Below are 57,671 nucleotides of genomic sequence, written 5' to 3' on the forward strand. Positions count from 1 at the left end.
ACAAGCACATATGTTGGAAGTTTGCCCTACGATAGCAGACAACAAACCATCCATACGAGTTTGCCCTTTGACCATGGGGAATCGTACCGATCCAGCTAGGTTGGTATTCACCTCTAAGCCAGGTCATGGTGTTGCTACCTCCTTGGTTGATTTGGGGAATCGTTTCCGCTTAATCATCAATGATGTTGAGTGCCATAAGCAAGATATTCCGATGCCAAAACTTCCTGTAGCAACAGCATTTTGGACCCCAGAACCTAATTTATCAACTGGTGCTGAAAGCTGGATTCTTGCTGGTGGTGCACATCATACTGCATTTTCTTATGATTTAACTTCAGAGCAAATGGGTGACTGGGCTGCTGCAATGGGAATTGAAGCTGTATATATTGATAAAGATACAACAATTCGAAATCTAAAAAATGAGCTACGCTGGAACTCTATCAGTTATCGCTAGAAATAGACTGTGAATGAATAAGTCATCCATAGGGAATTGAAAGATGAATGTGGTAAGCTTCGTAAGGAATTGAGTAATGAATGTGGCATTTTTAAAATACTAATCTTGAATTCATAATGAAAAGACCGCTAAGCGAAAGTTTAATCACAGCTTGGCGGTCTCTTTGGCTTTGTATCTCATCAATTCGTAGATTTGACAGTAGTTTCAAAAAAAATAGTAATGTATAATTTTCTTCTTAGTATATGGTAAATGTGTTATTGCTTTTTTTCGAGATATAGAGTGCTTTATCCGCCATATTAAATAATTCATTAAAATTTGTAGACTGTTCTGAATAAAGAGATATACCAACACTCATAGTAATGTGATGACAAGAATCCTCATATTGTAATAGTTGGTGTAATTTCACATGTAGGAAATCACGATCAGGTATGTCACGAATTAAGATTAGAAACTCATCACCACCAAATCTTCCAATCACATCTGTTTTACGAAAGACTTTCTTTAAATGATGAGAAACTGACAGAAGAACTCTATCACCTTCCACATGACCATAGGTGTCATTAATTTTTTTGAAATGATCAATATCTATTAAAACTAATGCATGATTTTGGTGAGAAAAGTGATGTAATATACGTGAGATACGTTTTACCGTGGTATTTTTGTTATACAAACCAGTAAAGCTATCTAGGCACACTTTTTGCTCTAATTCATCGGCTTTTGCTTTCATCTTACTAATATCAGTGATAACACCAATCATATGTATCGGAATTCCATTTTTTAATATGGGGGTGACATCAAGTTTACACCAGATATACTCAGTATCCCCAGCTTTCATTCTTGCATTGTAACTTGTTGATTCACCTCGTAAAATACAAGTGAAAGCATTATCTATTACAGAAGCATCCTCTGGATGTGAAAAATAGTTTGTCACAGCTTTCTGATATTCCTGTGGGCTTAGGAAGCTATAAGCTTTCACGTCCTCTAATATTTGAGCACCAGACACACCAAAGATATCCTCTGAGTTTTCAAAGAATGTATATAATTGATTCACTAAGTCAACTTCAAAAACACAGATTTTGGAGGCTTTTAAAGCAATCGAAAAACGTTCCTTGTAATGTAATAATTCTTGTAGTAGTTCATCCTTATCTTTATCTTGATCAATTGAGATATTCATCGGCAATTCCTTCCTTGAATTCCTTTGTGATGTTTCTCGGTTTTTAACATTTTTATTTTATCACAAGATTTTAGAGTGTTCAACTTAGAATTCCAAGGGATTCAATCTACTGCAAAAACGGACGTAATTCTTAGAAGCTACGTCCTTATCTTTTTTATCCTGCAATACTATAATGAAATTAGGACAATAATAGTCCACCGTATCCAATCAATCATACAAGGTAAAGGGGGTTTCATTATGACAACTTATTATCTGGCAGTAGACATTGGAGCATCCAGCGGAAGACATATCTTAGGGTGGCTTAAGGAGGGAAAAATCGTACTAGAAGAAGTACATCGTTTTTCCAATGGGCTATCAAAGAAAGACGATGAATTGTGCTGGGATGTACCGTATTTGTTCGATGAGATTATGAAGGGTCTCAAAAAATGCAAGGAGATTGGGAAAACTCCAAGTTATATGGGAATTGACACATGGGGTGTAGATTTTGTTTTACTAGATGAAAAAAATCAGATTCTTGGAAATACCGTTGGATACCGAGACGATCGAACCAAAGGTATGGAGGAATTGGTATACCAAGTAATCAGTGAGAAAGAACTGTATGCAAGAACTGGTATTCAGAAACAACCATTTAACTCCATCTATCAATTGATGGCTATCAAGCAACAACACCCAGAATATTTAGAGAGTGCGAGGAACTTTTTATTAATACCAGACTATTTCAATTTCTTATTAACAGGTAAGAAAGCAGTAGAATATACGAATGCAACAACAACACAATTGGTGAATCCAAAAACCAAGCAATGGGATTATGAATTAATCTCTAGCCTGGGTTATCCAAAAGAAATATTCAAAGCAATACGGACTGCAGGAGAAGAGCTTGGTCCGGTAACCGAGGAAATTAGGGAAGAAATAGGCTATGACTTAACCGTAATGTTACCAGCAACTCATGATACGGGTTCTGCTGTATTATCGGTACCAAGCAATGAAGAGCAAACCTTGTACATAAGCTCTGGTACCTGGTCGCTTATGGGAATAGAGCAAAGAAAAGCAGATTGCTCAGAAAAGAGCCGTCTTGCAAATTTAACAAATGAGGGTGGATTTGATTATCGATACCGTTACTTAAAAAATATTATGGGACTTTGGATGATACAATCTGTGAAAAAGGAATTTAACGATGAATATTCATTTGCGAAGCTTTGTGAGTTGGCTAGTGAGTGTAATAATTTCCCATCACGGGTTGATGTTAATGATGATACGTTTCTTTCACCTGAGAACATGATACAGTCTATTAAAAACTATTGTGAAGCAACGAATCAAAAGGTACCACAAACACCGGGAGAAATTGCTACTGTCATCTATCAGAGCTTGGCAGATTGTTACGGTAAGACGGTGGAAGAATTAGAGAACCTATCACAGCATCATTATAATAGCATTCATATTGTAGGTGGTGGATGTAATGCCCACTATCTGAATGAATTGACAGCGAAAGCCACTGGAAAAACAGTATACGCTGGTCCTACAGAAGCAACTGCAATAGGAAATATCTTAGCACAGATGATTGGCACTGAAGTTTTTGATTCTGTTGCTGTGGCAAGAGAAGCCGTATTCGATTCCTTTGAAATTAATAAATTTGAAGCATAGACATGGGTAACAATGTAAGCGAAAAAGAGAGTGAAAAAAAGGTTACGATCTACCTATACAATAATGAGTATTTCACTATATTAGCGCGAAGAACAATGAAATATGCGTAAAAATACGCAAGAATGGAGTAAAAAAATGATAAAAGAAAGATATGATATGGCAAAACAGATCTATGGTAAACTTGGTGTTGATACCGATCAGGCACTAGAAACCTTAAAAGGAATTTCGATTTCGATGCACTGCTGGCAGGGGGATGACGTAACTGGATTTGATAACGACGGACCTCTATCTGGTGGTATCCAAGCAACAGGAAGCTACCCTGGTAAGGCTAGAACACCTGAAGAGTTAATGGCAGATATCGATATGGTATTATCGATGGTACCTGGAAAACATAAAATTAACTTACATGCAAATTATGCAATTTTTGAAAATGGAGAATTTGCTGACCGTGATAAATTAGAGCCAAAACATTTTGCAAAATGGGTTGAATTCGCAAAGGAGAGAGGGTTAGGATTAGATTTTAATCCAACATTCTTCTCCCATCCAAAGGCAGGTCAATTTACGCTTTCCTCTCCAGATGAAGAAATCCGTAAGTTTTGGATAGATCATGGGAAAGCTTGTATTCGTATCTCTGAGTATTTTGCAACCGAATTAGGTCAACCTTGTGTGATGAATATTTGGATTCCAGACGGATATAAAGATATTCCAGCAGATCGTCTTTCTCCAAGAGCACGTTTTAAAGATTCTCTTGATCAAATTCTTAGCATTGGTTATGACAAGAATAAGGTTATTGTTGCTCTAGAATCTAAGGTATTTGGTATTGGTGTAGAGTCTTATACTGTAGGATCTAGTGAGTTCTGTATTAACTATGCAGCAAAGAATGGAATTTTAAGCCTTATGGATAATGGACATTATCATCCAACGGAAGTGGTATCGGACAAGATTTCTTCCATGTTACTATTTGCAGATAAAATCGCACTTCATGTTACAAGACCTGTTCGCTGGGATAGTGACCATGTTGTGTTATTCGATGATGAAACGAGAGAAATAGCAAAAGAAGTAATCAGAAATGATGCACTTGATCGTGTTATCCTAGCCCTTGATTTCTTTGATGCAAGTATTAACCGTGTTGCAGCATGGACGATTGGTATGAGAAATATGCAAAAATCCTTATTATATGCATTATTGACACCTAACGATAAATTAAAGCAACTTCAAAATGATGGTAGATTTACAGAGTTACTAATGCAGCAGGAAGAACTTAAGTCATATCCATTCGGTGATGTTTGGGATTATTTCTGTGAAATAAACAATGTTCCAGTGAAGGAAGAGTGGTATGCTAAGGTTTCGACCTATGAGGAAGAAGTTTTATTAAAGAGACAATAAAATAAGTACATTTGAAAATGGGGCTTATGCATAGAAAATGCAAAATGCCCCATTCTAATCATTATATGATTGTTCGATAGACAAAACTCTCAGGGTTAACTATAATAGAGGTAAGAAGAATAATAATATCAACAAGGTAGAATGGTATTAATTCATGACAAGAAAAAGTTCATAAGCATCCTTTTTCTTATTTATGCTTACCATTCGAAACATAATGAAGCGTATAGATGCGACTTTAGGATATATTACCTACCATATAGTTACCCAGGAGGATGATCGATGAACCAAGAATTGATTCAGATTCTTTCTCGGATTACAGAAGAAGAAAAGCGTATTATAAACGTAAAAAAAGAAGTGGAAAAAGAGCGCTACACTTCGAGTAAGGATTTTGTAATTCAAAAAAATAAGATGTTAGAGGAAGAGCAGCTAATTACGATTCGTCCCCATACTCGTTTTATTGATTTTCCAAAACATAAACATGATTACATCGAAGTAGTTTATGTCTGTAAGGGAACTCTAACTCACATTATTAATGATGTGACAGTAGTTCTTGAGGAGGGGGATTTACTATTTCTTAATCAGCATACTTATCATGCCATAAAGGAGGCTTCGAAAGAGGATATCGCAATTAATTTGATTATCTTACCACGTTTTTTTGATGTCAGTTTTACGATGATTCAAAAGGACAATGTTTTGGGGGAGTTTTTAGTTGGAATCTTACGAAATGCCTCTCATAAAGAACAATACCTTCATTTTAAAGTGAAGGGAATCCTTGAAATTGAGAATTTGTTAGAAAACTTAGTATATTCCTTAGTTCATGATACTTCAGACAATGATATGATTAATCAACGTGTCATGGGACTTTTGTTTTTATATCTGGTAAAGTACTCGGATTCGTTAAAAGCTGGTTCTCCCAATAGCTATGAGGATGTTATAGCTAAAGCTGCGGTTAATTATATCGAGATTAACTATCAAACAGCAAGCCTAACGGAATTGGCAAAGAAGCTAAGCTTATCGCTATCTTCTTTAAGTCGATTAATCGCAAGTAAAACTGGAAAGTCATTCAGAGAACTATTACAAGAGAAGCGTTTTAGGGTTGCCATGTCACTGTTGGTAGATACTAAACTATCTATTACTGATATCGTTGTTGCAGTAGGATATGAGAATAACAGTTTCTTTCATCGAAAATTCAAGGAGCGATATCATATGTCACCAAAGGAATATCGAGAAAATAATAGGAGGACTTAGTAATGGTACGGAAAGCATTTAAAATGCAGTTATTTGAAGGACAAGCAAAAGAATACGAGAAACGCCACAATGAATTATGGCCTGAAATGAAAGAAATGATTCATGAGTATGGTGGTAGCAATTACACTATATTTTTAGATGAAGAGACCAATGTGCTCTATGGGTACATAGAATTAGAGGACGAAGTAAAGTGGGATAAGTCCGCTGAGACAGAGATTTGTAAGAAATGGTGGGCATTTATGGCTGACATTATGGAAACGAATCCAGATAATAGTCCAGTAAGTGTTTCATTAAAGAATGTGTTTCATCTCGATTAAAAATAAAAGAGGCAGAGGGAAGAAAATCCTTCTGCTTTTTTTGTTTTCATACTGACGAAAAATAATGATTCAATTACTAACAATACGTGAGATAAAAAATCAGATTCTTGGACAATATTTAAATTACATCTTAGACAATATTTAAATTACATATTGACAAATTAAAAATTTAAAGTAAAATTGAGTTGGAAAAAGAAACAGGGGTGCCAAACGAATTTGGCTGAGATTAGAACTACGAAAATGTTCTTGACCCTATCACCTGATCTGGATCATGCCAGCGGAGGGAGTTTTATTACTTTTATTTTTGAGTTGTAGCTCCCTTTGGATATCAAAGGGAGTTTTTTTATTGTATAGAAATTGCGTTCACATTAATAAAAGAAAATACTCCATTTGTGATGCAAATTCGCTTCGCAAACCATATCCATTCCAAATACCGAGCGTAAAGGAATCGTTCCAACGCTCAGTAAGTTTAATCTGCATCTATTTAAAAATAAAAAGAAGTGCGGATAGTAACCATAGTGTGAAAGATAATACTCTTTTACATGAAATCATTTTTGAAGCCTTAGAATGGCTTCCTCTCGGGGCGTGAGAAAATTAAGAGCAAGTGTTCTACAGTATTTTTAACAATAAGTTATCTTTGGCAGATATGCTATGCAAGGAGTGATTGCGAAATAAATTTTCATACACGAATACCCGAAAAGAAAGGAGATAATAAAATGAATGCAAGTGTAGCGATTCAAACATTACCAGAAGCAAAGAATGATGAGGAATTAATACGTATCGTAGATGAGGTAATAGCCTACATCAAAAGTACTGGTTTAAATTGTTATGTTGGGCCATTTGAAACAGCCATTGAAGGTGATTATGATGAATTAATGGAAATCGTAAAAGAATGTCAGCATATAGCAATTCGCGCGGGTGCGCCTTCTGTTGCTGCTTACATAAAGGTGACTTATCGCCCAGAAGGAGATGTATTAACCATTGAGAAAAAAGTTACAAAACACCATCAGGACTAAACTACCTTCTTTCAGTGCCATTATAGGTATCTTAGTTCTCTGGCAGATAGTTTCAAGCATTGGACTGGTGCCAAAGTATATGCTTCCATCCCCGGCGGAAGTTATCGTAGCCTTCCTAAATGAGTTTCCACTCTTAATGTCACATATGAGAGTAACTCTAGTAGAAGCATTTTTTGGTTTAATCTTAGGAACTTTACTAGGATTTTTGATTGCGGTTTGGATGGAGAGATTTCCTAAAGTTTATCAAGCAATTTATCCGGTAATTGTAATAACACAAACCGTTCCTACCGTTGCAATAGCTCCACTTTTAGTATTATGGTTAGGTTATGGAATAGCGCCCAAAATAGTTCTTATCATCATAGTAACCTTTTTCCCAATCACAGTAGGACTTTTAGATGGGTTTCATTCTGCGGATAAAGATGCTGTTCAGTTGTTGCGCTCAATGGGGGCAACGAAATTCCAGATATTTTATCAAATCAAATTGCCCAGTTCCTTAAGTTACTTTTTTGCCAGTTTAAAAATATCAGTATCTTACTCTATTGTAGGTGCAGTGATATCAGAATGGCTTGGAGGTTTTAAAGGGCTTGGTGTTTATATGACACGCGTTAAAAAATCCTATGCTTTTGATAAAATGTTCGCGGTTATCTTTTTGATATCAGCAATAAGTTTATTACTTATGAAGTTAGTAGGATATTTAAAAAGACGTTGCATGCCATGGGAAGAAAAGTAAAAATCTATATAGCGCATAACGCTCTAAATAGAGAATAAAACTCTAGATAGAGCATAAAGGCTCTACAAAAATAAGTTTCAACAATGCAAAGATTAAGAGTCAAGCTTCGATTCTATAAGAAAGTGAGAGAAACAAATGAGACATAAGTTTTTAAAACGTATCCTTGCACTTATCTTAGTTGCAACAACATTTACAGCTATGACAGCTTGTGGTAAAAAAGATAGTGATGTAAGAAATAATAATTCCAAAGATCTAAAAAAGATTACCTTCGTATTGGATTGGACACCAAATACAAATCATACTGGTTTATATGTGGCTCAAACCAAAGGATATTTTGCAGAAGAGGGTCTTGACGTGACAATTGTTCAGCCACCTGAAGATGGAGCAGAGGCATTAGTAGCAAGCGGGAAGGCACAGTTTGGAATCTCTTGTCAGGATACGATAATTCCTGCAATTGTGGGAGATTCCACATTACCAATTACCGTATGTGCAGCTTTAATACAGCATAACACCTCAGGTATTGTAAGTCGTAAGGGAGAAGGAATGGACACTCCAAAAGGATTAGAAGGTAAAAATTATGCCACTTGGGATTTGGATATTGAAAAAGCTATGATGAAAAATGTAGTTGAAGTAGATGGTGGTGATTTTAGTAAAGTGAATCTAATACCAAGCACGGTAACAGACGAGGTAACTGCACTTAAAACAAAATCAGTCGATGCTATCTGGATATTCTATGCGTGGGGAGGAATTGCAACCAAGGTAAAGGGATTAGAGACAGATTATTTTGCTTTTAAGGATATTAACCCTGTATTTGATTACTATACACCGGTTGTTATTGCTAACAATGAATTCTTAAAGGAAGATGCTGACACAGCAAAAGCATTTTTCCGAGCCTTAAAAAATGGTTATGAATATGCAATTGAAAATCCGGCAGATGCTGCGGAACTATTACTTACAGCAGTACCAGAACTAGATGCAGATATTGTAAAAGAGAGTCAGGAGTGGTTATCAAAAGAATATAAAGCGGAAGTAAGTCGTTGGGGATATATTGATCCAAACCGCTGGAATGCATTTTATAACTGGTTAAATGACAATAATCTTGTGGAAACAAAGATACCTGAAAACACAGGTTTTACAAACGAGTATTTACCAGAGTAGGCAGGAACATGAATAAATTAACAATTCGGAATATTTCCAAATCATTTGGAGAGAAAGAAGTATTAAAAGATGTCTCAGTGGTATTAAAAGAAAATGAGTTAGTTTGTCTTCTGGGTGTTAGTGGAGCAGGTAAAACAACGCTTTTCAATATTATAGCAGGGTTATTAGCACCTGATTGTGGTGAAGTGATGTTAGAAGGAAACGAGGTAACAAACCAAGCTGGCAATATCAGCTATATGCTTCAAAAAGATTTGTTACTGCCATATAAGACGATTGAGGATAATGTATCCTTACCATTAATCATAAAAGGAATGAAAAAGCGAGATGCCAGAAATAAGGTAGCAGAATATTTTGAGGAATTTGGATTAGAAGGTACACAAAAGCTCTATCCTGCTAGTTTATCTGGAGGTATGAGACAGCGAGCAGCATTACTACGAACATATTTATTTTCAGATCAGGTCGCGTTACTAGATGAACCATTTAGTGCTCTTGATATGATAACAAAAGGCAAAATTCATCGCTGGTATTTAGAAATCATGGAAAAAATTAAACTATCCACATTATTTATCACCCATGATATTGATGAAGCTATTCTGTTATCGGACCGTATCTATCTTCTGACGGGTTCACCCGGACAGATAACGAAGGAAATTAAGATTGAAGAGAAACGACCACGAGACGATGAATTTTTATTAACCTCAGAGTTTCTTAACTATAAGAAGGAAATTTTAGAGAGTTTACAAGAATAAGTAAAATAGCCAATAGTACAAGAAGGAAATAATATAACTTTATCAGGGAAGTCCCGCGCTTTTGTAAGCGGGGGACTTCCCTTTTTCAGTAGGAGTGAGAGCTCCTTCAGAAATACCATGTAGTAGAAATGAGATAGAGCTGGTAGTGTAAAAGGATTGAAAATATCCGCTTTGACTCAGCATTTTGTTCAGAAATTAGTAAAAACTTCTCACTTTTGTCGAATTGACGTTCCATACCCAGTAGTTTACAATGGTTATAAGGATAGAAGTTATAGCTTCTAAAAGATTTGAAATGAGGAACCGTAATTGAACAAAGAACAAATTTTAAAAAAGTACTATGGTTATGATACCTTTCGTGATGGTCAGGAAGAATTGATAGACAGCATTTTATCAGGTAAGGATACGTTTGGTATAATGCCAACGGGAGCAGGGAAATCCGTGTGTTTTCAAGTTCCTGCACTTATATTATCTGGAATAACATTAGTAGTATCTCCGTTAATCTCTTTAATGAAGGATCAAGTAGGTACGTTAAATCAAATGGGAGTGCATGCTGCCTACTTAAATAGCTCTTTAACTGCAAATCAATACCGACTGGCATTATCTTATGCGAGAGAAGGACGATATAAAATAATCTATGTGGCACCAGAGAGATTACTAACAGAGGAATTTCTTGATTTTGCCAAGCAAGCTGATATTTCAATGTTAAGTATTGATGAGGTTCACTGTGTATCTCAGTGGGGACAAGATTTTCGTCCGAGTTATTTAAAAATCATTGATTTTATAAATCAATTGCCAGTACGTCCAATTGTTAGTGCATTTACAGCAACTGCGACGAAAGAAGTAAAAGAGGATGTGATTCGATTACTTGGATTACAGAAGGCTACGGTGGTTACGACTGGATTTGATCGTAAGAATCTGTATTTTGCAGTAAAAAGTCCCAAAGACAAATATGCTGAATTAGATTCCTATCTGAAGGAACATCGGAATATGAGTGGTGTTATTTATTGTGCTACAAGAAAGGCAGTGGAAGAGGTTTCACTGCGTTTAGAACAAGAGGGATATCCAGTAACTAGATATCATGCTGGGTTAAGTGATGCAGAAAGACATCAAAATCAGGATGATTTTATCTATGATGTGAAACCAATCATTGTGGCGACGAATGCGTTTGGAATGGGAATTGATAAGTCTAATGTTCGGTTTGTTATTCATTATAACATGCCCAAAAACATAGAGAGCTACTATCAAGAGGCAGGGCGTGCTGGAAGAGATGGAGAGCGTGCGGAATGTATCCTGTTATATGGTGGGCAAGATGTAATTACCAATCAGTTATTTATTGAAAACAATCGTGAGAATGAGGAGTTAACCGATGAAATGTTAGAGGCAGTAAAGGTAAGAGACCGAGAACGCCTAAAGAAAATGACATTTTATTGTGTTACAAATGATTGCTTACGTCATTATATTTTAAAGTATTTTGGTGAGAAATCAGAAAAAGCTTGTGGGGATTGTTCCAATTGTTTGACCGAATATGAAAGTATTGATATTACTGAAACCAGTATTAAATTAATTCAGTGTGTATTAGAAACAAGGCAACGGTTTGGGTTAATGACGATTGTTGATGCAGTACATGGCAGTAAGTCTGCGAAAATAAAACAGTTTCGGCTTGAGGAATATCCTAGTTATAATTCGTTAGCAGATATAACAATACCTAGACTGAAACAAATTATGAATCATCTTGTGCTAAGTGGTTATCTAGAACTAACCAATTCAGAATTTTCAATTGTGAAAGTAACAGCACAGGGTAAGGAATTATTAGAACAGAAAGAAACGATTGAACTAAAGGTTTCTAAGGAGCAAAAGAAAAAGGAAAAAAGCTCAGAAACACGTAATAACAGTAAGAAGAAAGCAGTATTCTCTTTGGATACGAATGATAAACTTTTTGATGAACTTCGTGTCTTACGTCTATCCATCGCGAGAAAAGAAAAAGTTCCACCATATATTATCTTTGGAGATAAGACATTACTTCAGATGAGTCAGACTTTACCGACTAGGAAAGAAGAAATGCTTGAGATTACAGGAGTTGGTGAAATAAAGTATGAAAAGTATGGAGAACAGTTTGAAGAGGTGATTCGTAGGTTTCAGAGTAATACGGAGAAGAAATAGAGAAACAGGTGAGCGATTAAGCTCGCCTGTTTTATTTACAAGAAAAGGTTCACGAAGCGTGCTTTTTCTTGTTTTGCTTATCAAAATTGTAAATAATGGAATAAATATAAGTTTAGGACATACTGTATAGAAGAAGAGTAATTCTCTAGAAGTATGTATTAATTATAAAAGGCAATAAAGTAAGATTTTAGCTACTTCATTTTTATTAATTTCATAATTAGTATAAAAGAACATCATTAAGCTTTAGTAGGAGGGGGTGACAGGTAAGGGCGAATGATTTTTAGAAAATAAATATCGGGGAGGTGTTATTTTTAGGAGATCACTTATATAGGGAGCAATATAAAATAATAGGAAAAGGGGTGCTTATTATGACTAAAGTCAGAAGAATGGTTTCATTGATGATGACTATAGCGATTATTTTAACGACCTGCTGTTTTAATGTTGGTCAAAAGGTATATGCTGCGGATACGAATAACGATGATTGGTTGCATTGTGTAGGCAATAAAATTTATGACATGAATGGTAATGAGGTCTGGTTAACTGGTGCGAATTGGTTTGGGTTTAACTGTACGGAAAATGTACTTCATGGTGCATGGTATGATATTAAGGATATGTTAACGAATATTGCTAACAAAGGAATTGGTTTTTTGAGAATTCCAATATCAACAGAACTTTTGTATAGTTGGATGGTTGGAAAACCGAATAAAGTTTCAAGTGTGACTGCTGTCAATAATCCGCCGTATTATGTATGTAACCCAGATTTTTATGATCCTGCAACCAATAGTGTCAAAAATAGCATGGAAATCTTTGATATTATTATGGGATATTGCAAGCAGTTGGGAATTAAGGTAATGGTAGATGTTCATAGTCCGGATTCCAATAATTCTGGTCATAACTACCCATTATGGTATGGATTAACTACGACTACTGCCGGTGAAATAACGACGGAAAAGTGGATTAATACTCAGGCATGGCTGGCAGATAAATATAAAAATGACGATACTATTCTTGCATTTGATATAAAAAATGAACCACACGGACAGAGGGGATATAGTTCTACAACACCGACGAATATGGCAAAATGGGATAACTCCACAGACGAAAACAATTGGAAATATGCTGCGGAAAGATGTGCGAAAGCAATCCTTGCTAAAAACCCTAAACTGTTAATCATGATTGAAGGGGTTGAACAATATCCGAAAACGGAAAAAGGATTTAACTATAATACACCGGATGTATGGGGAGCTACTGCGGAGCAATCTCCATGGTATAGTGCTTGGTGGGGGGGGAATTTAAGAGGAGTAAAGGACTATCCTATTAATATTGGTACCCTCAACAGCCAGATTGTATATTCGCCTCATGACTATGGTCCTTCCGTATATAACCAGCCTTGGTTTGACAAAGATTTTACAACGCAGACCTTATTAGATGATTATTGGTATAATACTTGGGCATATATTAATGATAAAGGTATTGCACCACTTTTCATTGGTGAGTGGGGAGGACACATGGATGGAGGAAAGAACCAGAGATGGATGACATTATTAAGAGATTATATAGTAAATAATCGTATCCACCACACATTCTGGTGTATCAATCCGAACTCAGGGGATACGGGAGGCTTACTAGGATATGATTGGAAAACTTGGGATGAAGCAAAATATGCATTGTTAAAACCAGCATTATGGCAGTCAAGTGGAAAATTTGTCGGTCTAGATCATCAGATACCACTTGGTGCAAACGGTATCTCCTTAGGACAATATTATGGAAAGTGAACAACTAAATAGATAAATTAAAAATAAAGAATGGGTTCAAACAGAGAGTATAAAATAGGGTAAAATCGAGAGTATAACTAGGGTAAAACCACAAAGTAGCATCTTATACTGATGATGAAAGTCAAGCTCTTTTAGTTGTGTGGCTTGACAAAAATCTTATTTAGTACGAAAAACTGGGGCGGGGGATTAATTTTCCTGTCCCTTTCATAATTGCTGAAAGGAAGTATTTTGGTAATAAAAACACTTATGCAAGCCCAATGTTAACAACTACTCCTGTACGATTGATAAGTTCTTGGGAATCCTTTCGGTTTATGTAGGTATCACATGTCACTTAATATTTTAACATGAAATTATAAGTTCAAATTTATAGAATTGACAGATAGCGGCATATACCGTAAAATGGATGATGCAGAATTTAAGGAAACAGAGAGTGAAAGTAAAGAACAATTTCCCCACATTCTATTGAAAGGTGTTAGTAAGTAACTATTGTTAACAAGACTTGTGCCTAGACGACACAGGTCTTCTTTTTTATCATGATAAGGAAAAGATTCGAAACGCGTGCTTTTTCTTGTTTTATATAGGTATTAGATGGAAGGGAAAGGGGAAGCTAGCTATAATAAGGCTTACAGAATGGTTACATAAGAAAAAAGGTTGAACAAATATGCGTGTTTAACAAAGATAAAATACGCGTCGCATCGCGTAGATGGAGATAACTATGAGTTTTACAGAGAAGTTTTCATTAAAAGGGAAAGTAGCATTAATTACTGGTGCATCTCATGGAATCGGGTATGCTATTGCAAAAGCATATGCGGATGCGGGTGCAACGATAGTTGTAAATGGATCACGTCAGTCTTCAGTGGATGGTGCATTAGAAAACTATAAAAAAGATGGAATCAATGCACATGGTTATATTTGTAATGTTACAAACGAGGATCAAGTTCAAGAAATGATAGAAAAGATTGAACATGAAGTAGGTGTTATTGATATTTTAGTAAATAATGCTGGTATTATTAAGAGAATTCCAATGTGTGAAATGACAGCAGAGGAATTTCGTGAAGTAGTAGATGTAGATTTGAATGCACCATTTATTCTATCTAAGGCTGTAATCCCAAGTATGATTAAAAAAGGTCATGGTAAAATAATTAATATTTGTTCGATGACAAGCGAATTAGGACGTGAGACAGTTTCAGCCTATGCTGCTGCTAAGGGCGGTTTAAAGATGCTTACAAAGAATATTGCATCGGAATATGGAGAGTATAACATACAATGCAATGGTCTAGGTCCAGGGTATATCGAAACCTCTCAGACCGCAGCACTTCGTAATGAGGGTCATCCGTTTAACGATTTTATTATCGGAAGAACTCCAGCAGCGAGGTGGGGGACTCCTGATGATATGACAGGTCCAGCGGTATTTCTAGCATCGGAAGCATCTGACTTTGTAAATGGCCACATCCTTTATGTGGATGGCGGAATTCTTGCTACGATTGGTAAGCAGCCCAAATATTAGTTTCTAAACAAAAAGATTTCTATAAACTATCTTTATTTAATACAAAGCTTATATAGGGATAAAAGTTTTATTATTAAGGGCTAAGTTTCTATGAAAATGAAATAGAAATTTGGCTCTTTTTATTTATTGTCTAAATTCATTGCAAACTCAATTTCATGTCTCAGTGGTAGAATTCCTTGTTTTTCTTTTAAACTATCTAGAGACATAATTTCACATTCTCCTTCAATAATTCGATAGGTTATTAATCCAATAATGTTATCCTTCTCAAACATAACAAAACCATCTATTATTGTCATATCGACGAGTTCCCCACGTACAACAATATCAGTTGAAAACCAATGAGTGCTTATGAATTCATTTATTAGGTGTCGATTTTCTGAAGATATAGTCATCATATCCATTGTGTTAACTCCTTTATTATAATGTGTATTCTGATATTTAATAGGATTGTTTATTTTATGTATCGAAACTTAGAATAAAATTCGTTATTCAAAGGTGTGAAACTATACATTATTTGGTAAGAATATGTCTCCGACTGCTTGTTAGATAATTCCCCGAACTAACATCAAGTTAATAACAATAGGTCTGTACGAGGTGTCCATATTTTTTTAAAAGAACTATTAATATTTATGAAAGAGATAAGTAGATGTTCTGATTGTATCATTGAGATGTAGAATATTTATTTTATAAATGTGATAATGATACATCTTTTATCTATATTGTACCATATTATGTTTAAGGAAACATCTTTCTTTAATTTATGTTGCTAGTATTTGCTTTAGTTGTACATAATGCTTAAAAAATAATTATTTTAACAAGGATATATTGACATATAGAATAAAACATGATAGATTTAACTTAAACGATTAAGTGGTTCTATTCGTGAATTGAAAAAGTTCGTGATGCGTGCTTTTTCTTATTTTTACTACAATGATTAAACGCTTAAGTATTGCTAAAACAATAGGAAAGCGACAGTGCGATTTTTATAAGTACATAAATGTTAAGTAACACAACAAATTAAGCAACAGTGAAACAACACAGGAAGTTTAGCCACACAGAAAGTTGAGCCACACAGAAAGTTGAGCCACACAGAAAGTTAAGCCACACAGAAAGTTTAGCCACACAGGAAGTTGAGCCACACAGAAAGTTAAGTCATCGAAAAGTTAAGCCACCAGAAAGTTGAGCACACAAAAAGTTAAGAAATAAAGAAAGTTAAGCACTTAAAAAGTTTAGCAACACAAATTTAAATTAAAAGTTATTTAAGAAAAGGAGAGGAAGGAATTTATGAAAAAGAGTAAGATGATTTGTTGCATGATGGTAGTTCTTATGATGATGCTAATGTTTGCCGGATGTGCAAAAAAAGAAAAGGAAACCGATCAAAAGATTGACACAGACCCAAATGTAGGTTCGGTGAAAAATGAAGTTACAGTTACCTTCTATGATGCAGACGGAACAACGGTATTAAATACAGAAACCATCGAATCGGGTAGCTTGGTAAAAGATTACACACCATTAAAAGATGGCTATGAATTTGTAGGTTGGTTTGCAACCCCTCAAATGAGCCATGCATTTGATTTTACAACTGCAATAACGAAGGATACAAAAGTATTTGGTGGTTTTGTGAAGTTTCAAGCTGATACCAGAGAATATGCTGTTGTAGGTAGTGGTAAAAGTCCATTATTAATTACATCTAGTTGGGGTGAAGTTATAAATTCAGAGCACAAGTTGACGAAATCTGCGGATAAGAATGAGTATACGATTACACTTGATCTTCTTGAAGGGGATGAGTTTCAGTTTGTAATCAACACTTCCTGGGAAAATCAAAGGGGATACGGTTACTTAACTACAATTAATAAGGATGGTGTCGAGTACTTTGTAAATTCCGGAGCATATGGAGATAGTACTGTAAAGCGCTCCAATATAAAAGTTGGAGTAACCGGGAACTATACATTTGTGTTAACCACTCATCCAGCAGAAGATACCTATGAATCAGATAATGCGAACTATACGGAGGAGTCGAAAGAGAAATTTAATGTTAATCCATATGACACGATAACCTGGACCTATAATGGAGATGTGAAAGAAGCAGCAATCGATATTATCATGAATTATTATATCAAAGGTTCTGGAATTACAAATTGGAAGGATGTTTATACGGATAAAACAGGAATGAAGGAAGAGAACGGAGTACATACCTTAGTAATCGCATTAAAACAAGGAGAAGAATTTTTATTTACTTCTATGGTGACTGCAAATGGAGCTACTACTGTCGGTTCTGAGTATCTTCGCTTCAGTAATTTAGATGAAAAATCACAAGCTTTATTTGATAAGACCGATAGCTATAATATGGTTGCAAAAGAGAATGGACTTTATACCTTAACCTATGATCCAGTAACGAAGTTATTATCAGCAACCTGCGATACTTCACAATTTTTACCGAAGTACGACTATTTCATGAAAGGTTCTTTTAATAATACTTCATGGGGAACAGAAGGAAATCCTGACTATCAACTTGTAGAAACGGAAGAAGGCTCTAATCTGTACGTTTTAAAAGAATTTACAGTTGCAGCTGGAGATGAGTTTGGAATGCAGAGTATGAATGGAAGTGAGAGAGTTCTTTTCTATAATTATAATTATTTGACGGCAGCCGAGGAGACCAATGCCAATGCTGACTTTGAATCAAACGGTGCCGCCAATGCGAATACGATCGCAAAATCTTCCAATACCTATACAGTGACGTTTAATGCGTATACAGAAGAGATTACATTTACTCCTTCGAAATAATCAAACTAGAATATTGTGGCTCGTAATTTGTACTCGTCCCATGGCTAGTTCCATGCATTCATAAAGCTTTTGTATTTTGTTATTTGTAGCGGAAGGCTGATAATAAATATTACAATCCTCCTTTAGCAATTGATATAATGTGTCTTCCGTTACAAGTACATTTTTACCATACAAAGCTTTAAAGTCCTTAACAGATTGAAGGAAAACTATGTGAGGAAATAGTTTTTCAAGCATGGACTTCAATTGGACATTAACAACTTCCAAGGAGGCGAAGATAAATTCTTCACCAGCAAAATAAGTGTTAGTTTCAGATAAGAGTTTCTCATAATCGAATAAAACCTGAAAAAACAAAGGATCATCAATGATACAATCAACTGCAAGCAAGGGAATGAAATTGTTATTTCCAAGCTTTGAAAACTCCTCCTTAGAAACATCGTAACAGATAATGGCATCAGAATTATCTACTTGAGAAAAGTCCGCTGGACTAAGGAGTGTAAGATGATAGTCATAGCTTTTAAGCACATTGGCGAAAGTATGTAGAAAATGAAGCTGTTCTGCTTGTTTTAAGGGAGAAACACTGGCAGGTAGGTAAACTGCAATGTTCCCGTTTTTGTTTGAAGCAAGTGCTTTCGCAGATTTATTCGGAGTATAGTTTAAAAGATTGATTATTTGAAGAACTTTCTTTCTGGTTTCTTCGCTGATTCTCTCTTCTGTTTTGTTGTTGAGCACATAGGATACGGTTGCAATGGATACACCAGCTTCCCGTGCTATGTCTTTTATTGTTATTTTAGTCTTCATGTCTTATTTATACCTATTTTAAAAGTTATTGTCAAGAAAACATTTACAATACAAAAGGATTCACTATTTAGGTACGTGGAGATAGAAAAGGATTTATGAGATACCTTTGATTTAAAAATGCATTACCTTAGTACAAAGTTGATTATGCGCAAAAATGCGCAAGAATAGAGGAAATTATGAATGAACACGCACTGTTACATAAACCTGACTCTAATTTTTGCTTTCCTGTTGGTGCAAAGCAAATTATCATAAGGCTTCGGGTGATGAAAGGAGAGCCATTCCATAAGGTCTCGGTTCTTCATGCCTGCAAATATGAGTTTCATATAGCCCGTAAGGAAACTATGATGGTGAAAAAATACAGTGATCGTTATTTTGATTACTATGAAACAAAACTAGATTTAGATGATGTTCGTTTTGCATATATTTTTGCATTAGATACCAACGAGGGAAGATTTTATTTCTCGGAAGATGGCGTTACAAAGGAGTATGATTTTAACTTAGGATTTTATAATTTTTTTCAGCTCCCTTATATCAGCAAAGAGGATGTTCATGAAACCGTGGAATGGATGAAGAGTGCTGTATTTTATCAGATTTTTGTTGATCGATTTCTTATGGCAAACGAGCAGAAAGATAAAAGTTATATCAACCTTTCCTGGGGGGAGAGACCGTCACCGAAAAGCTTTGCTGGTGGCGATTTAAAGGGAATTATTAAGAAACTTGACTATATCGTAGATCTTGGTGCAAATACCATTTATCTGACACCAATATTTAAATCCATATCAAACCACAAGTACGATACCATTGATTATAAAGAAATAGACCCGCAATTCGGTACGAAAGAAGATTTAAAGGAACTAGTAATCAAAGCTCATGAAAAGGGAGTTCGAATTGTCCTTGATGCTGTGTTTAACCATTGCAGCAACCAAATGATGCAGTTTCAAGATGTCTTAAATAAGGGAAAAGAATCCGAGTATTATGACTGGTTTTTTATATATGGAGACACGGTGACTACCAATCCATGCAATTATGAATGTTTTGGTGCTTGCGAATATATGCCAAAGCTAAATACATCAAAGGAAGAGGTACGTAAGTTTTTAATTGATATAGCCTGCTATTATATCAAAGAATTTGATATTGATGGATGGAGGCTTGATGTAGCCGATGAAATCTCTCATGACTTTTGGCGTTTGTTTCGAAAAGAGGTAAAGAAAATAAGAGAAGATTGTGTTATAATTGGTGAAAACTGGCATGATGCTTATCCATTTTTGATGGGTGACCAGTTTGATAGTATCATGAATTATTCTTTCACCAAAGCATGTCTTGATTATTTTGCATTTGACAGATTTCGTACACAGGACTTTGTATATAAATTAAATGAAATCCTAGTGCGTAACAAACAAGCGGTGAATGAAATGATGCTAAATCTTTTGGATTCTCATGATACCCATCGATTTTTTACGGAGATCAATAAGGATAAGAATAAGTTACTTGCAGCGATTGCGATTGCAACCTGTTTTCTTGGAGTCCCTTGCATCTACTATGGAACAGAAATCTGTATGGAAGGTGGTTACGATCCGGATAGCAGACGTACTTTTGAGTGGGAGGAAACAAATTGGGATTTCACTGTGAGATCTACGATTCGGAAAGTGTTAGCCCTAAAAAAAGAAGCTTCTTTACAAGAAGGAGAAATCAAGATGGAAGCAGTCGGTGAGGTATTTTTATTAGAAAGATATCTAAAAACAGAGAGTATTACGTTGCTTTATAATGCTGGATGCCTAGATGAAGAGCTGGATTCATTGTATCCATCATTAGAGAAAGAGTACAATATGGTTGCCTCGAATGGGTATCAGAATGGAGTTTTAGGTAAAGGTGGCTTTGTTATCTTGAAAACTCTATTTGATAACCTTTTGTGATTATTAAAAATGTTTTTTTGATTCAATAACAACGTAAATTTGATTACAGGATTAAGGACTATATTCCTATAGATCATTGATTATTACGAAAGGAGCACTATGAAGTTTTCCATTAGAACTATCTTTTGATTTGTAAAAAAGAAACAGCTTATTATCGTTAATTTATTATTTCATGATAGATTACTTGAAAGGAGAATCAGATGAAAAAGAGAGGAAAACAATTGTTAGCACTCTTACTGTGCGGCGTATTATTTGTAGGTTGCGGAAAAAGTAAAGGTTCTAAGGACAATCCTACCTCAACTGGCAGTGCCTTATTTCAGGGAGAACTTGAAAGGAATGTAACAATTCGTGTACTAGAGAATGATACTGCAATTGAGAGAGGATACTTTAATGAATTAATGAATGCATTCAATGAAAAATATAAAGAATATGGAATTGTTGCTGTTGACGCGAATATGGACCAATATCTAGATCTAGCAAACGATGGACCTTATGGTTATGGACCAGATATTTTATACCAGGCAAATGATGTATTGATGAAATATGTAAAAGGAAAACATATTCTTCCTCTACCAGTGGAATCTCTTGATTGTTATGAACAGATTCCGGAAGTTGCCTGGAAGGCTTATCAGTCTGAGGTTGACGGTAAGGTTTATACCTGCGGTGTACCCGTTAATGTTCAGGCCACCATGCTATATTATCGTAAAGATATGTTACCAAATGATTGGGATACAACCTGGGATGCCAATAAGAATAGTATCCCTGACATGTTAGAAAATTGGAGCGCAATGTATCGGTACTCAAAAGAGGTGCACGAAGCTGACAGTAAGAAATATGGATACATGGTGTCCTTATATGATCCTTACTTTTCCGCAGGATATTTGTTTTCCTATGGAGGCTATATCTTTGGACAAAACAATACGGACCCTAAGGACATTGGACTTGGAGCTGGTGATGCCTACAAGGGTACTATGGTTTTAAAGCAACTTGCTAGAATTATGAATGAAGAGTGTATCGATGATACGATTAAGAGAAGTGCATATACCAAGTTAGGAGATGGAACCTATTTTGCTACAGTATCAACGCCGGATGTATATACAACCTTTTTAAAGGAACTTATCCTAACCTATGAAAAGGATGGACTCTCAAATGACGAAGCGAAGAAAAAAGCAGAAGAAAATCTTGTGATAACTTCTCTGCCGAAGCTACCTGTAAATGGTGATATTACACAGGAATCGAATGAATTCATGGAAACCAAATCCATGGGCGGAATCAATGGATATGCGATCAGCGCTTATACGAATGCACCGAATGCTTGCCTTGCTTTCGTAGACTTTTCAACAAGTTATGACATGATGATGAAACGAAATGAATACTTAGGAATTGCTCCAGCAAGAAACGATGCAGCAACAGCAGCTGGAGGACTTTCTGCGATACTATATGAGAAGCTTGCAAGTGGAAATATAGTAATTATGCCATCGATACAAGAAGTCGCACAGATATGGGATCCTATGAACACCTTTTTTTCTGACTTAGCAAAAGATGCCTTTCGTAAGGAAGGAGAACAAAAATATATAACGAAAGAATCCTACCAGAAAGGTCTGGATACTGTAAGCAAGCAAATCAACGACGCTATTTTCACTCTAACGACGAAGGAATAAGTGCCTGGAGTGAAAAAATGAAGATATTATGTGCCTGAGAGCTTCTCCATTTCTGTAAATATGAGATTACCAAAAGGGAGAAAGCTTAGAGAAGATTTGGTTTGTAGGACACGGGAGGCGCAAGGTGATGATGGAAGAAAGTAAAAAAAGAAAAGAGTTAGAAGAGAATCAAAAGGAGGACGAGAATAAGAGAATAAAGCAAAAAGAGCTAAATAAGCAGAAAGAACCAAATAAGTTGATAAAGCCAAGTAAGTTAATAGAGCCAAGTAAGCAGATAGAGCCAAATAAGCAGATAAATCAGAACAAGCGGAGATCAGAAGATAAGAAAAGCCAAAGCTATGTATTTGCATCTGCATGTATTATGGGCTTGGGACAAATTCTTTATAAACAGTACATAAAAGGAATATTATATTTTCTCTTGTTCCTTGGATTTCTATTTTATTTTATTTTTTATGGGATTGATGCTATCCAAGGGATAGTTACACTAGGAACTCAAAAAGCGGACACATGGTTAGGGATAAAAGGAGATAACTCAATCTTACTTCTCATCATGGGAATCTTAGCTTTTATACTAATAGTATTGTTTTTATGCTGTTATATTAATAATATCAAGGATGTGAAGAGAACAACTCTTAGGATAAAACAAGGGAAAAAGCCACTTACATTCAGAGAAGAAGTCGCTCAATTACTTGATAAAAAATTCTATCTAAGTGTTCTATTTCTACCTATCCTTGGGGTAAGTATATTTAATATAGTTCCGATTGTTTTTATGATATTTATAGCCTTTACGAATTACGGTGGTAACATTGTTCCGCCAGAGCTTGTGGACTGGGTAGGCTTACAGAACTTTAAAAAGCTAGTAACACTATCGCAGTTTGCACCAACGTTCTTTCGAATCCTATTATGGAACTTATTATGGGCAGTAGTATCCACAGCCATCAATTATTTTGGCGGTTTATTCTTAGCTTTACTATTAAATAAGAAATGTGTAAAAGGGAAAGCATTTTGGAGAGCATTTCCAGTGCTTGCTTATGCAATTCCCGGTTTTATAACTTTGTTAGCTTTTAAGTTTATGTTCTCCTATGGAGGGCCGATTAACCAAATGATTACAGGGGCTGGATATAAGGCAATCGGTTTTTTAGATTTGGATGCAAAATGGACAGCAAGAATTATTGGGTTTGGAGTGAATGCGTGGATTAGTATACCAACTACGATGTTACTTGCCACAGGAATTTTATCCAATATGGATGAAACTTTATCAGAAGCGGCTAAAATTGATGGAGCAGGACCATGGAAACGATTTAAAAAGATTACGTTTCCATTTGTTTTATTCTCAACAACACCGGTTTTAATTACTCAATTCATGGGTAATTTTAATAACTTTGGTATCTTTTACTTCTTACGAGGTGGATTGTATCTGGAAGACTATTTCTTAGCGAGTGATACGGATTTATTGATAAACTGGTTGTACAATCTATCGATTGATAACAACTATTATAATATCGGTGCTGCCATTAGCTTGGTTATCTTCCTGTTAACATCGATCTTTTCACTCTTGATCTATGTAAGGTCGCATTCCTACAGAGAGGAGGATACTTTTCAATGAGACAGAAACGAAGTTTTATAAAAACCTTGGACACTGTGGTGACCTATATCATTTTAATCTCGGTTGCTTTAGTCTTTTTCTTCCCTTGTCTGTGGTTAATCCTTGCTTCCTTTTCAAAATCGGGAACGATATACTCCTTTGATGGTTTTTTTCCAGCAGAGTATAGTTTCGATAGTTTTCGCTTGTTATTTACCGATACCGCTCTCTATAATTATCCAAAATGGTTTTTAAATACCCTTTTCATTGCTTCCTTTAGTTGTATTTTAAGTACCTTTTTGGTGATATTAACCGCGTATACGATGTCACGGTTTCAGTTTAAGGCTAGAAAACCAATGATGAAAACCACGTTAGTCCTTGGCATGTTTCCTTCTTTTATGGGAATGATAGCAGTTTATCTCTTGATGACTCAGTTTAATCTGATTAATAATCATTGGGGACTTATCCTGATTTATAGCGCTGGGGCACCGATGGGATATCTTACGCAAAAGGGATTTTTTGATACTATACCTACTTCAATCGATGAAGCTGCTAGAATCGATGGTGCGAACAATTTTACTGTTTTTCGTAAGATAAATTTACCGCTATCTATGCCAATTATTGTCTACACCGCATTAACTTCATTTACTTGGCCTTGGAGTGACTTTATCTTACCAAAACTTTTATTAAAAGAAAAAAATATGTATACGGTAGCAGAAGGGTTAATGAGTTTAGGTGAAACAGAATTTGCACGATTTGCAGCAGGTTCAATTTTCATTGCAGTTCCAATTGTTATCTTATACTTTTTCCTTGTAAAATACATGGTGAACGGCATGGCATCCGGTGCTGTGAAAGGGTAATAAGAAGAAATCCTAGTTGACTAGCTATTTAAGCTTCTGTATTTGCTAGGCGGCATCCCTTTCATCGACTGAAATACCTTGGAGTAATAGAGCCCGTTGTCATAACCGACAGAAGCAGCAATTGCCCCAATAGACAAATCCGTATTTTTTAGTAGTGTACAGGAGTATTTGATACGAAATTCTGAGAGATATTCTTTTGGGGACTTTCCTAAGTGTGATTTAAACTCTCGAAAGAGGTGGCTTCGACTGATACCAACATAGTCAGCCACATCGTCAATGGTAATCGGATAAGAGAAATGTGACTCCATATAGGTGATACCTTTCTGAACATAATCCAGGTTTTGATGATGCTTTTTCTTATGATTCGATGCACCCGTAAGGAAGAGGCTTAAGGTAATATAGAGCTGGCCAGCCATAGCAACTGCATTGGTGAATTCATTTCCACGAGCTTCATAGATTTTATAAAGCTGATCCCTAACATTCTCTCCGAAAGAGCAAGAAGAGATCACTGGAGATTCGCTCGAAAAATCGGTGGACTCTAATATCAATCCAGCATCACTTCCGGAAAAACCGACCCAATAATATTCCCAAGGATCGTTTGCATCAGCATAATAGGTCACCTGGGTATCTGGGTAAATTAAAAATACATCGCCTGATGTTAGGGGAAAGGTTTTATGATTCGTTTCATAATATCCTTTCCCTGAAACTATGTAATGGATTAAATAATGATCACGTACTCCAGGACCCCACTGATACTTTGGTTCACATCTCTGATAACCAACATTATATACAGATAAGGATACCATTTCTTTTTCTTTTACTTTATAAGAATTCTTAAAGGTCTGATTCATCTATACTCCCATCTGCGCTCTTTATTACGCATGGAAATTAACAACAAAAGATCTCAACTGTTTAACACTTGGAATGTCTATGGTGGCAATTTTGCGTTATCTATACAAGTGCAAATTTTCTATTTTTAGAACTGAAATAAATATAACATTGGTACTTTTTACTACTATTTATTTTGTGCATTATAGTGAAATTTCTTTCATAAAATTATCCCTATGTGATATAATAAGACTGCCTAGTGAAAGGCTTGGTTGATTGCAATCATGAATTTATTATCCTAAATTCATGATATAATAAAAGATGTTTTTACTTGTAAGTATCAGTTCATCTAATTTCATAAAAAAAGGGCTGGATATGTAGTTGCTGTGCTCATATATAGTCACTGTATTATATCATTTACGTAATTCAGTTTTTTTTTCAGTATTTTTTATTTATTATATCATTTTAAGAGTAATATGCAACATTTTTACATAAAGAGAATACTTTTTCATATTGTAATCCTGCTAAGATGGGATATGATATTAGTAACAGCTGGAATGAGAGACAAAGAACTATACACTTGCTACGTATAAAGTAAAAAAGGCATGTAATAATGCAAAATATTAGAGAAATGAAAAGAATTGATAAAAAGGAGGCAGTATTATGAAGATTTTAGTACTTGGTGGAGCTGGATATATTGGGTCACATACCGTTTATGAATTGATTTTAGCGAAAGAACAGGTTGTGGTAATTGACAATCTTGAAACAGGGCATAAGGAGGCAGTTCATCCAGATGCAACATTTTATCAGGGTGACATCCGTGATCGCGCATTTTTAGATACTGTATTAGATAAAGAAAAGGACATCGATGCTGTCATTCATTTTGCAGCGAATTCCTTGGTTGGGGAAAGTATGGTTAACCCTCTAAAATATTATGATAATAACCTATGTGGAACGAAAGTTTTACTGGAAGCTCTTGTAGCACACGGCATCGATAAAGTGGTATTTTCCTCTACAGCTGCAACTTATGGGGAGCCAGAACGTGTACCAATCGTTGAAACAGACCGCACTGAGCCAACCAATACTTACGGCGAAACGAAGTTATCCATGGAAAAGATGTTCAAATGGACTTCTGTAGCGCATAATCTTCGTTATGTATCGCTTCGTTATTTTAATGCTTGCGGTGCTATCCAGTCTGGAAAAATCGGAGAAGCACACAACCCAGAATCTCACCTGATCCCGATTATATTACAAGTTGCAAATCATAAGAGAGAAGCAATCAGTGTTTTCGGTACAGATTATGAGACAAAAGACGGTTCTTGTGTACGTGATTATATTCACGTGCTTGATTTAGCACAAGCACATATTTTGGCAGTGAAATATTTGATGGCTGGCGGTGAAAGTAATATTTTTAATCTTGGAAATGGTATGGGACACACCGTAATGGAAGTAATTGAGGCAGCCAGAAAAGTGACTGGAGAAGAAATCCCTGTAGTCTTAGCAGACCGTAGAGCGGGCGATCCTGCGACCTTAGTAGCATCGAGTGATAAGGCAAAGACCATACTTGGATGGAAACCACAGCATGCAGAGATCGAAGAGATTATTGAAAGTGCATGGAATTGGCATAAAAATCATCCGAATGGATTTGAGGAATAAAAGTATTGGATATACCATTAAAGTGATAAGCATTCGCAGGATTGGAGGAATAAATTGAGCGTGTACCAAGGAGTTGCACGTTTGGTTCAGTATGGAATCATAACGGGCTTAATAGAGGAAGAAGATCGTATCTATGTTAGAAATCGAATCTTGTCTGAATTACAAATAACTGATTATGAGGAGGATATGGCTACCATATCCTCCGAAACAGAAAAATCTAAAATAGAGATAAGCGAGACAGAGACTCAAACAAATCCAGATAATCTAGAAGAAATCTTAAAAGTATTATTAGATTATGCTTGTGAACAAAGGTTAATCGAAGACAGTATTGTTTATCGAGATTTATTTGATACGAAACTAATGGATTGCTTAACTCCATACCCAAGAGAGGTAATAAGAAAATTTTACTCTCTTTATAAAAGCAATAAAATAGCGGCAACCGATTATTATTATAAGCTAAGCCAAGATAGCGATTACATACGCCGCTATCGTATTCAAAAAGATGTGAAATGGGTTACCATAACAGAATATGGCGATCTTGATATTACGATTAATTTGTCGAAACCGGAAAAAGACCCGAAGGCGATTGCTGCTTTAATCCATGCTAAAAACACAGCATATCCAGCATGTCAGTTATGTAAAGAAAATGAAGGTTATGCAGGAAGAGTAAATCATCCCGCAAGAAACACTCTTCGGACAATACCAATAACGATGAATCAGGAGCCTTGGTTTTTGCAGTATTCACCCTATGTTTATTATAATGAGCATTGTATCGTATTTCGTGGGGAACATAGTCCAATGAAAATTGATCGTACTACGTTTGCGAAACTATTTGATTTTATTCAATTTTTACCTCACTATTTTGTGGGTTCCAATGCAGACCTACCAATTGTAGGAGGGTCCATCTTAACTCATGAACATTATCAGGGAGGTAACTATACCTTTGCTATGGCGAAAGCAAAAGTAGAGGAAAAATTTACGTTTGAAGAATTCAAAGAGGTAGAAGTAGCAATTGTAAAATGGCCAATGTCAGTGCTTCGTTTGCGTGGAAAAGAAACGGAAGCTATTGTTGAGCTTGCTGAAAGAATTCGGAATGCCTGGGGTGCTTATAGCGATGAAAGCGCAATGATATATGCAAAGACTGAAGAAACACTACATAATACCATTACGCCTATTGCCAGAAAGGTTTCGGACTATTATGAACTTGACCTAGTCCTTCGTAATAATATTACAACGAAAGAGCATCCGGATGGGCTTTACCATCCACATCAGGAACATCATCATATTAAAAAAGAGAATATTGGTCTAATTGAAGTTATGGGTTTTGCAATCCTACCATCTCGTTTACTTCTCGAATTAGAGGAGGTCAAAGCCTGCCTCTTACAGAATAAAAACCCATTAGAAAAAGAATCCACTGCAAAACATGCGGGATGGATCACTACCATACGCAATAAGTATTCCAGATTAACAGATGATAGGATTGACGATATCATCAAAGACGAGGTTGGACTTGCTTTTTGCTCCATCTTAGAACAAGCGGGAGTATTTAAGCGCACGAAAGAAGGAAAACAGGCATTTTTACGCTTCATGGCTTCCCTCGGTGCCAAGGAACTCTAATCGGTATTTGGTTGGGGTCATACCAGTCTTTGAACTAAAAAGCCTTGTAAAATGAGGCATATCTTCAAAACCAGTTAATCTGGCGGCTTCTTTAATGGAGATACTCTGGTCAGTTAGTAAAAATTGAACCTGACTTAGCCTGGTCTCTAGCAAATCTGCCTTTGGAGAGATATGAAAATAATACTTATAATAGTAGTGAAAACGGCTGACACTTAAGTTTGCCAGATTTGCCATTTCAGGGAGTGTCCAACTTTTTGCATAGTCTGTTAAAATTTGAATACGGACACTTTTCATAACATCTAATATATGTTCAGAGGTAACCCCTTTGTGATGAGGATCATTGATATCCCTACTTACCGTAATTAGTAACTCGGTAGTGAGGGAATGGATGGCCAGTTCATAGAGGGGTTCTTTTGTTATACTCTGATTTAAGATTTGTTGTATGTATTGATTAATTGCAGTGTAGTGTTTTGGATAAAAAATAGTATTGGTAGGTATATGAAATTGGGACAGATACTCCTGTGCTACTTCAAAATGAAGAAAACTGTTATAAAAAATTTCAACATTTCCATAATATTGACTTGCATTCGGAGAGTAGAGAATACATGCGTTTGGTTTTGTTAATATAGTGTGATGATCTAATGTGACTTTCATTGGAGCAATGAAATAAAGAAACAAATAATCCCCAGAACCATTTGGACGGTCAATAACATCATAGTTTGCGTTGTGGGTATTATAACCACAGTGACTTAAATGAATCATAGAACCTCCTATTCTGCTACTGTTTTTTGAAATTGTGTTTAATTATTAAAATCAGCTCTTTTAAAAACAGTAGAAAAAGACAATGAGACAATACTTTTTTACATTGGAAAACATCCTATGCTGTGTTATATGTATTAGTAGGATGAGTGGTGACCTAACTACTGTGTATTTGCAAGGTGATTTAGCATCATAGTTCTTTCAAGCATAAGAGTACTACACAAACAGTATCAGGTCAAGAGATTATCACAAGACGTATTATGGAATCTTGTTATAGATTCCTAATTATTTCATGCGAAAGGTAGCCTTACTTGTTGTAAAACGTAAGTAAAAAGATAAGGTATCATAAAGAAAAAGTGTAAGATAAATCGTTCACTCAGCAAGTTTGTGTCTGCGCTGCGATCACAAACTTGGGATGCACAAAAGTAGCGCAGAAATGGGGAAAATAATGAAAGCAAAGCTTACTCTATCAAAAATCAATAAGATAGGAACCATAGACAAAAGAATATATGGTTCCTTCCTTGAACATTTAGGAAGAGCAGTATATGGAGGTATCTATGAACCAGACCACGAAACCTCAGATGATATGGGATTTCGTCAGGATGTCATGGAATTGATTAAAGAATTAAATATTCCGATGGTACGTTATCCAGGAGGCAATTTTGTATCAGGCTACCGTTGGGAAGATGGGATAGGAGAAAAGGCAAAGAGACCAAGACGTCTTGACCTTGCTTGGAAGAGTATTGAGACCAATGAAGTCGGTGTAGATGAGTTTCAGGAATGGGCGAAACGTGTCAATAGCGATGTGATGATGGCTGTTAATTTAGGGACAAGAGGACCACAGGAAGCCCAGGATTTACTAGAGTACTGTAATTTTCCTGGTGGGACTTATTATAGTGATTTAAGAAAAAAGAATGGTTTTGAGAAGCCATTTGATATTAAAGTCTGGTGCTTAGGCAATGAGATGGATGGACCTTGGCAAACCTGTGCTAAGACTGCGGAGGAATACGGAAGAATTGCTTGTGAAACAGCGAAAGTCATGAAATGGGTTGATCCAAGCATTGAGTTGGTTGCCTGTGGTAGCTCTAGTTTAACAATGTCTACATTTGGAGAGTGGGAACGTACTGTATTAGAACATACTTATGATTATGTCGATTATATTTCCATGCACCAATACTATCAGAATTATGAAAACGATCCGGGGTTATTCTTAGCCAAATCCTTAGAGATGGAAACTTTTATCGAATCAGTTGTTGCGATTTGTGATTCTGTGAAGGCGAAAAAGCATTCTAAGAAGACTATCAATCTTTCTTTCGACGAATGGAATGTATGGTTCCATAGTCATGATCAGGATAAGAAGATAGAACCTTGGAGCGTAGCACCAAGCTTATTAGAAGATATCTACACCTTTGAAGACGCATTGCTTGTTGGCTGTTTGCTAATTGCACTTGTAAAACATTGTGATCGTGTCAAGATGGCATGTCTTGCTCAGCTAGTGAATGTCATCGCACCAATTATGACAGAGAATGGTGGGACTGCGTGGGCTCAAACTATCTTCTATCCGTTTATGCATGTATCAAACTTTGGAAGAGGGACCGCCTTAAGACCAATCTTAGAATGTGAAACTTATGAGAATAAAATCAGCGATAAAGTACCTTATGTTGAAACCGTTGCAGTACATAACGAAGAGAAGAATGAAGTTGTAGTGTTTGCTGTAAATCGTTCTGCTGACCAGACCATAGATTTTTCTATCGATTTGACTGAGTTTCAGAGTGCAACCTTATTGGAGCATACGGAGATGATCCATGCGGACTTAAAGGCTACGAATACTGCCAGCAATCCAAATAATGTAGTGCCTAGTGCGACAGGAACTACAAGGATCGATGAAAATATCGCAATAGCTTCCTTAAAGCCATATTCTTGGAATGTGATTCGTTTTACAGTGAAATAAACGAAATTGTATTAAGTGAGTATTACAATTGTTAATTATAAGCTATCAAAGAAGTCTATGCTGTATTTCTTCGATAGCTTTTTTTATAATACAAAAGACATTAAGTAGCGTAGATCATGGAAGATGGAAGAAATTAATATAAAAAAACAATATCATCGATATCATATTCAAAACCCACACAAATAAACATAATATATGTGGGATTATATTGACTTATAATAAGTGGAATGATATAATTACAGTAAAATGACACAAAACCACAAGTTAGGAGGTTGGTATGATGGCGGAAACCAAAAAAGGATATGAGAAATCACCTCGTATACAAAAACTAATTGATGCGTTGTACGAGAAAATGCCAGAGATTGAATCAAAGCGAGCAGTTTTAATTACGGAATCGTATCAGCAGACAGAGGGAGAGCCTATCATAAGCAGACGCTCCAAGGCCTTTGAACATATAGCAAAGAATCTTCCGATTGTAATTCGAGAGAATGAATTAATTGTAGGTAGTGCTACGATTGCAGAAAGAGGATGTCAGACCTTCCCTGAGTTCTCTTTTGATTGGCTGATAGCAGAACTTGATACTGTTGAGACTAGATCAGCAGACCCTTTTTATATTTCTGAGGAAGCAAAGAATGAGTTAAGGAAAGTACATAGCTATTGGAAGGGAAAAACAACTAGTGAATTAGCAGATTATTATATGGCTCCAGAAACGAAACTTGCAATGGAGCACAATGTGTTTACACCGGGGAACTATTTTTATAATGGTGTTGGGCATATCACTGTGCAGTATGATAAGGTAATTGCAATCGGTTATGAAGGAATTAAAGAAGAAGTATTCAGTAGGAAAAAAGAATTGCAACTAGGAGATGCTGATTATGCAAGCCGACTTGATTTCTATCATGCAGTAATCAGAAGCTGTGATGCAGCCATACTGTATGCAAAGCGCTATGCCATGGAAGCGAAAAGACTTGCACTTATCTGTCAGGATGAGAAGAGAAAACATGAGCTTTTAACGATTGCAAAAAATTGTGAAAGAGTTCCGGCAAAGGGTGCGACTACATTTTATGAAGCATGCCAGGCATTTTGGTTTGTACAACTTTTATTACAGATTGAATCAAGTGGGCATTCCATTTCACCGGGAAGATTTGATCAATATTTGTATCCCTATTATAAAGCTGACCTTGAAGCGGGGAGAATCACAGGAGAACAGGCACAAGAAATTATTGACTGTATCTTTGTGAAATTAAATGATATTAACAAATGCCGTGATGCCGCTTCTGCGGAAGGGTTTGCAGGATATGGAATGTTCCAGAATATGATTGTCGGCGGACAAGACAGTAATGGACGGGATGCTACGAATGAACTGAGTTTCATGGTATTAGAGGCTGCGATGCACACAATGCTACCACAGCCATCATTAAGTATCAGGGTATGGAATGGATCTCCCCATGATTTATTAATAAAAGCTGCAGAAGTTACCAGAACTGGAATCGGATTGCCTGCTTATTATAACGATGAGGTAATTATCCCTGCGATGATGAGCAAAGGCGCAACAATGGAAGAAGCAAGAAGCTATAACATTATTGGTTGTGTGGAGCCGCAAGTGCCTGGTAAAACCGATGGATGGCATGATGCAGCGTTCTTTAATATGTGCCGTCCACTCGAGATGGTATTTTCAGGCGGATATGAAGATGGAAAATTAGTTGGTGTTCCAACCGGCTCCGTTGAAAATCACACGACATTTGAAGCTTTTTATGATGCATATAAAAAACAAATGGAATACTTTATTTCGTTGCTTGTTAATGCGGATAATGCGATTGATATGGCGCATGCAAAACTTTGTCCGTTGCCTTTTGAATCCTCTATGGTGGAAGACTGTATTGGACGCGGTTTATGTGTTCAGGAAGGTGGCGCAAAATACAATTTTACTGGGCCGCAAGGATTTGGCATCGCAAATATGACAGATTCTCTTTATGCGATTAAGAAACTTGTATACGAGGAAGGTAAAGTGGGAATTACCGAAATGAAAGAAGCACTTCTACATAATTTTGGTATGCCAACAAAAAATGCTTCTGTAAGTGTAAGCTCTCATCCGTCCATTGATATCGAATTAGCTGGGCAAATCACAGTAGAGATTGTTAAAAACTTAAGAGAACATGGGAAAGAACCTTCCGAAAAGGAAATAGAACAAATATTAAAGACTGTCCTTGAGGAAAAGAACAAAAACACGGAGAACCCGTTATCTACAAGAGTGGCAGGAAGTTCTGATAATCGATTAAGATATCAAGAAATCCTCCAGATGATTGAGGAATTACCAAAGTATGGGAATGATATTCTTTCAATTGATGAATTTGCTAGAGAGATTGCTTATACCTATACAAAGCCATTGCAGAAATATAAAAATCCTAGAGGTGGCGTATACCAAGCTGGCCTATATCCAGTTTCTGCAAATGTTCCGCTTGGACAACAAACAGGAGCGACTCCAGATGGAAGACTCGCCTATACCCCGATTGCGGATGGCGTTGGCCCAGCACCGGGACGTGATGTGCAAGGCCCTACTGCGGCAGCTAATTCTGTGGCACGTCTTGATCATATGGATGCAACAAATGGTACTTTATACAATCAGAAATTTCACCCTTCAGCTCTACAGGGGCGTGGCGGATTAGAAAAGTTTGTGGCATTAATACGAGCTTTCTTTGATCAAAAAGGGATGCATGTACAGTTTAATGTGGTAAGCAGAGAAACATTAGTAGATGCACAAAAGCATCCGGAAAACTACAAACATCTGGTGGTTCGTGTTGCTGGTTACAGCGCCCTATTCACTACATTATCCCGCTCCTTACAAGATGATATTATTAATCGAACCACACAAGGATTTTAGAAATAACGTATGAATTTGTGCTGGTGCCAAAATTCACAGGATTGCGACAGAATGGAGTTAAGATGGATGACTTAAATGTAAAAGGAAGAATATTTGATATTCAACGATATTCCATTCATGATGGAAATGGAATTCGTACCATTGTATTTCTAAAGGGCTGTGCGTTCCGATGTCGTTGGTGCTGTAATCCGGAATCTCAAGAATATGAGATTCAGAAAATGAAGGTTCAGGGGAAAGACAAAACAATCGGTAAGGATGTTACCGTTTCCGAAGTACTACAGGAGGTATTAAAAGATCGAAATTATTATCTAAGGTCTGGCGGAGGAGTTACACTCTCAGGAGGGGAAGCTTTATGTCAGCCGGATTTTACGTATCATCTGTTACATGCCTGTAAGGAAGAAGGATTGCATACGGCAATGGAGAGCACTGCTTTTGCAAAATTTACTGTGATTGATAGAATTTTACCAGTTCTAGATCAATATCTGATGGACATCAAACATATGAACTCAGAGAAGCATCAATTATTTACCGGTCAAAGTAACGAACTTGTGCTTGAAAATGCGGAAAAAATCGCTGCCTCTGGAAAAACAGAGCTGATTATCCGAGTACCAGTGATACCAACCTTTAACCATACGGATGCAGAAATTGCAGCAATTGCAGAATTTGCAGGCAGCTTACCAGGAGTAAAGGAAATGAACTTGCTCCCATATCATCGCCTCGGCAGTGATAAATACGATGGATTAAACAGAGAGTATTTACTAAAGGGTATTATGCCTCCAATGATAGAAGAGATGGAACGTTTGAAAAAAGTAGCAGAAAGACATTCTGGACTAATTGTGAAAATTGGTGGCTAGACCAATATTTTATGCCGCAAGCGGCAGAATGAGAGGACACTATGGGAATCTATGATTCGATGACAACCGAAGAGAAACTTCGTATTGTGCAGGAGTTAGTACCTGGCAAGCAGATATCTTTGGCTCATATTATAGCTGCGCCAGATCCACTTTTAATTGATAAACTTTCTTTTCAAAAAGAAAGCGATAAGAGTAAGGCTTCCATTGGAATATTAACGATGAGCCCTGCAGAAGCAGTAATTATTGGAGCTGATTTAGCGGTAAAGGCATCGGGAGTTACATTGCAAAATGTCGATTATACCAGTGGTACCTTAGTATTCACAGGAACAGTATCTGAGGTAGAATCCGCAATGAATGCGATTGTGGAGTATTCAAACCGTACTCTGTCTTTTTCCGTATGCGATATTACACGTACCTAGGGCAAAGAAAATAAGATAGAACATGAAAGATAAATAGATAATGTTGTATGAAAACTAGAATCTCACCAGAAAAAAATGAAAACCACATAAAACAACATTAAAAAATAAATAATGTGTTGACTTATGAACGTTTAGGTAATATAATATAGAAAAACAAAGAAATACAACGATAAAAGTCACAGAAAATAGAAGGAGGATTACAATGAACGAATATGAAATCAAAAAGGAGATATGCGAGATAGGACGCAGAATCTATAACAAGGGTATGGTTGCTGCAAATGACGGTAATATCTCTGTAAAGTTAAATGAGAATGAATTTTTATGTACACCAACTGGAGTTAGTAAAGGATTTATGACACCAGATTACATATGTAAGGTAGATAAAAATGGTAAAGTACTTCAAGCAAATGGAATCTATAAACCATCCTCTGAAATCAAAATGCACATGAGAGTATACAAGGAGCGTCCAGATGTTAATGCAGTAGTTCATGCTCATCCAATGTATGCAACAAGCTTTGCAATTGCAGGAATTCCTTTAACACAGCCAATTATGCCAGAGGCAGTTATTTCTTTAGGTTGTGTTCCAATTGCTGAGTATGGTACACCTTCTACAGATGAGATTCCAGATGCAATCTCTAAGTATATTCAACATTTTGACTCCGTTTTATTAGCAAATCATGGTGCATTAAGCTTTTCCGATACTTTACTAAATGCATATTTTAAGATGGAATCAACTGAGTTCTATGCACAGTTATTATATCAAGCAAAAGTTCTTGGAGGGCCAAAAGAATTAAGCAATTCTCAGGTTCAGAGATTATACGAATTAAGAAGAGAATTTGGGTTAAAAGGAAAGCATCCTGCTGATCTTTGCTCCAATACAAAGGAAGGAAAAGCAAGTTGTCACTGTTGTGGAAATGACTGTAAGGAAAGTGCTTCCGATAACGCAGATTTAGTTGCTTCCATTACAAAAAAGGTTATGGAGCAGTTAGGATTATAAGAATTGGTACTTACGAAATAGTGAGTTCCGATAAGGAGGGATCGTAAGTGACAGTAAATGAGCAGTTGGTTCAAGACATTGTCAAAAATGTCGTAGCGAGTATGCAATTGACTCAAACACCGAAGACTGAACTTGGTATATTCGACGATATGAACCAAGCAATTGAAGCTGCAAAAGAGGCTCAGTTAGTTATAAAGAAGATGTCGATGGACCAAAGAGAAAAAATCATTTCTGCGATACGTAAGAAAACGATAGAGAATGCAGAAACACTTGCCCGTATGGCGGTAGAAGAAACTGGTATGGGTAATGTGGGACATAAAATCTTAAAACATCAGTTGGTAGCAGAAAAAACACCTGGGACAGAGGATATCACAACCACTGCTTGGTCTGGTGACCGTGGCTTAACCTTAGTGGAGATGGGGCCATTCGGTGTAATTGGTGCGATCACGCCATGCACTAATCCAAGTGAAACAATCATTTGCAATACGATTGGTATGTTAGCTGGTGGAAATACGGTGGTATTTAATCCACACCCGGCAGCGATAAAAACCTCTAACTTTGCAGTAAGGTTGATTAATGAAGCTTCTCTCATGGCAGGAGGTCCAGCAAATATTGCTTGTTCTTTGGTAAAGCCTACTCTGGATAGTAGTAAGATTATGATGTCTCATAAAGATATTCCATTGATTGCTGCGACTGGAGGACCAGGTGTAGTTACTGCCGTATTACAAAGCGGTAAGAGAGGTATTGGTGCGGGAGCTGGAAATCCACCTGCGTTAGTAGATGAAACTGCTGACATTAGAAAAGCAGCGGAAGATATTGTTAACGGATGTACATTTGATAATAATCTTCCATGTATTGCAGAAAAAGAAGTTGTTGCAATTAACAGCATCGCAGATGAATTAATAAATTTCATGGTAAAAGAGCAAGGTTGTTATGCGATTACAAAAGAGCAACAAGATAAGCTTACAAGCGTAGTAATTACATCAAAGGGATTGAATCGTAACTGCGTTGGAAAAGATGCAAAAACATTACTTCGCATGATTGGAATTGAGGTGCCTTCCAATATTCGTTGCATCATATTTGAGGGCGAGAAAGAACATCCTTTGATTTCCGAAGAGCTGATGATGCCAATTCTTGGTATAGTTCGTGCGAAAAACTTTGAGGATACAGTAGAGAAAGCGGTATGGTTAGAGCACGGTAATCGGCACTCCGCACACATTCATTCCAAAAATGTGGACCGTATCACAACCTATGCAAAAGCGATTGATACAGCGATTCTTGTTAAGAATGCACCTTCCTATGCAGCCATCGGATTTGGTGGTGAGGGATTTTGTACCTTTACTATAGCAAGCAGAACCGGTGAAGGACTCACAAGTGCAAGTACATTTACAAAACGCAGACGATGCGTAATGTCGGATAGTTTGTGTATCCGTTGAGATAGTCCTATTCTTGCATTGTAAATACAAAGGTGTGTCATATTAATAGGAAGGAGAAAATCATTTTTATGAATTCTGAAAGTATAGAACAGATTGTACGTCAAGTGCTAGCTGGTTTATCAGAGGCTCCCCAAAGCACTGCTTCAGTGAAAAGCGCAGGGATTCCAGAGAAAGCCAGAGTCGCAGTATTGACGGAGTTACAAAAGATTGAATTAAAAGAGTACCCATTACCTCCAATCGGAGAGGATGATATCTTAGTTAAAGTGGAAGGCTGCGGTATCTGTGGTACCGACGCTCACGAATATAAAAGAGATCCATTTTCCTTGATTCCTGTAGTACTTGGTCATGAAGGTACAGGCGAAATCGTTAAGATGGGTAAGAATGTTAAGTTAGACAGTGCTGGTAAGCCACTTTTTGTAGGTGATAAAGTGGTTTCTTGTATGATTTTTAAGGATAATCCAGATATCACTATGTTTGATTTAAACAAACAAAATGTGGGTGGAGCTGATGTATACGGTTTACTACCTGAAGATAAGGAAATTCGCTTCAATGGTTGGTTTGCTGATTACATAGTAATTAAGGGAGGTTCTACAATCTTTAATGTAAGTGATTTAGACCTTTCCTCAAGAATTTTAATTGAGCCTTGCGCAGTATTAATTCACGCTGTGGAACGTGCTAAGACAACGGGGATTCTTCGCTTTAACAGTAGAGTAGTCGTTCAAGGTTGTGGACCTATCGGGCTTATCTGTATTGCAGTACTTCGTACTATGGGTATTGAAAACATTGTAGCAGTAGACGGAGAAGCTAAGAGATTAGAGTTTGCGAAAGAAATGGGGGCGTGTGCAAGTGTGAACTTCAAAGAGCATCAGGGTATTGAAGCACTAGCAAAAGCGGTAGAAACAGCTTGTGGTGGAAAGCCAGCAGATTTCGCTTTCCAGTGTACGGGAGCTCCAGGGGGACACTCGAACATCTATAAGTTTATCCGTAACGGCGGCGGACTTTGTGAGTTAGGATTCTTCATTAATGGAGGAGATGCAACCATCAATCCTCACTTTGATATCTGCGCAAAGGAATTAACGGTAGTAGGTTCTTGGGTATATACCTTGCGCGATTATGCAACTACCTTTGATTTCTTAAAGAGAGCGAAGGGAATTGGTCTTCCTATGGAAAAATTGATTACTCATACTTATCCATTGGAACAAATTAACGAAGGTTTTCAGACAAATCTAGCAATGACAGGTCTTAAGATTGCTATCGTAAATAAATAAGAAAAAGATCGCTTCACGAACTTTTCCTTATCATAAATAATGAATAAGAGGTAGCAGTTATGGGTTTAGCAGTTGGATTTTTAGAGGTATATGGTTTGACGGCAGCATTTGTGGCGGCCGATGCCGGATGTAAGGCCGCTAATGTAATCTTGGAACCATTTGACCGAAATAAACCGGCAAATGCAGATAAACTTCCCGTTCCATTATTGGTTACGATAAAATTCAGAGGCTCCATCGAGGATGTCAATGCAGCTTTGGATGCAGCGAAAAGAGCTGCAATACAAGTTACTGATGTCGTATCTTTCCATACAATTGCCGCACCTGAGGGTGATGTGAATAAGATGCTTCACTTAAGCGGTTTTGATAAGAATTAAGTATAGGCAATGAATGGGTGTTAAGATACGAAGAAAGGGGCTTGACATAATGGGAAAATCATTAGGATTTATTGAAATAAGTGGTGTAACCGCAGCGGTAGATGCCCTCGATATTATGTGCAAAACAGCAGGTGTCGAGTTCGTTACTTGGGAGAGAAAGATGGGTGGAAGGTTGGTTACCATCATCGTATCAGGATCTGTTTCCGAAGTAACACAGGCAGTAGAATCTGCGGTAAATCAGGCTATTAAAAAGCCAGTAGCTCATGCCGTCATTGCAAATCCTCATGAAGAGGTTCTTCGCATGGTTGATCTAAGTGCAAGAAAAATGTTGCCACAAGACGAAGAAATGTAGTGTGTTAATGCAAAAGAAGGCAGGGTAATCACATATGGATGATAAGTTAGATAAAAAGTCGAAATCGACGAGAAAAGCTGAGATTACTGGAGAGGGAAAGAAGCCTCGCAGTACGTCCAAAGTATCACTTACCGGACAGAGCATTGAGGAGGTAAGCGGTAGTAACATTTCTATGGAAGTTATAAAAAATAATAAAAATATAAAAGATGAGGTTACTGTTGATACAACAGTTCTAAAGGAGGAAAAAATTATGGCACAGGAAGCATTAGGAATGATCGAAACAAGAGGTTTAGTAGCAGCTATTGAGGCAGCAGATGCAATGTTAAAGGCAGCAAACGTAACATTAGTAGGAACAGAAAAAATCGGTTCTGGATTAGTAAGTGTTATGGTTAGAGGAGATGTTGGAGCAGTGAAAGCAGCTGTTGAGTCTGGAGCAGCTAGTGCTGGAAGACTTGGTGAGTTAGTAGCTACTCATGTAATACCAAGACCACATGCTGATGTAGAGAAGATTTTACCAGCAATTAAGTAAATCAAATACTAGATAATCTTATAAGAGTAATTTCTTATTAGAGGATATACTTAGAACTCCTTATAGATATGGATAAAGTGACGATAGTTGCTTTATCCATTAAAAAAATTAAGGAAATACATAGCTTCAGTGACAAAAAAAGTATATGATTCTAAAATCAAACAAGAATTGAAATGTAACAAGGTTAGAACAAAAAAGATATCATGTGGACATGATTACAGATGAGAAACACTAAACATGAATATCAAAAGATAATGAACTATAAAGACAAAAGATAATGAACTACGAAATACAAAAGAAGCAACAAAATTTAAACTAGCAAAAGATATAACATTAGGAAAAAAAGTAAAGTAGGTGAACGACTTGGAAGATAATCAAATTGAACTCATAACCCGAATGGTATTAAATGTACTACAAGAGAAACAAAGTGGTAAAACAGGCTTCGCTGTTCCGGTCGGTGTGTCTGCAAGACATATTCATCTAACGAAAGATCATGTGGAGCAGTTGTTTGGAAAGGGTTATGAATTAACTAAGAAAAAAGACCTCATGGGTGGCCAATTTGCAGCAAATGAGACGGTTACCATTGTAGGATTAAAGCTAAGAGCGATAGAGAATGTTAGAATATTAGGACCGGTGAGAAAGGCATCTCAGGTTGAAGTTTCTGCCACCGATGCAATTAAACTGGGAGTTAAGGTTCCAATCAGAGAATCCGGTAACATAAAGGGATCTGCACCGATAGCAGTTGTTGGACCAAAGGGAGCGATTTACTTAGAAGAAGGATGTATTATTGCAAAACGTCATATCCATATGTCACCAACAGATGCAATGGCAGCTGGTGTTAAGGATGGAGATCTTGTATCTGTTAAAGTAGAAGATGAAAGAGAGACGGTATTTCATCAAGTTCAGATTAGGGTAGATCATAGTTTTACACTGGAGATGCATATTGATACGGATGAAGCGAACGCTGCAAAAATTACATGCGGACAGATGGTAACGATTTTATAAACTTGGGTCTTAAAACTCTAAATTGGAGGGATTAATATGTTAATCGGCAAAGTGATTGGTAGTGTAGTTTCAACCAGGAAGAATGAAAATCTGATAGGAAATAAATTTATGATTGTTGAACCAATTAAAAACTTTCAGGAAAATAGATTAGTAGCGATTGATAATGTGGGAGCTGGAATTGGTGAATATGTGTTGGTTGCCGTGGGGTGTGCCGCAAGAATAGGATGCGGTGCTGAAACCTCACCGATAGATTCGGCAATTGTTGGAATTATTGATGATGCAACAGGACTGGAGTAAGACATGATGGTGATGGAAGAGCTTAGCCAAATTGTGAAAGAATATGGAATCTGTGGAGCCGGCGGTGCCGGTTTTCCTACTTATGCGAAGTTTTCGAATAAGGTGGATACTATTATTCTAAATTGCGCAGAGTGCGAGCCTCTGTTAAAGTTACATAGACAGTTGTTACGAGACAGAGCATATGAGGTACTGAAAGCATTTTCTATGATGGCAGAAAGTATTGGTGCAAGAGAAGCTATTATAGTTTTAAAACCTTCTTATAAAAGTACAATCGAAGCGGTAGAAGCAGAGATTAGTGCGTACAAAAGTATGAGCCTTAAACTCTGCAAAGAAGTGTACCCTGCCGGTGATGAAGTGGTATTGATTTACGAAGCCACAGGAAGGGTTGTAAAGCCAGGTGGATTACCGGTTGACATTGGCGTAGCAGTATTTAATGTAGAAACAGTATATAACATTTATGAAGCTGTAATAAATCATAGGGCAGTGACAAGCAAATTAGTCTCTGTAGTGGGTGAAGTGAAAGAGCCCAAAACTGTAAGAGTCCCTCTTGGTATGACAGTAAAAGAAGTTGTTGAAATGGCAGGTGGTATTACAACAAAAGAACCAGCTTATCTTATGGGTGGACCAATGATGGGATTTATCGGAAACGAACAACAATTAATAACAAAGACATCGAATGCCATTATCGTGTTACCTAAGGATCATTATGTGGTGGTCCGTAAGGAAAGCAAGCCCTCCATTGATTTAAAAAGAGCAGCAGCAGCTTGTTGTCAATGTGAGATGTGCACGGATCTTTGTCCCAGACATTTATTAGGTCATCCAATTAATCCGCATCTTTTTATGCGAGCAGCAACCTGTAAGGATGTCCAGAATCCTCAGATATTTTTAGACACCATGTATTGTTGTGGCTGTGGACTTTGCTCCATGTATTCTTGTGGTCAAGGATTATCACCTGCAAATCTTATCACCCTATATAAACAGGGATTACGTCAAAATGGTGTGAAGCCAGAAGTGCTAGAGAAAACATCGGTAGAACCTTCCAGACAATATCAACAAATCCCGGTAAAACGTTTGATGAGTCGGCTTTGTCTCACTCACTATAACGTTCCGGCTCCGTTATATGAAGAGTTGCAAACTGCAAAAAGAGTGAAGATAAAATTAAGTCAGCATGTGGGAGCACCTGCAGTTTCTATAGTTTCTGCCGGAGATAAGGTAGTAACTGGACAATTGCTAGCAAAAAGCGGTGATGGTCTTAGTTTACCAGTTCATGCTTCCATTGATGGAACAGTATTGGAAGTGAATGATCAGTTTATTATGATAGATGCAGGCAGTGTAATTTAGACGTTAATTGGTGGCATAAGATAGTATCCTATATGCAAATCACATATAAGATAATATCGCGCAGAAAGGATAATCCATGAGTAAAGCAATTGGAATGGTAGAATATAAAACCGTATCATCAGGTATTATGGCAGCGGATTTGATGGTCAAGACAGCAGATATTGACATCGTGGAAGCACAAACCGTTTGTCCGGGAAAATATATTATTTTAATTACTGGTGACCTAAGTGCGGTAAATGCTTCGGTAGAGGCAGCCAGAATTCAGTTTGAAACACATCTCATCGATAGTTTCATTCTTGGTAATCCTCATGAGGGCATCTTGCCAGCAATCTATGGTGCATCTGTAGTGGAGGATATCGAAGCTCTTGGTGTGTTAGAAACTTATTCAGCAGCATCCATTATCGTTGCGGCAGATGTTGCTGCAAAAACAGCAGCCGTTGAACTAGTAGAGGTTAGAGTTGCACGTGGTATGTGTGGAAAGTCTTATCTTATGTTGACTGGTGAAATTGCTTCTGTGACTGCTTCGATTGAAGCTGCAAAGAAAGCTATCGAGGAAAATGGTATGTACTTAGATAGTTCCGTGCTTGCGCATCCAGATAAGAAGTTACGCAATAAGTTGATGTAGCTAGAGATGTCAGAAGAATAACTAGAATATAAAAGGTTTTGCATGAAGAGGTGCGCACGATTGATGGGATTGCGTACCTTTTTCGATATTGTAAAATGATTCTGTTTATAGAAAACAAAAAACAAACAAAAATATAACACTGTTATTAGGATTGATTTTAGCTAAAAAAGTTATTATACTATAAATAGTCGCTAGAAGAAGTTATGGGGGGATGTAAATGCTAGCAATAGAACGAAAGAATTTAATATTGGCGAAGTTACAAAAAGAAAATAAGGTTGTAGTTAGCGAACTTAGCCAATTGTTTGACGTATCAGAAGAAACAATACGAAGAGATCTAGAGAAGCTTGACAAAGAGGGTCTTGCTATTAAGACCTATGGTGGAGCAGTATTAAATGAAAATAATAATACAGAATTACCATTTACCGTCCGTGAAAATACGAATGTTACGCAAAAGCAAAAGATTGCAGAGATTGTAGCAGGATTAATCAAAGATGATTCAACAATTATGTTGGATGCAAGTTCTACAGCATTATTTGTTGCCAGAAATATAAAGCATAAGAAAAATATTACGCTTATTACGAATTCAATTGAAATTCTAGTAGAGTTAGCAGATGTTTCTGGGTGGAATATCTTATCGACCGGTGGTACGGTGAAAGAAGGTTCTTTGGCTTTGATTGGTCATCAGGCAGAGAAAATGCTAAGTTCCTATCATGTAGATATTGCAATTGTATCCTCTAAGGGAATTGATTCCGGTGAGGGATTTTCTGATTCCAGCGAAACACATTCTGAAATAAAGAAGAAGATGTTAGATTGTGCCTTTAAAAAAATTCTGGTAGTGGATTCTTCTAAGTTTGATAGGATATCATTTAAGAAAATAGGAGAAATATCGGATCTAACTACAATTGTTACTGATTGTGAGCCAAGTGAGCGCTGGAAGAAGGTATTTGATTCTGCTAAAGTGGAATATTTATATCCTGGAAAACAGGAGTAGTTTTGAATATGGTTATATAATAATGAAAGAAGAAGTTACAGTAAAACGAATGAAAAACGCTGTACTTCTTTTTTTGTGTAGAGAAATAATACAATATAAAAAACAGAATCTAAAATTATGATTTTTCTTTTGATTCGAAATAGAAGAATATGATAAATATAAGATACAAAAATAATAAAATTGTATAAAAATACTATATATGATAAAATATTACAATAATAGGATATTATAAAAACACCATTGTACTAGTGACATGACAATAAATACATGAAAAGAGATATCAAAAACACATAAAGGAGATTAAATAGATGGAAGAGTAAAAAATAAGATTAAACTTACGTTTTTCGATAGATTCGCAAATTCAAAGATTTAATGGTCATGTTCCATTATAAAATAAGAGTAAACATCTAAGGGAGTAACAAGTCATTATGTTGAGAATGTTATCACGGAAAAAAGCAATTTTTAGTATTTGGCCTAATAGGAGTCTTTACAATATTTAAGAGCGCACTAAAAAAATGTAAAAGACGATTTTAAATATGACAAGAAAGACATAAAAAAGCCCATAGATTAGCGGCGAGGGGAGCCTAGGAATGAAGAGTGCTTTTTGGAGTAATGTACATGGCCAAACGAGAACACTAGAAATACTATAGCAATAGTTATAATGAAAACAAATTCATTAGCTTATATTTGTTCGATTATAGTAAAAAAATGTGTTTTAAGAGGTGCATATCCATATTCACAATGTAATTCATAGAAGAGGAGTAAGAATGAAAATTTTGAAGAAAGTAACATTACTAATATTAAGTTTTATCTTACTGTTAAACTTAATATTACCAGCTACAACAAGTTTTGCCAAAGAAACAACAACTACTTATATTACAGTAGAGGAGTTTTTAAAGAGATTATTAAATTCAAGCAAAATTGTGATAAACACAGATACCCAAAATCCTATAATAGATACAGCGATCGAAAAAGGTATCATTAAAAAAGGCGAGTTCACGAATTATCAAAGTTACATCACCAGGCAGGATGTAGCCTTGGTTGTTAATCGTGTTGATGAATTATTACATGGAGATACTTATGATGAAAAGTTATATGAGCAAATAACATCAAAAAAGAGAATTAGCGATTTAACTAAGGTACCGAAATCGAAACAAGATGCTGTAGTGAAGAGCTTCCTAAAAGGAATTATGGTTGGAAATTCGAATGGGAAATGCACACAAGATCGATCATTTCGGGGGAAAGATAAGTTAAATGCAAAGGAAGTTACAACCATACTAACACGTCTTAACAATACTGCAAAAAGAAAGAAATTAAGTTTTGATGGACAATTGATACGAACGACGAAACTGCCAAAGAATTATAAGGATTTTGAATATATTTTGGAATCTTTTCCGAATTCATTTTATGAGAAAAAATTTTCGTGGCAGATTACATCATATTTCAATGGCGATGGAAGTACAAGAAAACCAGTTGAATTTAAAGATTATGTATCACCGAAGAATATCAGAAGTATACAATTTATAACTTGGGATAGAGAATATGATATGAATAATATTTTAGATATGAATATTGATAATTGGGTAGAAAAAATAAGGGATAATCTAGAAACTAGACTTAATGTTGACTATAGATATGTGGATGAAAGCTGGATTACTAGATTAAGAAAGACATATTTTATTTATGATTATAGTGATATGAATAATGAAAGTTATAACAAGATTGCAACAAATAAAATAGTAGACTATGTGAAAAATATGAAGAAAAATAAAGTTATTATAAAAACAGATACAGTATCGGTTGAGCCGTCTAGTCTATATAAATCAACATCTTATCGCATTAGAGCTTATGTAAAATTTAAAATTATATCATCAAATGATTTGAGTAATCAAAGTAATGTGATATATGGTTCTATACCAATAAACGAGAATAATCTAGTAAAGGATAAATGGATAGAAATGTATATCGATATTGGTTTAGGTAGTAATAATGCTATGAGCACAGGAGAAGATTATGCCATTAACCTTGATATAATATGGTGAAAATAATATTTATATTTGTTATCCATATTCACAATGTAATTCATAGAAGAGGAGTAAGAATGAAAATTTTGAAGAAAGTAACATTACTTATATTAAGTTTTATCTTACTGTTAAACTTAATATTGCCAGCTACAACAAGTTTTGCCAAAGAAACAACAACTACTTATATTACAGTAGAGGAATTTTTAAAGAAGTTATTAAATTCAAGCAAAATTGTGATAAACACAGATACCCAAAATCCTATAATAGATACAGCAATCGAAAAAGGTATCATTAAAAAAGGCGAATTCACGAATTATCAAAGTTACATCACCAGGCAGGATGTAGCCTTGGTTGTTAATCGTGTTGATGAATTATTACATGGAGATACTTATGATGAAAAGTTATATGAGCAAATAACTTCAAAAAAGAGAATTAGCGATTTAACTAAGGTACCGAAAGCGAAACAGGATGCTGTAGTTAAGATTTTCCTAAAAGGAATTATGGTTGGAAATTCAAATGGGAAATGCACACAAGATCGATCATTTCGGGGGAAAGATAAGTTAAATGCAAAGGAAGTTACAACCATACTAACACGTCTTAACAATACTGCAAAAAGAAAGAAATTAAGTTTTGACGGACAATTGATTCGAAGTACAGATCTGCCAATGAATTATAAAGATTTTGAATATATCTTGGCTTCTTTTCCTAATTCTTTTTATGAAAGTAAGTTCGGTTGGATGGTTGCTACCTATTATGATGAAAATGAAAAGGTAAGAAAACCAGTAGAGTTCCAGGATTATGTACGTCCAGTGAATATGAAAAATGACACATTTGAAACGTGGTATAATACATATGATATGAGAGATATTTTGGATAAAAATTTAGATAATTGGGTGGAAAAGATTAGACTTAATCTGGAGAAAAGGCTAAATGTAGATTATAGAACAGTAGATAATGAGTGGATAAGTACGTTAAGAGGTACATATTATTCTATAGGTATTGAAAGCTATGATAAACAAGATACAGAAAGTATAAAATCATATGTTAATCGAATGAAAAAAAATAAGGTAATATTAAAATCAGAGGTAATATCAGTAGAGCCTTCTACTTTACATTACTCCAGCGGTTATTATATTAGGACTTATGTTAAATTTAAGATAGTTTCGGTGAACGATTTAAGTAAACAATCTAATATTGTTTTTTCAACATGGGGGGATGCCGGTGTAATAATCCCTAAGATTAAGAAAAATCAGTGGATTGAAATGTATATTGATACGAGCATAGGCACTCAGAATGCGGGAAGTACAGGGGAAGACTATGGCATCAAAATGGATTTGTTTTTTCAGAGATAATCATATGAAAAAAGCTGTTATTTTCGTTGTAGGTCTGCTATTTATTTTTATTTTTAATAAAGGTTATGTATATGCAAAAGATAATACTACCGAAAAGCCCAAAGTTGATATGGAAAAAGGAATAATTAAATTTATAACCGTTGATACAAAAGCTACAACATCAATTCGGTGGAAAACAGTCGGTTTCACAGTTCGTGGGAAAACCTGCAACACTAAAGGAGATTCTACTTACAATGGAGGAAATCCAATAGCCTCAAAGCCTTATGGGATTCTGCACTTAGTAAAGGGAGTTTCTGAACCTATCGGTGAATATGTTTATACAACATTCACTTTAAAAGAACAGGATGTAAAAGATGCGTTAATTGATGCTGGGTTAGAAAATTTGACTGTGGGCTCTACAGTTTATTTGAACGGAATATTTCAAGTAACTCATGATGGTAAAGATTATGGGAAGAAAAAATACACGTTACAAGAAATTCAGAATGCTGAGAGTTGGAGAAATCCGAATGATTTCGTCGATCGTTTTGATATTCCTGTAAAATTTGATCCTGCTAAAGAAGATATTAAGCTTCAATATATTACTGAAAGTGGTCAATCTTTGGGAGGTGAAACAGAACTAGCAAAGATTTTACCGAATGAGATATATAAATTAACAAGTAAAAATATTTCAAAACAAAAAAATAATTACTATCTGAAAAAAATATACACTTATAACTTAACCTCTGGGAAAAAGATTACGGAGTCTAAGTCTGTTAATATTAATTCGAAAAATTATGATTCACTTGTGGAAGAGATTATGAATAAAGATATCAAGCAGGTAGTAGGTGGGACCAAGGTAGTTGCAGTAATGGCACAAAAACCACCAAAACCTGTAGATGAGGAAAGCACAATCACTATTCCAGTTCAGATACCTTATCCCTATGGTGTAATCGCAGCAGACGAACGAGATAATGAAGAATACGATGTTTTACAGGGGATTCCAACTACGGAAAAATTATATTCCAATGTATTTGCGGATAACTATTTATTAGGTTATACATTTACTAGGAAATATGGAAAACGTGTTTACATCGTCGAGGCTAGTAAAACCTATCATTTGAAATGGCAGGAATTAGATCCTAAAACCAATAAAACGGTTACAAAAGAAAAGGATGAAACGGTAACTAAAACTGTTTATGTAGAGAGAGAGTATTCGTTTTGGAAGGTCGATAACCTAGAGTATTATAAGATTAATAAAGCTACGGTTTCCAATTATGCACTACCAGGTGGTACTGTCACATTATCACCCAAGGGGTATAGTATACCAAACCTAAGTTATATTCATCAGGATAATGATAAGGAGCATATGATTGAGCCTGTAGAAGATAGTACTACTACATTAACATTGGTATCTGCGTCTCATAGTGGAGAAAATCCTCCTAACGAGGACTTTACTGAGGAAGTGGAAGGAAAAATTAAAGAAATTAAGGTACGTAACGATAGACTTGTTTTCAATGGGAAAGTTATTATGGATAATAACTATCAAGAAAAAGAAACGAAAAAGCCGGAAGAAATAGAAGAAAGTGTAGAAACGATAGAAGCTGATGTACTGTATGGGTCAGGACTAATGATTGATAGAGATAAAGCAAATGGTACCTATCAAAGTACAGGACAAGTTTCTTATATCTTGGTAGATAGTATTGGAACAACAACTCTTGTTCATAATCCGTCATTTCCTATCACAGGACTTACAGGTGTAACGATACATACTCCAACCGTTTGTGATGCATATATATCAAATAAAGCTTCACAAAACCAGATGATTTCACCAGATTTATCGCTTAATCCATTGGTACTGGATACTGATTTTAATCTGCTACTCCCTACGGTAGGAGAACATCTCTATATTGAGGGATACGGCTATAGGGATTATTCAAACTATATTGCGAGTCGTCAAGTAATGTTTCCTTTTGATGTATATCAAAATGGACGTTATATTAGGTCTGGTACGTGGGTTGACTTATATTCTGATTCTACAAACTTTTATTTACCTATCTGGGTAGACGAAGGAAAATACACGATTAATTTGCGTAGCTTAAGTATCAATGCTGCTGCGAATGGCGGTACCGCACGGACAGAAAGAATGGCAAATCTAAGTTTAGAGAATTATACGGCAATCGATAGTTTATACGTTGAGGTATCGGGACGATTGTATGACTTTAAGTTGGTTGATATTTCAGATTATCCAACTTGGCAAAATGTCTTTCGAAAAAGTAATTCTTTAAAAACTACAGGTTTTTTCTATTCCCTAGGAACAAAAAACCAAAATGGTATAGAAACGGGAAGAAATTCTAAATATACATTACCATTGGTGAATGGAAGCCATCCAACCTATAAAAATATTGGGGCTGTTAAAACCGGCTATGTTACAAGATTTCAATTAACAACCATTGGGAATATGTATGGCAACCAAGATTATATACTTATAACACCTAAATTCTATTATGTTGATAAGTTTGGAAAGAATAGACAAGAGGTAGATTTATACTATTCTGAAACTTTTAAAGGGAAAAAACAAACGCTAGTAAAGGTTGGTAGTGATGTTGATAAGCTAAACATAAAAGCATATCGACTTGGTGATCCATACTTTTCGGTACCTGAGAACGAGATTAAGATAAAATCGGATGTGACAGGGAAAAGTTCAAAACAAGTGTTAGGAAACAAGATGAATTTATTTACGTTCAATAGAATACTAATTCAGGAGAACTTAAGAACCTATATAGGAAGAAACTATACTCCAACGGGAACCGTTCCAGCTGGTGTGGATCCAGGCAAAGTTACTAAGTCAATGCAAAAATGGTACGGGGAATATTATTTACCAAGTGACATCCATGCGGTACCTAAAAATTATCCTGTGATAGAGTATGCAAGACAAAATTATGGAATCGATTATAAGGAAAACTTTTGGTTAAGAAAAGGATATATTATCGTTAATTTTGAAATCGAAACAATAAAAAATGGTAGTAAGCATCTAAGTTATATTAATAAAGAGAATGAACTATACGGATTTTGCAACATGTGGAAAAAGGAAGGATATCAATACAATAAAGTTGATGCTGACGGAAATAATTTCACATTGATTGATGGAGATTATCTATTATATTATACCGATCAATCAGCGGGTAAGGACTACATAAGTGGGGGTACCCATTAGAGGGGGAGAGTATATGAATAAAATACTAAAAAAATTAATCAATAGTATCATGGTAATCGTACTCACCTTAACTGCTATAGCACCGGCAAGCGTTAAGGCTGCGACTGCAGTAAGCTACATTACGAAAGAAGAATTTGTTAAGCTCGTAGTGAAAGAGCTTAAAATCAAGGTAGATGAAAGCAGTTCGAAACATCCATATGTAGATGCAGCCATTCGAGCAGGTGTTATGACAAAGTATACGATTGGGAGCAAGCATAATAGTTATCTTACCAAGGGGGATGCTGCTGTCATCTTAGTCAATGCAGATATCTATCTACATGGAGAAACGGTCAGCGATGAGCTATTACAATTGATATTATCTAGTAGAATTTCGGATATTACAAGCGTTTCTAGTGCGAGAAGACCATATATTGCAAAAGCATATGCTTTAGGCTTTATTACTGGTACATCAGACGGCATTTACACACGTACTCGTAGTATGAAAGTTGGTCAAAAAATATCGTTAAGTACAGCTAAGAACTTAGTAAGTATGCTAAACAACAAAGAGAAGCGCTCTAAAATCACGGATGATGGTCAATTGATTCGCACCACCAATCTTCCAGAATTTGCAGAGTTTTATCCTTACATATTAGCAGACTTTCCTAATAGCTATTATGCTTGGGAATTCGATTTTATGAAGTATAAATCAAACGGAAAACCTTTATACGGGACTAAATACTGGGTTAATTTGAAAGATTACGCAGCTCCTAAGGATTTTAAAAATATAGGGAATGGAGAGAAGGTTTGGTATTTTGCTGCGGTAAATGGAAGGGAAAAAATGACAGCGAAAGAAGTTTACGATTTATCTGTTGATAAATGGGTAGCAAATGCAGAGAAGTATCTGAATTTAGTATTCAATGTAAATTACAAGAACTTAAAGAATGATAAAGAGTGGTACAAAGGAATTCAGGAAACGCATTCTCAATACGGAAATGAAGATTATGAATATTATCAATTAAATAATTATATTGAAGCTGCAATTAAAAACAAAACGATTGTAGAAAGTAAATACATTGGAGTTGATAAATCCAGTATTTACATGTGTATGGATAGTGTTTATATTCGTGCACATGTAAAGTATCGTATCATTTCCAGTAAAAGTTTAGAGCGTGTTGCACTCTCTCCAATTATCTATACAAACTATGATTATCCAAACATAAATAATATTAAGTTAGGAGAGTGGAGGGACTGTTATCTAGACATTGAAGTTACGAATGAATATTTGAACTGTGGTATAAGAGAGGCTATTATCAACGACTACTTTCATGATAACAGGGTGGTGTTTAAATAGTGGAACTGTATTAGCCAATGCAGGAAATGCAGGTATAATTTTTGAGACATGATGAATTTATTAAGCGGATAATAAATATAGAATAAAATGGAATTTCAAAACAGTATTGTATTTTTAGAATAAAGAGGAGGAGAGAGTATATGAAAAAAACACTAAAAAAGTTAATCATTAGTATCATGGTAATCGTACTCACCTTAACTGCTATAGCACCGGCAAACGTTAAGGCTGCGACTGCAGTAAGCTACATTACGAAAGAAGAATTTGTTAAGCTCGTAGTGAAAGAGCTTAAAATCAAGGTAGATGAAAGCAGTTCGAAACATCCATATGTAGATGCAGCCATTCGAGCAGGAGTTATGACAAAGTATACGATTGGGAGCAAGTATAATAGTTATCTTACCAAGGGGGATGCTGCTGTCATCTTAGTCAATGCAGATATCTATCTACATGGAGAAACGGTCAGCGATGAGCTATTACAATTGATATTATCTAGTAGAATTTCGGATATTACAAGCGTTTCTAGTGCGAGAAGACCATATGTTGCAAAAGCATATGCTTTAGGCTTTATTACTGGTACATCAGATGGCATTTATACACGTACGCGTAGTATGAAAGTTGGTCAAAAAATATCGTTAAGTACAGCTAAGAACTTAGTAAGTATGCTAAACAACAAAGAGAAGCGCTCTAAAATCACGGATGATGGTCAACTGATCCGTACCACCAATCTTCCAGAATTTGCAGAGTTTTATCCTTACATATTAGCAGACTTTCCAAATAACTATTATGATTGGGAGTTTAATTTTATGCAGTATTCGACATCAAAGGGGCCTTTATATGGTACGAAGAACTGGGTGAATCTAAAAGATTACGCAGCTCCTAAGGATTTTGACAAGATAGGGAATGGAGAGAAGATTTGGTATTGGGCTGCAGTAAATGGAAGAGAAAAAATGACAGCGAAAGAAGTTTACGATTTATCTGTAGATAAATGGGTGGCTAATGCAGAGAAGTATCTGAATTTAGTATTCAATGTAAATTACAAGAACTTAAAGAATGATAAAGAGTGGTACAAAGGAATTCAGGAAACGCATTCTCAATACGGAAATGAAGATTATGAATATTATCAACTAAATAATTATATTGAAGCAGCCATTAAAAATAAAACTATTGTAGAAAGTAAATACATTGGAGTTGATAAATCCAGTATTTATATGTGCATGGATAGTGTTTATATACGTGCACATGTAAAGTATCGTATCATTTCCAGTGAAAGTTTAGAACGTGTTGCTCTCTCTCCAATTATATACACAAACTATACTTATCCAAATATTAAAAATGTTAGATTAGGAGAGTGGAGGGACTGTTATTTGGATATCGAAGTCACGAATGATTATTTGAACTGTGGTATATATGAGGCGGTTATCAACGATTATTTCCATGAAAATAGGGTGGTGTTTAAATAGTGGGAGCCAGCTTAAAAAGATTAACGCTATTAGGATGCACTTTAATATGCATATTGATTGTGGTTATATATTTTTTTGTAGGTAACGAATGTGTAAATGCAAAAACTGTTTCAGACGGAGATTACCAGATTATTTTTGATGATACAGGAAATGAAATTACTAGATTACAAATAAAAGGAAAAACAGGAACAATCTATTTGCATGGAAAACATGCCAGGGCAACCACTACGATAAATTATCGTACTTTTGGTTTTAATTTTACCTTAAAGGATAGTGGGGGGGATCCTAGAGGACTTGGAGTGGATAATTATAAATATATTGAACGTTCAAACGATGATGGAGGGGGTAATAACCCTTTCCAACCAGATGAAGACTTTGTAGTTGACACTTATCGTTTGGATGGAGAGCAAGTCATCGATGCCATGATTACACTTATGAAAAATCAAAAAAAAGATGACGGATCTAAAATGTATAAGAGCAACATTGAGATAAACGCTGAGCTTGCGAACGGTGTTACCGTATACATGTCAAATGCATTTAAAGTAATTGAAAAAACAGGAGAAGGAACAGATGACTATATAGAAAGAGGAAAATTGTGTCATTCATGCAAAGATATACTTCAGGAAGTTTGGAATCAATTTGGAGTGGGTTGGTCAGAGAACACAAAAAATGTTCTTCCTTACTATTATGATAATCCTATTAAATTCCAACTAATCTCATATAAGTATAATGTTGTCTATATCGACCAGGAAGATTATGAGAATGGAAAAACAGGAAAAGATTCCATACTTTCTACTCCGGCTAAAGACCTGAAGACGTACCCTGGAAGCGAAAGTGGGTTTGTGATTGAAGATCCAGCCAATATTGATATTAAAGGAACAGCATATGAATATGCCGGAAAAAGTTATTACAAGTATAATGATAGTAACACGTTCTACAATGCTACATTAAAGGACGGAGTGATATCAGCAAAACATCAATATCAAAGTGATGCAACATTATATGTCTTAGTAAAGAATAAGGGTAACATAGATGTTGTTGTAAAGTATGTTGATAAGGATGGAAAAGTTCTGAAAGATAATATCAATGGTGGAAAGTTATCGAAAGGGAAGGCCTATACTCACAACTTGGAAACCCATTCTCAAAAGGTGGAACAGCATATGCATACACTGGAGAATTTAGTTACACATGGCATTCAGAGGCCAGTAATAAAGAAAAAACATATAGTACTTCTGGAAACCCACCGAAATTTACGCTTAATGATGTTAAAGATAAGACAACGGTATATTTAACATTAGTATATAAACCAAATGGTAAGCCAAGCCAGTCACCTATTAATATTAATTTTATGGAGCCTAAACCAGACGGGGCTATAAAGGCAGATGCTTATGGTAATGAGATGTTTGATGTGGAACAGGGGATTCCAACTACTGAAACATTATATGGATTAGTTCATGGGTCAGAATACCTTATTGAAGCAAATTTTAAAAAAAATGAAGGAAATTATCTATTACCGGTTAAAGTTTCTAAAACTTATATCCTTAAGTGGAATGAGCCTGTAGAAGATACAGTGGATGATAAAGGAAATGTAGTTAAACATCCTCCTATCCCGAAAAGCGAAACAATAAACATTGAACAGGAAGTCTATATTGAGCGAGCTTATTCCTATACTGAAATCAGCGATATCAGTTACTATAAGATAAAAGAGGCGGTGCTTGAGAATTATGCGTTACCAAATAGCAAGTTAACTCTAAATCCCAAGGGATATACAGTTCCAAATCTAAACTATAAGCATTATGAGTCTAGCGCGGACATTGATGCCAACGAACATCTACAAAAACCAAAGCAAGTCACAAGCGGAATTGTTCTGAAAGCACAAACGATAGATGGAGGAATGAAGCGGCCTGACGTTCCTACGGAAGATTTTAAGTCCATGGTAGACAGTCAGGTAGATAAGATAAAAGTGAGAAATGACTTTTTTGAGTTTGATTCCAAGGTAGTGTTAGAGTCAGGATACAAGGAAGCGGCGGCTTCGGATATCAATACCAGTGCAGTAGCAAAACCAAACTTAACGGGGGATACGGTATTATTTCAAGCAAATAACGTGATACAAGGTGAAAAATCAAATGGAGAGAATTCTTCCCAAGGACAACTTGTGTATGAGAAAGTAATTGATTTTAATTCTTCTACGGGAGACAACTTAACCTTTGACGTACCAAATGTCAATAAGGTTGTCATCCATACCCCAACGGTATGTGATGCAAAGGTAGAAACGAATCGAAAAGATAATCAAATGCTTGCCCCGGATGAAACGAGAGCTTCCTTAATATTAGACCGTCCATTCCAAATATACTTACCTACAACTGGAACTCATAGAAGTATAAAAGGATATGGGTTCCGGGATTATTCGAAATATATTGCGAGTCGCCAGGTAACGTTCCCTTTTGATGTATATCGAAATGAAAGTTATATTAAAGCAGGGACTTGGGTTGAATTAAATTCAGATACTACAACTTTTTATTTGCCTATCTGGGTAGAGGAAGGAAAATATACGATTAATTTTCGCAGTATAAGTATCAATGCTACTGCGAATGGTGGTATCTCAAATACGGAAAGATTGGCGAATCTAAGATTAGAGAATTACACTGCTACTGATAGTTCGAATGTTGAGGTATCGGGACGATTGTATGACTTTAAGTTGGTTGATATTTCAGATTATCCAACTTGGCAAAATGTCTTTCGAAAAAGTAATTCTTTAAAAACTACAGGTTTTTTCTATTCCCTAGGAACAAAAAACCAAAATGGTATAGAAACGGGAAGAAATTCTAAATATACATTACCATTGGTGAATGGAAGCCATCCAACCTATAAAAATATTGGAGCTATTAAAACCGGTTATGTCACAAGATTTCAATTAACAACCATTGGGAATATGTATGGCAACCAAGATTATATACTTATAACACCTAAATTCTATTATGTTGATAAGTTTGGAAAGAATAGACAAGAGGTAGATTTATACTATTCTGAAACTTTTAAAGGGAAAAAACAAACGCTAGTAAAGGTTGGTAGTGATGTTGATAAGCTAAACATAAAAGCATATCGACTTGGTGATCCATACTTTTCGGTACCTGAGAACGAGATTAAGATAAAATCGGATGTGACAGGGAAAAGTTCAAAACAAGTGTTAGGAAACAAGATGAATTTATTTACGTTCAATAGAAT

Annotated in this window: 46 protein-coding genes and 1 riboswitch (2 of these 47 only partly in view); of the genes, 41 read left to right on the plus strand and 5 right to left on the minus strand. The window is 35.9% G+C overall.

From position 1 onward, the window contains the following. Positions 1-451, plus strand: the end of a protein-coding gene (gene araA / locus CC92_RS0117215; protein WP_029501407.1) for an L-arabinose isomerase. Its footprint begins 1,046 nt before the window's first position; 451 of the gene's 1,497 nt are visible here — the last part of the coding sequence; its start codon lies beyond the left edge, outside the window; it ends in the stop codon at positions 449-451. A gap of 235 nt (positions 452-686) precedes the next feature. Here araA and CC92_RS0117220 read toward each other — a convergent pair whose 3' ends face one another. Further along, the gene (locus CC92_RS0117220) at positions 687-1,625 is read right to left on the minus strand and encodes a sensor domain-containing diguanylate cyclase (protein WP_051650568.1); all 939 of its coding nucleotides are present in this window, start codon (positions 1,623-1,625) and stop codon (positions 687-689) included. 237 nt (positions 1,626-1,862) lie between these two features. Here CC92_RS0117220 and rhaB point away from each other — a divergent pair, with 237 nt between their 5' ends. From rhaB to CC92_RS0117275, 11 genes are all read left to right on the plus strand, one after another. Beyond that, entirely contained in the window at positions 1,863-3,266 is a 1,404-nt protein-coding gene (rhaB, locus tag CC92_RS0117225) for a rhamnulokinase (RefSeq protein WP_029501405.1), read from the plus strand. Positions 3,267-3,401: 135 nt separating this feature from the next. After that, positions 3,402-4,652 carry an L-rhamnose isomerase gene (locus tag CC92_RS0117230; RefSeq protein WP_029501404.1) on the plus strand — a complete coding sequence of 417 codons (1,251 nt, stop codon included), beginning with the start codon at positions 3,402-3,404 and terminating at the stop codon, positions 4,650-4,652. A 279-nt stretch (positions 4,653-4,931) separates the two neighbouring features. Further along, positions 4,932-5,900, plus strand: a complete 969-nt coding sequence (locus tag CC92_RS0117235) for a helix-turn-helix domain-containing protein (RefSeq protein WP_029501403.1) — start codon at positions 4,932-4,934, stop codon at positions 5,898-5,900. Positions 5,901-5,902: 2 nt separating this feature from the next. Beyond that, positions 5,903-6,217 (plus strand): L-rhamnose mutarotase, encoded by a 315-nt coding sequence (gene rhaM, locus CC92_RS0117240; RefSeq protein WP_029501402.1) that lies wholly within the window; start codon positions 5,903-5,905, stop codon positions 6,215-6,217. A 189-nt stretch (positions 6,218-6,406) separates the two neighbouring features. After that, positions 6,407-6,520, plus strand: a riboswitch (TPP riboswitch). A 413-nt stretch (positions 6,521-6,933) separates the two neighbouring features. Next, entirely contained in the window at positions 6,934-7,233 is a 300-nt protein-coding gene (locus CC92_RS0117245) for a thiamine-binding protein (protein ID WP_029501401.1), read from the plus strand. After that, a complete protein-coding gene (locus CC92_RS0117250) occupies positions 7,199-7,963 on the plus strand; it encodes an ABC transporter permease (protein WP_029501400.1) in 765 nt (254 codons plus the stop codon). The genes CC92_RS0117245 and CC92_RS0117250 overlap by 35 nt, the downstream gene beginning before the upstream one ends. 135 nt (positions 7,964-8,098) lie before the next feature. Then, positions 8,099-9,121: an ABC transporter substrate-binding protein gene (locus CC92_RS0117255; RefSeq protein ID WP_029501399.1), complete on the plus strand. Its 1,023-nt coding sequence runs from the start codon at positions 8,099-8,101 to the stop codon at positions 9,119-9,121. Between the two features lie 8 nt (positions 9,122-9,129). Beyond that, complete coding sequence (locus tag CC92_RS0117260) at positions 9,130-9,870, plus strand: ABC transporter ATP-binding protein (RefSeq protein ID WP_029501398.1); 741 nt, start codon at positions 9,130-9,132, stop codon at positions 9,868-9,870. 306 nt (positions 9,871-10,176) lie between these two features. After that, entirely contained in the window at positions 10,177-12,030 is a 1,854-nt protein-coding gene (gene recQ, locus CC92_RS0117265) for a DNA helicase RecQ (RefSeq protein ID WP_029501397.1), read from the plus strand. A 368-nt stretch (positions 12,031-12,398) separates the two neighbouring features. Then, positions 12,399-13,805: a glycoside hydrolase family 5 protein gene (locus CC92_RS0117270; RefSeq protein WP_029501396.1), complete on the plus strand. Its 1,407-nt coding sequence runs from the start codon at positions 12,399-12,401 to the stop codon at positions 13,803-13,805. A 715-nt stretch (positions 13,806-14,520) separates the two neighbouring features. Then, positions 14,521-15,312 (plus strand): gluconate 5-dehydrogenase, encoded by a 792-nt coding sequence (locus tag CC92_RS0117275; protein ID WP_029501395.1) that lies wholly within the window; start codon positions 14,521-14,523, stop codon positions 15,310-15,312. A gap of 119 nt (positions 15,313-15,431) precedes the next feature. Here the strand turns inward: CC92_RS0117275 and CC92_RS0117280 are convergent, their stop codons facing one another. Then, positions 15,432-15,713: a hypothetical protein gene (locus tag CC92_RS0117280; RefSeq protein ID WP_029501394.1), complete on the minus strand. Its 282-nt coding sequence runs from the start codon at positions 15,711-15,713 to the stop codon at positions 15,432-15,434. Between the two features lie 883 nt (positions 15,714-16,596). Here CC92_RS0117280 and CC92_RS21890 point away from each other — a divergent pair. After that, the gene (locus tag CC92_RS21890) at positions 16,597-18,096 is read left to right on the plus strand and encodes an InlB B-repeat-containing protein (protein ID WP_051650567.1); all 1,500 of its coding nucleotides are present in this window, start codon (positions 16,597-16,599) and stop codon (positions 18,094-18,096) included. Here CC92_RS21890 and CC92_RS0117290 read toward each other — a convergent pair whose 3' ends face one another. Continuing rightward, entirely contained in the window at positions 18,097-18,894 is a 798-nt protein-coding gene (locus tag CC92_RS0117290) for a LacI family DNA-binding transcriptional regulator (RefSeq protein ID WP_029501392.1), read from the minus strand. Between the two features lie 176 nt (positions 18,895-19,070). Between CC92_RS0117290 and CC92_RS0117295 the strand changes: the two genes are divergently transcribed. The 4 genes from CC92_RS0117295 (at position 19,071) to CC92_RS0117310 (ending at position 24,910) form a co-directional block, all read left to right on the plus strand. Continuing rightward, a complete protein-coding gene (locus CC92_RS0117295) occupies positions 19,071-20,807 on the plus strand; it encodes a glycoside hydrolase family 13 protein (protein WP_029501391.1) in 1,737 nt (578 codons plus the stop codon). A gap of 200 nt (positions 20,808-21,007) precedes the next feature. Next, positions 21,008-22,468 carry a sugar ABC transporter substrate-binding protein gene (locus tag CC92_RS0117300; protein ID WP_029505460.1) on the plus strand — a complete coding sequence of 487 codons (1,461 nt, stop codon included), beginning with the start codon at positions 21,008-21,010 and terminating at the stop codon, positions 22,466-22,468. Between the two features lie 127 nt (positions 22,469-22,595). Then, positions 22,596-24,074, plus strand: coding sequence for a carbohydrate ABC transporter permease (locus CC92_RS0117305; protein ID WP_242841379.1), 1,479 nt, complete (start codon positions 22,596-22,598; stop codon positions 24,072-24,074). Beyond that, positions 24,071-24,910: a sugar ABC transporter permease gene (locus CC92_RS0117310; protein WP_029501388.1), complete on the plus strand. Its 840-nt coding sequence runs from the start codon at positions 24,071-24,073 to the stop codon at positions 24,908-24,910. Before CC92_RS0117305 ends, CC92_RS0117310 begins: the two co-directional genes overlap by 4 nt. Positions 24,911-24,930: 20 nt before the next feature. On the opposite strand, the gene CC92_RS0117315 is transcribed toward CC92_RS0117310, so the two are convergent. Further along, positions 24,931-25,761, minus strand: a complete 831-nt coding sequence (locus CC92_RS0117315; protein ID WP_029501387.1) for an AraC family transcriptional regulator — start codon at positions 25,759-25,761, stop codon at positions 24,931-24,933. 640 nt (positions 25,762-26,401) lie between these two features. Between CC92_RS0117315 and galE the strand changes: the two genes are divergently transcribed. Next, positions 26,402-27,394 carry a UDP-glucose 4-epimerase GalE gene (galE, locus tag CC92_RS0117320; RefSeq protein WP_029501386.1) on the plus strand — a complete coding sequence of 331 codons (993 nt, stop codon included), beginning with the start codon at positions 26,402-26,404 and terminating at the stop codon, positions 27,392-27,394. Between the two features lie 54 nt (positions 27,395-27,448). Next, on the plus strand, positions 27,449-29,011 hold the full coding sequence (locus CC92_RS0117325; protein ID WP_029501385.1) for a UDP-glucose--hexose-1-phosphate uridylyltransferase: 1,563 nt from the start codon (positions 27,449-27,451) through the stop codon (positions 29,009-29,011). Here the strand turns inward: CC92_RS0117325 and CC92_RS0117330 are convergent. Beyond that, positions 28,973-29,773 carry a helix-turn-helix transcriptional regulator gene (locus CC92_RS0117330; protein ID WP_029501384.1) on the minus strand — a complete coding sequence of 267 codons (801 nt, stop codon included), beginning with the start codon at positions 29,771-29,773 and terminating at the stop codon, positions 28,973-28,975. The two genes, CC92_RS0117325 and CC92_RS0117330, sit on opposite strands and share 39 nt — an antisense overlap. 445 nt (positions 29,774-30,218) lie before the next feature. Between CC92_RS0117330 and CC92_RS0117335 the strand changes: the two genes are divergently transcribed. The 22 genes from CC92_RS0117335 to CC92_RS0117440 form a co-directional block, all read left to right on the plus strand. Further along, the gene (locus CC92_RS0117335; RefSeq protein WP_029501383.1) at positions 30,219-31,721 is read left to right on the plus strand and encodes an alpha-N-arabinofuranosidase; all 1,503 of its coding nucleotides are present in this window, start codon (positions 30,219-30,221) and stop codon (positions 31,719-31,721) included. 277 nt (positions 31,722-31,998) lie between these two features. After that, a complete protein-coding gene (locus CC92_RS0117340; RefSeq protein ID WP_155998559.1) occupies positions 31,999-34,602 on the plus strand; it encodes a glycyl radical protein in 2,604 nt (867 codons plus the stop codon). Between the two features lie 62 nt (positions 34,603-34,664). Next, on the plus strand, positions 34,665-35,456 hold the full coding sequence (locus tag CC92_RS0117345) for a glycyl-radical enzyme activating protein (RefSeq protein ID WP_029501381.1): 792 nt from the start codon (positions 34,665-34,667) through the stop codon (positions 35,454-35,456). A 41-nt stretch (positions 35,457-35,497) separates the two neighbouring features. Continuing rightward, a complete protein-coding gene (locus CC92_RS0117350) occupies positions 35,498-35,875 on the plus strand; it encodes a BMC domain-containing protein (protein ID WP_029501380.1) in 378 nt (125 codons plus the stop codon). A gap of 202 nt (positions 35,876-36,077) precedes the next feature. Next, the gene (locus CC92_RS0117355) at positions 36,078-36,872 is read left to right on the plus strand and encodes a class II aldolase/adducin family protein (protein WP_029501379.1); all 795 of its coding nucleotides are present in this window, start codon (positions 36,078-36,080) and stop codon (positions 36,870-36,872) included. Between the two features lie 47 nt (positions 36,873-36,919). Then, complete coding sequence (locus CC92_RS0117360) at positions 36,920-38,308, plus strand: aldehyde dehydrogenase family protein (protein WP_029501378.1); 1,389 nt, start codon at positions 36,920-36,922, stop codon at positions 38,306-38,308. A gap of 62 nt (positions 38,309-38,370) precedes the next feature. After that, on the plus strand, positions 38,371-39,576 hold the full coding sequence (locus CC92_RS0117365; RefSeq protein WP_029501377.1) for a zinc-dependent alcohol dehydrogenase: 1,206 nt from the start codon (positions 38,371-38,373) through the stop codon (positions 39,574-39,576). A 59-nt stretch (positions 39,577-39,635) separates the two neighbouring features. Continuing rightward, entirely contained in the window at positions 39,636-39,950 is a 315-nt protein-coding gene (locus CC92_RS0117370) for a BMC domain-containing protein (protein ID WP_029501376.1), read from the plus strand. A gap of 49 nt (positions 39,951-39,999) precedes the next feature. Further along, entirely contained in the window at positions 40,000-40,302 is a 303-nt protein-coding gene (locus CC92_RS0117375; protein ID WP_029501375.1) for a BMC domain-containing protein, read from the plus strand. A 250-nt stretch (positions 40,303-40,552) separates the two neighbouring features. Continuing rightward, positions 40,553-40,831: a BMC domain-containing protein gene (locus CC92_RS22665; protein ID WP_029501374.1), complete on the plus strand. Its 279-nt coding sequence runs from the start codon at positions 40,553-40,555 to the stop codon at positions 40,829-40,831. Between the two features lie 363 nt (positions 40,832-41,194). After that, positions 41,195-41,836, plus strand: a complete 642-nt coding sequence (gene pduL / locus CC92_RS0117385) for a phosphate propanoyltransferase (RefSeq protein WP_029501373.1) — start codon at positions 41,195-41,197, stop codon at positions 41,834-41,836. A 36-nt stretch (positions 41,837-41,872) separates the two neighbouring features. After that, complete coding sequence (locus tag CC92_RS0117390) at positions 41,873-42,133, plus strand: EutN/CcmL family microcompartment protein (RefSeq protein ID WP_029501372.1); 261 nt, start codon at positions 41,873-41,875, stop codon at positions 42,131-42,133. Between the two features lie 6 nt (positions 42,134-42,139). Continuing rightward, positions 42,140-43,474 carry an SLBB domain-containing protein gene (locus tag CC92_RS0117395; protein ID WP_029501371.1) on the plus strand — a complete coding sequence of 445 codons (1,335 nt, stop codon included), beginning with the start codon at positions 42,140-42,142 and terminating at the stop codon, positions 43,472-43,474. 76 nt (positions 43,475-43,550) lie between these two features. After that, entirely contained in the window at positions 43,551-44,099 is a 549-nt protein-coding gene (locus tag CC92_RS0117400; protein WP_029501370.1) for a BMC domain-containing protein, read from the plus strand. 217 nt (positions 44,100-44,316) lie between these two features. Beyond that, positions 44,317-45,090: a DeoR/GlpR family DNA-binding transcription regulator gene (locus tag CC92_RS0117405; RefSeq protein WP_029501369.1), complete on the plus strand. Its 774-nt coding sequence runs from the start codon at positions 44,317-44,319 to the stop codon at positions 45,088-45,090. Between the two features lie 767 nt (positions 45,091-45,857). Continuing rightward, the gene (locus CC92_RS0117410; protein ID WP_029501368.1) at positions 45,858-47,132 is read left to right on the plus strand and encodes a hypothetical protein; all 1,275 of its coding nucleotides are present in this window, start codon (positions 45,858-45,860) and stop codon (positions 47,130-47,132) included. A 59-nt stretch (positions 47,133-47,191) separates the two neighbouring features. Beyond that, positions 47,192-48,466, plus strand: a complete 1,275-nt coding sequence (locus CC92_RS0117415; protein WP_029501367.1) for a hypothetical protein — start codon at positions 47,192-47,194, stop codon at positions 48,464-48,466. Next, on the plus strand, positions 48,432-51,659 hold the full coding sequence (locus CC92_RS0117420) for a DUF5704 domain-containing protein (RefSeq protein WP_051650566.1): 3,228 nt from the start codon (positions 48,432-48,434) through the stop codon (positions 51,657-51,659). The genes CC92_RS0117415 and CC92_RS0117420 overlap by 35 nt, the downstream gene beginning before the upstream one ends. A gap of 13 nt (positions 51,660-51,672) precedes the next feature. Further along, the gene (locus CC92_RS0117425) at positions 51,673-52,989 is read left to right on the plus strand and encodes an S-layer homology domain-containing protein (RefSeq protein ID WP_029501365.1); all 1,317 of its coding nucleotides are present in this window, start codon (positions 51,673-51,675) and stop codon (positions 52,987-52,989) included. 140 nt (positions 52,990-53,129) lie between these two features. After that, positions 53,130-54,446 (plus strand): S-layer homology domain-containing protein, encoded by a 1,317-nt coding sequence (locus CC92_RS0117430; RefSeq protein ID WP_029501364.1) that lies wholly within the window; start codon positions 53,130-53,132, stop codon positions 54,444-54,446. A gap of 59 nt (positions 54,447-54,505) precedes the next feature. Then, a complete protein-coding gene (locus CC92_RS0117435) occupies positions 54,506-55,738 on the plus strand; it encodes a hypothetical protein (RefSeq protein ID WP_155998556.1) in 1,233 nt (410 codons plus the stop codon). Between the two features lie 56 nt (positions 55,739-55,794). After that, a protein-coding gene (locus tag CC92_RS0117440) for a DUF5704 domain-containing protein (RefSeq protein ID WP_029501362.1) crosses the window boundary here: on the plus strand, positions 55,795-57,671 show its 5' portion. Its footprint extends 325 nt past the window's final position; only the first 1,877 of its 2,202 coding nucleotides appear in the window; the start codon lies at positions 55,795-55,797; its stop codon lies off the right edge, out of view.

It is taken from the genome of Lachnoclostridium phytofermentans (assembly GCF_000733755.1).
GTDB classification, from domain to species: Bacteria; Bacillota; Clostridia; order Lachnospirales; family Lachnospiraceae; genus Lachnoclostridium; species Lachnoclostridium phytofermentans_A.

What these genes read in the sequence shown, in the direction of transcription:
- CC92_RS0117220 (WP_051650568.1), bottom strand. Translation starts at nt 1,625, where the DNA reads ATGAATATCTCAATTGATCAAGATAAAGATAAGGATGAACTACTACAA.
- rhaB (WP_029501405.1), top strand. Translation starts at nt 1,863, where the DNA reads ATGACAACTTATTATCTGGCAGTAGACATTGGAGCATCCAGCGGAAGA.
- CC92_RS0117230 (WP_029501404.1), top strand. Translation starts at nt 3,402, where the DNA reads ATGATAAAAGAAAGATATGATATGGCAAAACAGATCTATGGTAAACTT.
- CC92_RS0117235 (WP_029501403.1), top strand. Translation starts at nt 4,932, where the DNA reads ATGAACCAAGAATTGATTCAGATTCTTTCTCGGATTACAGAAGAAGAA.
- rhaM (WP_029501402.1), top strand. Translation starts at nt 5,903, where the DNA reads ATGGTACGGAAAGCATTTAAAATGCAGTTATTTGAAGGACAAGCAAAA.
- CC92_RS0117245 (WP_029501401.1), top strand. Translation starts at nt 6,934, where the DNA reads ATGAATGCAAGTGTAGCGATTCAAACATTACCAGAAGCAAAGAATGAT.
- CC92_RS0117255 (WP_029501399.1), top strand. Translation starts at nt 8,099, where the DNA reads ATGAGACATAAGTTTTTAAAACGTATCCTTGCACTTATCTTAGTTGCA.
- CC92_RS0117260 (WP_029501398.1), top strand. Translation starts at nt 9,130, where the DNA reads ATGAATAAATTAACAATTCGGAATATTTCCAAATCATTTGGAGAGAAA.
- CC92_RS0117270 (WP_029501396.1), top strand. Translation starts at nt 12,399, where the DNA reads ATGACTAAAGTCAGAAGAATGGTTTCATTGATGATGACTATAGCGATT.
- CC92_RS0117275 (WP_029501395.1), top strand. Translation starts at nt 14,521, where the DNA reads ATGAGTTTTACAGAGAAGTTTTCATTAAAAGGGAAAGTAGCATTAATT.
- CC92_RS0117280 (WP_029501394.1), bottom strand. Translation starts at nt 15,713, where the DNA reads ATGGATATGATGACTATATCTTCAGAAAATCGACACCTAATAAATGAA.
- CC92_RS21890 (WP_051650567.1), top strand. Translation starts at nt 16,597, where the DNA reads ATGAAAAAGAGTAAGATGATTTGTTGCATGATGGTAGTTCTTATGATG.
- CC92_RS0117290 (WP_029501392.1), bottom strand. Translation starts at nt 18,894, where the DNA reads ATGAAGACTAAAATAACAATAAAAGACATAGCACGGGAAGCTGGTGTA.
- CC92_RS0117295 (WP_029501391.1), top strand. Translation starts at nt 19,071, where the DNA reads ATGAATGAACACGCACTGTTACATAAACCTGACTCTAATTTTTGCTTT.
- CC92_RS0117300 (WP_029505460.1), top strand. Translation starts at nt 21,008, where the DNA reads ATGAAAAAGAGAGGAAAACAATTGTTAGCACTCTTACTGTGCGGCGTA.
- CC92_RS0117305 (WP_242841379.1), top strand. Translation starts at nt 22,596, where the DNA reads ATGATGGAAGAAAGTAAAAAAAGAAAAGAGTTAGAAGAGAATCAAAAG.
- CC92_RS0117310 (WP_029501388.1), top strand. Translation starts at nt 24,071, where the DNA reads ATGAGACAGAAACGAAGTTTTATAAAAACCTTGGACACTGTGGTGACC.
- CC92_RS0117315 (WP_029501387.1), bottom strand. Translation starts at nt 25,761, where the DNA reads ATGAATCAGACCTTTAAGAATTCTTATAAAGTAAAAGAAAAAGAAATG.
- galE (WP_029501386.1), top strand. Translation starts at nt 26,402, where the DNA reads ATGAAGATTTTAGTACTTGGTGGAGCTGGATATATTGGGTCACATACC.
- CC92_RS0117330 (WP_029501384.1), bottom strand. Translation starts at nt 29,773, where the DNA reads ATGATTCATTTAAGTCACTGTGGTTATAATACCCACAACGCAAACTAT.
- CC92_RS0117335 (WP_029501383.1), top strand. Translation starts at nt 30,219, where the DNA reads ATGAAAGCAAAGCTTACTCTATCAAAAATCAATAAGATAGGAACCATA.
- CC92_RS0117340 (WP_155998559.1), top strand. Translation starts at nt 31,999, where the DNA reads ATGATGGCGGAAACCAAAAAAGGATATGAGAAATCACCTCGTATACAA.
- CC92_RS0117345 (WP_029501381.1), top strand. Translation starts at nt 34,665, where the DNA reads ATGGATGACTTAAATGTAAAAGGAAGAATATTTGATATTCAACGATAT.
- CC92_RS0117350 (WP_029501380.1), top strand. Translation starts at nt 35,498, where the DNA reads ATGGGAATCTATGATTCGATGACAACCGAAGAGAAACTTCGTATTGTG.
- CC92_RS0117355 (WP_029501379.1), top strand. Translation starts at nt 36,078, where the DNA reads ATGAACGAATATGAAATCAAAAAGGAGATATGCGAGATAGGACGCAGA.
- CC92_RS0117370 (WP_029501376.1), top strand. Translation starts at nt 39,636, where the DNA reads ATGGGTTTAGCAGTTGGATTTTTAGAGGTATATGGTTTGACGGCAGCA.
- CC92_RS0117375 (WP_029501375.1), top strand. Translation starts at nt 40,000, where the DNA reads ATGGGAAAATCATTAGGATTTATTGAAATAAGTGGTGTAACCGCAGCG.
- CC92_RS22665 (WP_029501374.1), top strand. Translation starts at nt 40,553, where the DNA reads ATGGCACAGGAAGCATTAGGAATGATCGAAACAAGAGGTTTAGTAGCA.
- CC92_RS0117390 (WP_029501372.1), top strand. Translation starts at nt 41,873, where the DNA reads ATGTTAATCGGCAAAGTGATTGGTAGTGTAGTTTCAACCAGGAAGAAT.
- CC92_RS0117395 (WP_029501371.1), top strand. Translation starts at nt 42,140, where the DNA reads ATGGTGATGGAAGAGCTTAGCCAAATTGTGAAAGAATATGGAATCTGT.
- CC92_RS0117400 (WP_029501370.1), top strand. Translation starts at nt 43,551, where the DNA reads ATGAGTAAAGCAATTGGAATGGTAGAATATAAAACCGTATCATCAGGT.
- CC92_RS0117405 (WP_029501369.1), top strand. Translation starts at nt 44,317, where the DNA reads ATGCTAGCAATAGAACGAAAGAATTTAATATTGGCGAAGTTACAAAAA.
- CC92_RS0117410 (WP_029501368.1), top strand. Translation starts at nt 45,858, where the DNA reads ATGAAAATTTTGAAGAAAGTAACATTACTAATATTAAGTTTTATCTTA.
- CC92_RS0117415 (WP_029501367.1), top strand. Translation starts at nt 47,192, where the DNA reads ATGAAAATTTTGAAGAAAGTAACATTACTTATATTAAGTTTTATCTTA.
- CC92_RS0117420 (WP_051650566.1), top strand. Translation starts at nt 48,432, where the DNA reads ATGGCATCAAAATGGATTTGTTTTTTCAGAGATAATCATATGAAAAAA.
- CC92_RS0117425 (WP_029501365.1), top strand. Translation starts at nt 51,673, where the DNA reads ATGAATAAAATACTAAAAAAATTAATCAATAGTATCATGGTAATCGTA.
- CC92_RS0117430 (WP_029501364.1), top strand. Translation starts at nt 53,130, where the DNA reads ATGAAAAAAACACTAAAAAAGTTAATCATTAGTATCATGGTAATCGTA.